The sequence below is a fragment of the Arthrobacter sp. CAN_A1 genome (assembly GCF_015751665.1).
Lineage (GTDB): Bacteria > Actinomycetota > Actinomycetes > Actinomycetales > Micrococcaceae > Arthrobacter_D.
On the sequence record NZ_JADOUR010000001.1, the window covers coordinates 171,508 to 226,899 of the forward strand.

Annotated in this window: 56 protein-coding genes, 3 tRNA genes and 1 pseudogene (2 of these 60 cut by a window edge); 25 read left to right on the plus strand and 35 right to left on the minus strand. The window is 64.8% G+C overall.

All coding sequences use genetic code 11. The features are described 5' to 3' along the window. The 5 genes from IWX62_RS00825 to IWX62_RS00845 form a co-directional block, all read left to right on the plus strand. Positions 1–534 carry the 3' end of a Gfo/Idh/MocA family protein gene (locus tag IWX62_RS00825; protein WP_196839469.1) on the plus strand. 576 nt of this gene lie to the left of the window's left edge, so the window shows 534 of its 1,110 coding nt (coding positions 577–1,110); its start codon lies beyond the left edge, outside the window; it ends in the stop codon at positions 532–534. 4 nt (positions 535–538) lie between these two features. Further along, positions 539–1,537, plus strand: coding sequence for a sugar phosphate isomerase/epimerase family protein (locus tag IWX62_RS00830; protein ID WP_196839470.1), 999 nt, complete (start codon positions 539–541; stop codon positions 1,535–1,537). 95 nt (positions 1,538–1,632) lie between these two features. Continuing rightward, positions 1,633–2,457: an ammonia-dependent NAD(+) synthetase gene (nadE, locus tag IWX62_RS00835; RefSeq protein WP_196839471.1), complete on the plus strand. Its 825-nt coding sequence runs from the start codon at positions 1,633–1,635 to the stop codon at positions 2,455–2,457. Positions 2,458–2,485: 28 nt separating this feature from the next. Beyond that, the gene (locus tag IWX62_RS00840; protein ID WP_196839472.1) at positions 2,486–3,286 is read left to right on the plus strand and encodes an exodeoxyribonuclease III; all 801 of its coding nucleotides are present in this window, start codon (positions 2,486–2,488) and stop codon (positions 3,284–3,286) included. Between the two features lie 3 nt (positions 3,287–3,289). Then, positions 3,290–4,144, plus strand: coding sequence for a hypothetical protein (locus IWX62_RS00845; protein WP_196839473.1), 855 nt, complete (start codon positions 3,290–3,292; stop codon positions 4,142–4,144). Positions 4,145–4,300: 156 nt separating this feature from the next. Here IWX62_RS00845 and IWX62_RS00850 read toward each other — a convergent pair whose 3' ends face one another. From IWX62_RS00850 to IWX62_RS00870, 5 genes are all read right to left on the minus strand, one after another. Further along, positions 4,301–5,056, minus strand: a complete 756-nt coding sequence (locus IWX62_RS00850) for an alanine--tRNA ligase-related protein (protein WP_196839474.1) — start codon at positions 5,054–5,056, stop codon at positions 4,301–4,303. A gap of 96 nt (positions 5,057–5,152) precedes the next feature. Further along, entirely contained in the window at positions 5,153–6,163 is a 1,011-nt protein-coding gene (locus IWX62_RS00855; protein ID WP_196839475.1) for a LacI family DNA-binding transcriptional regulator, read from the minus strand. Between the two features lie 6 nt (positions 6,164–6,169). Continuing rightward, positions 6,170–7,132, minus strand: a complete 963-nt coding sequence (locus tag IWX62_RS00860) for a carbohydrate ABC transporter permease (protein WP_196839476.1) — start codon at positions 7,130–7,132, stop codon at positions 6,170–6,172. Then, positions 7,129–8,094 carry a carbohydrate ABC transporter permease gene (locus IWX62_RS00865; RefSeq protein ID WP_196839477.1) on the minus strand — a complete coding sequence of 322 codons (966 nt, stop codon included), beginning with the start codon at positions 8,092–8,094 and terminating at the stop codon, positions 7,129–7,131. The genes IWX62_RS00860 and IWX62_RS00865 overlap by 4 nt, the downstream gene beginning before the upstream one ends. A gap of 135 nt (positions 8,095–8,229) precedes the next feature. Beyond that, positions 8,230–9,585 (minus strand): ABC transporter substrate-binding protein, encoded by a 1,356-nt coding sequence (locus IWX62_RS00870; protein ID WP_196839478.1) that lies wholly within the window; start codon positions 9,583–9,585, stop codon positions 8,230–8,232. A gap of 190 nt (positions 9,586–9,775) precedes the next feature. Here IWX62_RS00870 and IWX62_RS00875 point away from each other — a divergent pair, with 190 nt between their 5' ends. Continuing rightward, positions 9,776–11,524 (plus strand): glycoside hydrolase family 13 protein, encoded by a 1,749-nt coding sequence (locus IWX62_RS00875; protein ID WP_196839479.1) that lies wholly within the window; start codon positions 9,776–9,778, stop codon positions 11,522–11,524. 2 nt (positions 11,525–11,526) lie between these two features. Here the strand turns inward: IWX62_RS00875 and IWX62_RS00880 are convergent, their stop codons facing one another. From IWX62_RS00880 to IWX62_RS00915, 8 genes are all read right to left on the minus strand, one after another. Then, positions 11,527–12,141 (minus strand): hypothetical protein, encoded by a 615-nt coding sequence (locus IWX62_RS00880; protein WP_196839480.1) that lies wholly within the window; start codon positions 12,139–12,141, stop codon positions 11,527–11,529. Next, positions 12,138–12,725, minus strand: coding sequence for a DUF6286 domain-containing protein (locus IWX62_RS00885; RefSeq protein ID WP_196839481.1), 588 nt, complete (start codon positions 12,723–12,725; stop codon positions 12,138–12,140). The genes IWX62_RS00880 and IWX62_RS00885 overlap by 4 nt, the downstream gene beginning before the upstream one ends. Beyond that, positions 12,722–13,087: a hypothetical protein gene (locus IWX62_RS00890; protein WP_196839482.1), complete on the minus strand. Its 366-nt coding sequence runs from the start codon at positions 13,085–13,087 to the stop codon at positions 12,722–12,724. The genes IWX62_RS00885 and IWX62_RS00890 overlap by 4 nt, the downstream gene beginning before the upstream one ends. Then, the gene (locus IWX62_RS00895; protein WP_196839483.1) at positions 13,084–13,275 is read right to left on the minus strand and encodes a DUF2273 domain-containing protein; all 192 of its coding nucleotides are present in this window, start codon (positions 13,273–13,275) and stop codon (positions 13,084–13,086) included. The genes IWX62_RS00890 and IWX62_RS00895 overlap by 4 nt, the downstream gene beginning before the upstream one ends. Positions 13,276–13,284: 9 nt before the next feature. Further along, the gene (locus IWX62_RS00900) at positions 13,285–13,788 is read right to left on the minus strand and encodes an Asp23/Gls24 family envelope stress response protein (protein WP_196839484.1); all 504 of its coding nucleotides are present in this window, start codon (positions 13,786–13,788) and stop codon (positions 13,285–13,287) included. Between the two features lie 83 nt (positions 13,789–13,871). Then, on the minus strand, positions 13,872–14,402 hold the full coding sequence (locus tag IWX62_RS00905) for a hypothetical protein (RefSeq protein WP_196839485.1): 531 nt from the start codon (positions 14,400–14,402) through the stop codon (positions 13,872–13,874). Between the two features lie 111 nt (positions 14,403–14,513). Then, positions 14,514–15,698, minus strand: a complete 1,185-nt coding sequence (locus IWX62_RS00910) for a fatty acid desaturase family protein (RefSeq protein ID WP_196839486.1) — start codon at positions 15,696–15,698, stop codon at positions 14,514–14,516. A 13-nt stretch (positions 15,699–15,711) separates the two neighbouring features. After that, entirely contained in the window at positions 15,712–16,794 is a 1,083-nt protein-coding gene (locus tag IWX62_RS00915) for a ferredoxin reductase (protein ID WP_196839487.1), read from the minus strand. Positions 16,795–16,891: 97 nt separating this feature from the next. On the opposite strand from IWX62_RS00915, the gene IWX62_RS00920 reads away from it, so the two are divergent. Then, the gene (locus tag IWX62_RS00920; RefSeq protein WP_196839488.1) at positions 16,892–18,091 is read left to right on the plus strand and encodes a PucR family transcriptional regulator; all 1,200 of its coding nucleotides are present in this window, start codon (positions 16,892–16,894) and stop codon (positions 18,089–18,091) included. Between the two features lie 136 nt (positions 18,092–18,227). Next, positions 18,228–18,587, plus strand: a complete 360-nt coding sequence (locus IWX62_RS00925) for a YtxH domain-containing protein (protein WP_196839489.1) — start codon at positions 18,228–18,230, stop codon at positions 18,585–18,587. Positions 18,588–18,755: 168 nt separating this feature from the next. Here IWX62_RS00925 and IWX62_RS00930 read toward each other — a convergent pair. The 3 genes from IWX62_RS00930 to IWX62_RS00940 form a co-directional block, all read right to left on the minus strand. Beyond that, positions 18,756–18,831 (minus strand) — tRNA-Phe (locus tag IWX62_RS00930). Between the two features lie 57 nt (positions 18,832–18,888). Beyond that, a tRNA-Asp gene (locus IWX62_RS00935) sits at positions 18,889–18,962 on the minus strand. A gap of 86 nt (positions 18,963–19,048) precedes the next feature. Continuing rightward, positions 19,049–19,121 (minus strand) — tRNA-Glu (locus tag IWX62_RS00940). Positions 19,122–19,257: 136 nt separating this feature from the next. On the opposite strand from IWX62_RS00940, the gene IWX62_RS00945 reads away from it, so the two are divergent. From IWX62_RS00945 to IWX62_RS00955, 3 genes are all read left to right on the plus strand, one after another. Then, positions 19,258–19,617 (plus strand): metallopeptidase family protein, encoded by a 360-nt coding sequence (locus IWX62_RS00945; protein WP_196839828.1) that lies wholly within the window; start codon positions 19,258–19,260, stop codon positions 19,615–19,617. Positions 19,618–19,662: 45 nt separating this feature from the next. Continuing rightward, positions 19,663–20,583 carry a cation diffusion facilitator family transporter gene (locus IWX62_RS00950; protein WP_196839490.1) on the plus strand — a complete coding sequence of 307 codons (921 nt, stop codon included), beginning with the start codon at positions 19,663–19,665 and terminating at the stop codon, positions 20,581–20,583. A 177-nt stretch (positions 20,584–20,760) separates the two neighbouring features. Beyond that, on the plus strand, positions 20,761–22,272 hold the full coding sequence (locus tag IWX62_RS00955; protein WP_196839491.1) for a C40 family peptidase: 1,512 nt from the start codon (positions 20,761–20,763) through the stop codon (positions 22,270–22,272). Between the two features lie 76 nt (positions 22,273–22,348). Here the strand turns inward: IWX62_RS00955 and IWX62_RS00960 are convergent, their stop codons facing one another. Next, on the minus strand, positions 22,349–23,371 hold the full coding sequence (locus IWX62_RS00960) for a universal stress protein (protein ID WP_196839492.1): 1,023 nt from the start codon (positions 23,369–23,371) through the stop codon (positions 22,349–22,351). 270 nt (positions 23,372–23,641) lie between these two features. Here IWX62_RS00960 and IWX62_RS00965 point away from each other — a divergent pair, with 270 nt between their 5' ends. Beyond that, entirely contained in the window at positions 23,642–24,277 is a 636-nt protein-coding gene (locus tag IWX62_RS00965) for an FAD-dependent monooxygenase (RefSeq protein ID WP_333483130.1), read from the plus strand. 27 nt (positions 24,278–24,304) lie between these two features. Here IWX62_RS00965 and IWX62_RS00970 read toward each other — a convergent pair whose 3' ends face one another. Continuing rightward, positions 24,305–24,913 carry a copper resistance CopC family protein gene (locus IWX62_RS00970; protein ID WP_333483131.1) on the minus strand — a complete coding sequence of 203 codons (609 nt, stop codon included), beginning with the start codon at positions 24,911–24,913 and terminating at the stop codon, positions 24,305–24,307. Between the two features lie 125 nt (positions 24,914–25,038). On the opposite strand from IWX62_RS00970, the gene IWX62_RS00975 reads away from it, so the two are divergent. Further along, on the plus strand, positions 25,039–26,490 hold the full coding sequence (locus tag IWX62_RS00975) for an NCS2 family permease (protein ID WP_196839831.1): 1,452 nt from the start codon (positions 25,039–25,041) through the stop codon (positions 26,488–26,490). Positions 26,491–26,551: 61 nt separating this feature from the next. Here IWX62_RS00975 and IWX62_RS00980 read toward each other — a convergent pair whose 3' ends face one another. After that, positions 26,552–27,361: a 3-hydroxybutyrate dehydrogenase gene (locus IWX62_RS00980; protein WP_442859221.1), complete on the minus strand. Its 810-nt coding sequence runs from the start codon at positions 27,359–27,361 to the stop codon at positions 26,552–26,554. Positions 27,362–27,364: 3 nt separating this feature from the next. Then, positions 27,365–28,744: an MFS transporter gene (locus IWX62_RS00985; protein WP_196839493.1), complete on the minus strand. Its 1,380-nt coding sequence runs from the start codon at positions 28,742–28,744 to the stop codon at positions 27,365–27,367. Positions 28,745–28,854: 110 nt separating this feature from the next. Between IWX62_RS00985 and IWX62_RS00990 the strand changes: the two genes are divergently transcribed. Further along, entirely contained in the window at positions 28,855–29,820 is a 966-nt protein-coding gene (locus IWX62_RS00990) for a LysR family transcriptional regulator (RefSeq protein WP_196839494.1), read from the plus strand. Positions 29,821–29,871: 51 nt separating this feature from the next. Here the strand turns inward: IWX62_RS00990 and IWX62_RS00995 are convergent, their stop codons facing one another. The 5 genes and pseudogenes from IWX62_RS00995 to IWX62_RS01015 form a co-directional block, all read right to left on the minus strand. Beyond that, positions 29,872–30,729, minus strand: coding sequence for a spermidine synthase (locus tag IWX62_RS00995; RefSeq protein ID WP_196839495.1), 858 nt, complete (start codon positions 30,727–30,729; stop codon positions 29,872–29,874). Then, positions 30,729–31,217, minus strand: a complete 489-nt coding sequence (locus tag IWX62_RS01000; RefSeq protein WP_196839496.1) for a GNAT family N-acetyltransferase — start codon at positions 31,215–31,217, stop codon at positions 30,729–30,731. Before IWX62_RS01000 ends, IWX62_RS00995 begins: the two co-directional genes overlap by 1 nt. Positions 31,218–31,351: 134 nt before the next feature. Continuing rightward, complete coding sequence (locus IWX62_RS01005; RefSeq protein ID WP_333483132.1) at positions 31,352–31,840, minus strand: GNAT family N-acetyltransferase; 489 nt, start codon at positions 31,838–31,840, stop codon at positions 31,352–31,354. Positions 31,841–31,849: 9 nt separating this feature from the next. After that, a pseudogene (locus IWX62_RS01010) lies at positions 31,850–32,367 on the minus strand (O-methyltransferase). Next, positions 32,364–32,705: a thiamine-binding protein gene (locus tag IWX62_RS01015; RefSeq protein WP_196839497.1), complete on the minus strand. Its 342-nt coding sequence runs from the start codon at positions 32,703–32,705 to the stop codon at positions 32,364–32,366. The pseudogene IWX62_RS01010 and the gene IWX62_RS01015 overlap by 4 nt, the downstream one beginning before the upstream one ends. Before the next feature lie 275 nt (positions 32,706–32,980). Here IWX62_RS01015 and pta point away from each other — a divergent pair, with 275 nt between their 5' ends. Continuing rightward, on the plus strand, positions 32,981–35,065 hold the full coding sequence (gene pta, locus IWX62_RS01025) for a phosphate acetyltransferase (protein WP_196839499.1): 2,085 nt from the start codon (positions 32,981–32,983) through the stop codon (positions 35,063–35,065). 42 nt (positions 35,066–35,107) lie between these two features. Here the strand turns inward: pta and IWX62_RS01030 are convergent, their stop codons facing one another. After that, the gene (locus IWX62_RS01030) at positions 35,108–35,497 is read right to left on the minus strand and encodes a nuclear transport factor 2 family protein (RefSeq protein WP_196839500.1); all 390 of its coding nucleotides are present in this window, start codon (positions 35,495–35,497) and stop codon (positions 35,108–35,110) included. 134 nt (positions 35,498–35,631) lie between these two features. Here IWX62_RS01030 and IWX62_RS01035 point away from each other — a divergent pair, with 134 nt between their 5' ends. Beyond that, on the plus strand, positions 35,632–36,765 hold the full coding sequence (locus IWX62_RS01035; RefSeq protein ID WP_196839501.1) for an acetate kinase: 1,134 nt from the start codon (positions 35,632–35,634) through the stop codon (positions 36,763–36,765). A gap of 19 nt (positions 36,766–36,784) precedes the next feature. Here IWX62_RS01035 and IWX62_RS01040 read toward each other — a convergent pair whose 3' ends face one another. Further along, positions 36,785–37,096, minus strand: coding sequence for an AzlD domain-containing protein (locus tag IWX62_RS01040; protein ID WP_196839502.1), 312 nt, complete (start codon positions 37,094–37,096; stop codon positions 36,785–36,787). Further along, on the minus strand, positions 37,093–37,815 hold the full coding sequence (locus IWX62_RS01045; RefSeq protein WP_196839503.1) for an AzlC family ABC transporter permease: 723 nt from the start codon (positions 37,813–37,815) through the stop codon (positions 37,093–37,095). Before IWX62_RS01045 ends, IWX62_RS01040 begins: the two co-directional genes overlap by 4 nt. A gap of 113 nt (positions 37,816–37,928) precedes the next feature. Here IWX62_RS01045 and IWX62_RS01050 point away from each other — a divergent pair, with 113 nt between their 5' ends. Further along, entirely contained in the window at positions 37,929–39,104 is a 1,176-nt protein-coding gene (locus IWX62_RS01050) for a zinc-dependent alcohol dehydrogenase (protein WP_196839504.1), read from the plus strand. A 124-nt stretch (positions 39,105–39,228) separates the two neighbouring features. On the opposite strand, the gene IWX62_RS01055 is transcribed toward IWX62_RS01050, so the two are convergent. Then, entirely contained in the window at positions 39,229–41,028 is a 1,800-nt protein-coding gene (locus tag IWX62_RS01055) for a glycoside hydrolase family 15 protein (RefSeq protein ID WP_196839505.1), read from the minus strand. Between the two features lie 8 nt (positions 41,029–41,036). Continuing rightward, entirely contained in the window at positions 41,037–41,939 is a 903-nt protein-coding gene (locus tag IWX62_RS01060; RefSeq protein ID WP_196839506.1) for a glycerophosphodiester phosphodiesterase, read from the minus strand. A 101-nt stretch (positions 41,940–42,040) separates the two neighbouring features. Between IWX62_RS01060 and IWX62_RS01065 the strand changes: the two genes are divergently transcribed. Further along, a complete protein-coding gene (locus tag IWX62_RS01065) occupies positions 42,041–43,336 on the plus strand; it encodes a DUF445 domain-containing protein (RefSeq protein ID WP_196839507.1) in 1,296 nt (431 codons plus the stop codon). Position 43,337: 1 nt separating this feature from the next. On the opposite strand, the gene IWX62_RS01070 is transcribed toward IWX62_RS01065, so the two are convergent. Then, the gene (locus IWX62_RS01070; RefSeq protein WP_196839508.1) at positions 43,338–44,087 is read right to left on the minus strand and encodes a hypothetical protein; all 750 of its coding nucleotides are present in this window, start codon (positions 44,085–44,087) and stop codon (positions 43,338–43,340) included. Positions 44,088–44,206: 119 nt separating this feature from the next. Further along, positions 44,207–44,473 carry a GlsB/YeaQ/YmgE family stress response membrane protein gene (locus IWX62_RS01075; protein WP_196839509.1) on the minus strand — a complete coding sequence of 89 codons (267 nt, stop codon included), beginning with the start codon at positions 44,471–44,473 and terminating at the stop codon, positions 44,207–44,209. Positions 44,474–44,846: 373 nt separating this feature from the next. Here IWX62_RS01075 and IWX62_RS01080 point away from each other — a divergent pair, with 373 nt between their 5' ends. From IWX62_RS01080 to IWX62_RS01105, 6 genes are all read left to right on the plus strand, one after another. Further along, positions 44,847–45,101, plus strand: coding sequence for a DUF6458 family protein (locus IWX62_RS01080; RefSeq protein WP_196839510.1), 255 nt, complete (start codon positions 44,847–44,849; stop codon positions 45,099–45,101). A gap of 154 nt (positions 45,102–45,255) precedes the next feature. Then, the gene (locus IWX62_RS01085; RefSeq protein ID WP_196839511.1) at positions 45,256–46,023 is read left to right on the plus strand and encodes a DeoR/GlpR family DNA-binding transcription regulator; all 768 of its coding nucleotides are present in this window, start codon (positions 45,256–45,258) and stop codon (positions 46,021–46,023) included. Continuing rightward, positions 46,020–47,042: a 1-phosphofructokinase family hexose kinase gene (locus tag IWX62_RS01090; RefSeq protein ID WP_196839512.1), complete on the plus strand. Its 1,023-nt coding sequence runs from the start codon at positions 46,020–46,022 to the stop codon at positions 47,040–47,042. Before IWX62_RS01085 ends, IWX62_RS01090 begins: the two co-directional genes overlap by 4 nt. After that, a complete protein-coding gene (locus IWX62_RS01095; protein WP_196839513.1) occupies positions 47,030–49,081 on the plus strand; it encodes a PTS fructose transporter subunit IIABC in 2,052 nt (683 codons plus the stop codon). The genes IWX62_RS01090 and IWX62_RS01095 overlap by 13 nt, the downstream gene beginning before the upstream one ends. Before the next feature lie 22 nt (positions 49,082–49,103). Next, entirely contained in the window at positions 49,104–50,801 is a 1,698-nt protein-coding gene (ptsP, locus tag IWX62_RS01100; protein WP_196839514.1) for a phosphoenolpyruvate--protein phosphotransferase, read from the plus strand. A gap of 26 nt (positions 50,802–50,827) precedes the next feature. Beyond that, a complete protein-coding gene (locus IWX62_RS01105; protein ID WP_196839515.1) occupies positions 50,828–51,106 on the plus strand; it encodes an HPr family phosphocarrier protein in 279 nt (92 codons plus the stop codon). A gap of 13 nt (positions 51,107–51,119) precedes the next feature. Here the strand turns inward: IWX62_RS01105 and IWX62_RS01110 are convergent, their stop codons facing one another. Genes IWX62_RS01110 through IWX62_RS01120 form a run of 3 tightly spaced genes read right to left on the minus strand, consistent with a single transcriptional unit; the run spans position 51,120 to position 54,209 of the window. Next, positions 51,120–52,673, minus strand: coding sequence for a tripartite tricarboxylate transporter permease (locus tag IWX62_RS01110; RefSeq protein WP_196839516.1), 1,554 nt, complete (start codon positions 52,671–52,673; stop codon positions 51,120–51,122). Beyond that, positions 52,666–53,208 carry a tripartite tricarboxylate transporter TctB family protein gene (locus tag IWX62_RS01115; protein WP_196839517.1) on the minus strand — a complete coding sequence of 181 codons (543 nt, stop codon included), beginning with the start codon at positions 53,206–53,208 and terminating at the stop codon, positions 52,666–52,668. Before IWX62_RS01115 ends, IWX62_RS01110 begins: the two co-directional genes overlap by 8 nt. Positions 53,209–53,213: 5 nt before the next feature. After that, positions 53,214–54,209, minus strand: coding sequence for a Bug family tripartite tricarboxylate transporter substrate binding protein (locus IWX62_RS01120; protein WP_196839518.1), 996 nt, complete (start codon positions 54,207–54,209; stop codon positions 53,214–53,216). A 163-nt stretch (positions 54,210–54,372) separates the two neighbouring features. On the opposite strand from IWX62_RS01120, the gene IWX62_RS01125 reads away from it, so the two are divergent. Then, positions 54,373–55,392 carry the 5' portion of an ATP-binding protein gene (locus tag IWX62_RS01125; protein WP_196839519.1) on the plus strand. It continues 573 nt past the right edge of the window, so only the first 1,020 of its 1,593 coding nucleotides appear in the window; the start codon lies at positions 54,373–54,375; the stop codon falls past the right edge of the window.

Consider the following 55,392-nt stretch of genomic DNA (forward strand, 5'->3'; position numbering starts at 1 on the left):
TCCATCCGGCGGGTGGCCGCCGTCGGCTCCCGATCGCGGGACACCCGGGTGATCGGCTCCGGACCGAAGGCAGGCGAAACGTTTAAGGTGTCAGTTCCCACCCACGTCAGCGCCCTCGTGGAGTACGACGGCGGCCAGTCCTCGCAGAGCATCTTCAGCTTCGACTCACCGCACCCGCGCACCGGGTTCCTGGAAATCACGGGAACGGAGGCCACCATCGCCTTCCCCGACCCGAATGAGTTCTTCGGGGACGTCCGGTTGCACCGGCACGGCGCCGACGACTGGGAGGTCATTCCGGCTGTCGGATCGGTCTTCAGCCGTGGGTCCGGCGTCCTGGAGATGGCCCGAGCCCTTCGCGCGGGGCAACCTCACCGTGCCCAGGGTGCAACAGGCTTCCACATCCTTGACGCCATGGCGGCGATCACCGAGTCCATGGACACCGGCGCGTTTGTGCCGGTGACCAGTTCTGCGGCAGCTCTGGAGCCCCTTTCCGAGGACTGGGATCCAGCCCAGCTCACCCTTTCCCAGGAGTAAACCCATGGCACGCAACTACACCCTGTTCACCGGCCAGTGGGCCGACCTGCCCTTCGAGGAAGTGGCCCGTCTGGCCGGCGAGTGGGGCTACGACGGCCTGGAGATCGCCGTCTCCGGGGACCACCTTGATGCGTGGCGCTGGGACGACGACGACTACATTGCGGGCCGGCTGGAGATCCTGGAACGCCACGGCCTGAAGGTGTGGGCCATCTCCAACCATCTCAAGGGCCAGGCCGTCTGCGATGACCCTATCGACTTCCGGCACCAGGCCATTGTGGGCCCGCGGGTTTGGGGGGATGGGGAGCCGGACGGCGTCAGGGCCCGCGCGTCCGAGGAAATGAAGCTCACCGCCCGGCTGGCGCAGAAGCTCGGTGTGAAGACCGTGGTGGGGTTCACCGGGTCCTCCATCTGGCAGTACGTGGCGATGTTCCCGCCGGTGTCCCAGGACGTGATCGACGCCGGTTACCAGGATTTTGCTGACCGCTGGAACCCCATCCTCGACGTGTTCGACGAGTGTGGGGTCAGGTTCGCCCATGAAGTGCACCCTTCCGAAATTGCCTACGACTACTGGTCAACGCACCGCGCGCTGGAAGCGATCGGGAACCGGCCGGCTTTCGGCCTGAACTGGGATCCCAGCCACTTCATGTGGCAGCAGATTGACCCGGTGGCGTTCATCTCCGACTTCGCCGACCGGATCTATCATGTGGACTGCAAGGACACGAAGATGCGGATGGGCGGCGGTCGAAACGGCATCCTGTCCTCGCATTTGCCCTGGGGCGATCCCCGCCGCGGCTGGGACTTCGTCTCCACGGGCCGGGGGGATGTGCCGTGGGAGGACAGCTTCAGGGCGTTGACCAGCATCGGGTACGACGGGCCCCTCTCAGTTGAGTGGGAGGACGCCGGGATGGACCGGTTGCAGGGTGCCCCGGAGGCGTTGGCGTTCCTGAAGCAGTTCAACTTCGGCCCGTCCAGTGTCTCCTTCGATGCGGCCTTCAAGCAGTAGCTGACATCCCTTTCCTCGGCGGCGCGGCCTCGCGGGGGGATGCTGGTGGGATTTGCCGTAACGCACCGGAAACGCCCCCGTAGTAGCCTTTTCCCATGCGCGAAAACCAAGCCAGCATCATCGAGGAAATGGGCGTGCAGCCCACCATCGACCCCGCAGCGGAAATCCGTGCCCGGGTCGCCTTCCTGAAGGACTATCTCAAGGCCACCGGCACCAACGGCTTTGTCCTCGGGATCAGCGGTGGTGTTGACTCGTCCCTGTCGGGCAGGCTCGCGCAGCTCGCTGTGACCGAGCTCGCCGGGGAGGGAATCGACGCCGATTTCATCGCCGTCCGCCTCCCCTACCGCGAGCAGCATGACGAGGACGATGCGCAGGCGGCCCTCGCGTTCATCCAGCCGAAAAGCCAGCGCACCTTCAACATCGCCGCGGCCGTTGACGGTTTCGAAGCGGAGTACGCCAGCGCCACCGGCGAGGACATTTCCGATTTCACCAAGGGCAACATCAAGGCGCGCGCCCGAATGGTCACCCAGTATGCCCTCGCCGGTCAGCACAACCTCCTGGTGATCGGCACCGATCACGGCGCGGAATCGGTGACCGGGTTCTTCACCAAGTACGGCGACGGCGGCGCTGACATCCTTCCCCTGTTCGGCTTGAACAAGCGGCAGAACCGGGCCCTGCTCAAGGAACTGGGAGCGCCGGAGCAGATCTACGCGAAGGTGCCGACGGCCGACCTGCTCGATCACCAGCCCGGCCGCACCGACGAGCACGAACTCGGAATCACCTACGACCAGATTGACGACTATCTGGAAGGCAGGGAGATCGACGAGGCCGCCGCCGTCGCCATCGAACGCCGCCACACCATCACCCGGCACAAGCGCACCGTCCCGGTCACCATCCTCGACACCTGGTGGCGGGGCTGACGCCCAGGACATTGGTAACGTGTTCCCTGTGAAGATTGCCACCTGGAACGTCAATTCCCTCCGAGCCCGCGCTGACCGCGTCGAGGCCTGGCTTGCCCGCTCCGACGTCGATGTCCTGGCGATCCAGGAGACCAAGTGCAAGGACGAGAACTTCCCCTGGGACCTGTTCGAGGCCAACGGTTACGAGGTAGCCCACTTCGGCCTCAGTCAGTGGAACGGTGTTGCCATCGCCTCCCGGGTGGGGCTCGACGACGTCGAACGCACCTTTGAGGGTCAGCCCCTGTTCGGGAAGGACGCCGAACCGATCCAGGAAGCCCGTGCCATCGGCGCCACCTGCGGCGGGGTGCGGGTCTGGAGCCTGTACGTCCCCAACGGGCGTTCCCTCGACGATCCGCACATGCAGTACAAGATCGACTGGTTGGATACCCTGCGGGAGAAGGCCCTCGGCTGGGTCGAAGCCGACCCCACAGCGCAGATCGCCCTGACCGGTGACTGGAACATCGCACCCCAGGATGAGGACGTCTGGGACATTGACCTGTTCCAGCGGGAGGGCTACACCCACGTCAGCCCGCCGGAGCGTGCAGCATTCCACGCGTTCGAGAGCTCAGGGTTCACCGACGTCGCCCGGCCGCACACCCCCGGCCCCGGCGTCTACACCTACTGGGATTACAAGCAGTTGAGCTTCCCCAAGAAGATGGGCATGCGCATCGACTTCGTCCTCGCGTCCCCGGCGCTGGCCGAGCGGGTGACCGGTGCGTCAATCGACCGCGAGGAACGCAAGGGCAAGGGCGCTTCCGACCATGCCCCGGTCATTGTGGAGCTGGGATAGCTGATGGCGGGCATCGGTCCGGCCGCCACGGGCCACACCTTTCCCTACGTGTCATTCCTCAGGGTTTACGAACCACTTGAGGCGTTCAGCGACGCCCAGCAGCTGGTGATCCTCGAACAGCGCTCACGCGACCGCAAGGACACCGAGGGAATCGAACGCAGTAACTCGATGCAGCGGATCCTGCGGCAGGTGTCGGACCCCTTCCCCCACCACGGCACCGATCTGGTCCGGGTCCTGCATTTCCCCGGCAGCAACGGCATCACCGCCCAGTATTACTGCCCCAACCAGCTGGCGGTCCGTACCTCCCTGGCAGCCGAGTCGCTGGGCCAAACCATCCGCGGTCCCCTCGTCGACGTGTTGCTACCCGAGGCGGCGACTGACGCGCATCAGGCCCGGCTCGACCCCGAGACAGTCGCCGAAACCACAGCCAAACTTCACACCCGCTCCGCCACCTGGGGAATCCCGTTCTCCTGGTTTGTCCTGATCCACGAAGATGATCTGACCGAGGTGATCGAGGACGGCGGCAAGGTGCGCACCGTCCGGGTCGCCGCGGCAGTGCACCAGTGCATCGAACGCGCGAAGCACGCGATGGCGTCCCTGGCGATCGCCGCACCGGAGCTGGACCTGCTCGACGACCTGACCGACATCATCGAATGGCTCCAGCTGTTCCGCCTCGACGCGGTGGTCGAACTGGACTACGGCCCGGTCGCCGACCGGGTCTTCCCCGATGAATCCCCGATGGACGTCCGGATGGGCATCGAGTGTCTCTCCGAAGGGGACATGACCGGCGCTGCGGCTTCATATCGCCGGTTGGCATCCCGTTGGATTCCGATCCGCCAACTGGCCCGCGCCAACTAGCCACCCAGCCCCGCCACTGGCCCACCGTCGTCGTCCGCCTCTCCAGCTACGCCGGTCCGGTGAGGAAGACAGGCATCGGTGGGCCCCATTCCCAGTACGGATGACTAGGCTGCCGCGTCCGGTCCGGATTGCTCACCAGACCGGACGACGACGGCGCTAGTTGATCCCGTCGACGGCGTAGGAAACCTTGGTGAGACCCTTCTTGGACTTGATCTTGGTGATGGTCAGGGTGCCGATGTCACTGACGTCCGCCACATGGGTACCCCCGCACGGCACGCCGAAGTCGGCTGTATACAGCACAATCCGCGCCGGCTTGTTGGTGGGAATGTTGTCCGGCACGTTCCGGCAGTACTCCCCCATATCGGCCACTGGCATGAACCGGATCTCGTTGGTGCTGCCCGCGTCGACAACGTCTTGCGCGGCCTCCTGGATCCGGGCGACGACGGCGTCAACCTCCTCGGCGGGCACCGCAGCGTTGTACTCGACGAACGACATGTGCGGGTAATGGGCGCCCTTGCCGGGTACCCAGGGCAGGCCCAGGCGTTCCACGGCCAGGTCGACCACGTGCCCGGCTGAGTGCAGCCGGGTGTTGGCCAGCCGTCGGGCCGCGTCCACCTCCAGTGCCACCCCGTCACCCGCCGCGATTGACCCGGTTCCGAGGTGGTGCACCACTCCCTCGGGGTCCAACCGGACCTCCTCCACGGCAAAGTCCACGTCAAAGCCACCAGGGAACTCACCCGGGACGCCCCTGATGACTCCGGTATCCCAGTCCTGGCCTCCGCCCCGGGGATAGAAGCAGGTCCGGTCCAGGACGACGTCGGTCCGGCCGTCGTCGTCCTGGTTGACGGACAGCACCTTCGCGGTGCCGGTCACCACATCAAAGTCGTTCAGGTAGGTCAGTTCGGTAGCCATCAGCCGAGTCTATCCACCCGGTTGCCCACCGGATGGCCCCGTTCAGTGGAGAGTTCCGTCAATGCCCGGTGAACCCGTCGATTCGGGGGCACAGGGTCACCCGGAGGGTGGTGCGGTGGAGGTCCTGATAATCAGTGCGTGGGGGCGGGGCGCGGGGGCGGTGACCGGCACGCCTCCCTCCAGCTCGGCCAGCAGCAGGTCGGCAGCGTAGGCTCCCTGCTCCTCGGGGCTTTGGCGGATGGTCGTCAGGCCCAGCGGGTCGGCGAACTCGTGGTCGTCGATCCCCACCACGGAAAGCTGTTCGGGGATGCTGATGCCCAGCTCCGCGGCAGCGCTGATCACCCCGAACGCCATTTCGTCTGAGGAGCAGAACACCGCAGTGGGCCGGTCCGCTGGATCCTTCAGCAGCGCAAGAGCCGCCTCCTTGCCCCGTTTGAAACGGAAGTCCCCGAACAGCGACCAATCTGGCCGGACGGTCAACCCATGCAAGCCCATGGTGGATAGGTACGCCTCCTCACGGATGCGGGGCACCTCAAACTCGATGCCGTAGGAGCCACCGCCCCGCAGATGCGCGATCCTGGTGTGTCCCAGCTCGATGAGGTGCTCGACGGCGTCGCGGGCCGCGGCGTCGTCGTCGATTCCCACGTGGCGGACACCCTTCACCGACCCGCCCACCACGAGGGTGGGCGATTCGAGTGCCTGCAGCGATTGCAGCTCGTCATCGGTGAGTTCCATGCACATCACCAGGAGCGCGTCGATGCGTTTGCGCAGGATGGACCGGTGGAACACCCGTTGCCGGTTGACCCCCGACCCGCCCAGGCTGAACAACACCAGGTCATACCCGGCGGCCCGCAACTGGCGGTCCACCCCCTCCAGCACCGCTGAGAAGTACCAGCGTTCAATCTGCGGCAGCAGCACCCCCATCGCCATCGTCCGTCCGGACGCCAGACCGGAGGCCGACGACGACGGCACGTAGCCGAGCTCCTGAGCCGCACTTTGCACCCGCATCCGGGTGCTCGCGGACACCCCGGCGAGCCCGCGCAGCGCCCGCGAGACAGTTGCCGTTGAGACACCGATTGACTTGGCGACATCGTCAATGCTGGTCATCGCGGATCACCCCTTGAGGCCACCCGCCAGCAGCCCGCGGACGAAGTACCGCTGAAGCCCGAAGAAGACCAGCAGCGGGACGATCATGGAAACGAACGCGCCGGCGGTGAGCCGGTGCCACTCGCTGCCACGGGTGCCGGTGAGTTCCGCCAACCGCTGCGTGATCGGGGCGACGTCGGGCGTTCCACCGGAGAATACGAGCGCCACCAGCAGGTCGTTCCAGACCCACAGGAACTGGAAGATGGCGTAGGAAGCGAGCGCCGGCACCGATAGCGGAATGATGATGCGCCAGAAAATGGTGGCGTGCCCGGCACCGTCCACCTTCGCAGCCTCAATCACCTCACCGGGTATTTCGGCGATGAAATTGTGCAGCAGGAAGATGGCCAGCGGAAGGGCGAAAATGGTGTGCGCGACCCACAGCTGGGCGTAGGAGCCGGACGGGAGCAGCTGGACATCCCCTATCTGGAGGTTGACGAACAGTCGCAGCAACGGGATCAGTGCCATCTGGAGCGGGATGATCTGGAGGGCGAAGATGAACACAAACATGGTGTCCTTGCCCCTGAACTTCCCCCAGGCAAACATGTAGGCCGCCATGGCCGCGATCACGAGGGGAATGAGCGTGGCGGGGACAACGATCGCCAGCGAATTCACAAAGTAGGCGCCTAGATTCGGCGACTGGCTTCCGCCAGGCACCAGCACATCCCTGTAATTGTCGAGGGTTAGCTCAAGATCGCCGAAAACGTTCCACCAACCGTTGCCCTGGATGTTCTCCTCCGGTCGAAAGGACGAGAGCAGGAGCCCCGCTGTGGGAATGGTCCACAAGGTGGCGATGATGATCGCTGCGATGGTGGCGCCGCGGGAGGTCAGGCGCTGCTTGACCCGACGGGTGATGGGCGGCTGAACCGCCTGCGGCGAGTCAGCTGGCTGCGACGCGGCGGGAACTGGCGGGATGGTCGGCGTCGAACTCATCGGATCTGCCTTTGCTGCTTGAGTACTCGTGCGTTGTAGATGACCACCGGCAGCACCATGAGGAACAACACCAGTGCCAGTGCGGCACCGCGACCGGGCTCGTTGGCCCGGAACGCCTGGGTGTACATTTCGTTGGCGATCACCGACGTGTCATAGTTGCCCGCGGTCATGGTGCGCACAATATCGAAGACCTTCAGCGTGATGATGGTGATGGTGGTGACCACCACCACGAGCGCCCCGCGAATGGACGGGATGGTGATGTCCTTGAACTGCTGCCAGGCCGAGGCACCATCCAGCCGGGACGCCTCGACAATCTCTGCGGGGATGCCCTTGATCGCTGCCGAGAGGATGACCATGGCGAATCCCACCTGAATCCAGATCATGACCGCAATCAGGAAGAAGGTGTTCCCTGGTGCGTCGAGCAGGAATTGCTGGGGTTCGGCGCCAAGCCACACCAAAATCTGGTTTAGTAGGCCGATCTGTTCCTGTTCCGGGCCCCTGTAGGCGTACATGAACCGCCAAATTACACCGGCGCCCACCATGGAGATGGCCATCGGCATGAACACCAGCGCTTTAAGGGTGCGTTCGCCCCGAGCCTTGTCGATGATGACCGCGTAGACCAGCCCGATCCCCGTTGCAAGAAACGGCACCAGCGCCATCCACAGCACTGTGTTGCGGAGGGTGATCAGGGCGGTAGGTTCGGTGAACATCCAGACGAAGTTCTCGATGCCGTTGGCGTTCCCATCACGGTCAGTGAACGCCAACAGGGTGGTCTGCACGGCGGGCCAGATCATCCCGACGATCAACAGGATCGCGGCGGGTGCCAGGAAACCGGCGATCGTCACCTTGTCCCGGATCGATTTGGGCGCCCGATCAACGATGAGCATGATCAGCCCGATAATGGCGGCGAAAATGGCTAGAGCCACCACCACCTGAACAAACTTACTGCCAAGATCCTCCATTGCGCAGACTCCTTGGTGCGATAAAGGTTGGTAAAGGACGCCCGTGCGACAGGCACGGCGCAACACTGGGGCACAGGGCGCCAGTGCAAGCCCGGCGTCCCTCCCTGGTGGGGAGACGCCGGGCTAGCCGCTCGATTACTGGGGCCAGGAGCTTTCGATAGTGTCGAGAACCTCTTCGGTCTCCGAACCATTGATCCACTCAACGATGCCGCTCCAGAACGAGTTCGCACCGACGGCGCCCGGCATCAGATCTGATGCGTCGAACCGGAAGACGGTCTCTTCACTCTGCAGCAACTCGATGGACTGGCGGTCCAGATCCGAGGTTGCTACCGCGGGGTCCAGCTGGAGGTTTGCGCTGATGTTGCCACCCAGCGCAACCCGTGCGTTGGCGAATTCACCACTGGCCATGAAGCTCTGGAAGGCAACCACCTCGGGACGATCGGCGTATGCTGCAACGAACTCACCGCCGCCGGTCACCGCCTTGGCACCCGCTTCTACACCGGGGGTGATGAACGCCCACACGTCGCCATCCTCGGCGACGATGGTCTCCTCAGGCCAGTTGGCGGACTGGAAGGACGCCTGATGATGCATGGCGCAGGCCCCGTCGAGGACCGGCTGGCCGGCATCGGGGAACGGGGTCGACAGAATTGACCGCGAGTCACCGAACCCACCGTTGACATATTCGTCATTCTTCAGGATCTCTCCAACCGCGTCGAAGGCCTCGGCGATCTGAGGATCGTTAAAGGGGATCTCGTGGTTGATCCACTGGTCATACACCTCCGGGCCGGACTGGCGCAGCACGTAGTCTTCGACCCAGTCGGTGCCCGGCCAGCCCGTCGCTTCACCGGATTCGAACCCGGCGCACCATGGCATCATGGTGCCCTCGGCGGCAATTTCCTCGGTGAGGGTCGCCATCTCGTCAAGGGTTTCGGGAATCTCCCACCCCTTGTCAGCGAAGACCGTGGGGTCGTACCAGACATAGCCTTTGATGCTGGCAAGCATCGGGGCGGCGTAGAAGACGCCATCGACGGTGCCATACCCTTTCCAGTCCTCGGTCCAGTTCTCGTCAACGAGAGCCTCCACCTCGGCGGGTGCCGGAAGCACGCTTCCGCCGGCCACTTCAGTAGCGAGGAGACCGGGCTGCGGGAAGATCGCGATGTCAGGAGGTGTGCCGCCCTGGGAGCGCACGCCAATCTGCGTCTCGAATTCCTTTGACCCCTCGTAGACCACCTCGACTCCGGTGCACTCGGAGAAGTCCGCCCAGGCTCCCTCTAACCGTTCGGCTTCAACATCAACGATCGTTGAATAGACGCTGACTTCGGCTCCATCGAAGGTTCCGTAGGTTTCGTATGCGGCGCAGTCGGCTGCGGGCTCACTGCCGCCGCCGTCGCCGTCGTCCCCGGACCCGCTGCCGCAAGCGGAGAGGCCCAGTGTCAGTACGCTCAAAACCGCGATCGGCAGTAGCGTTTTCTTGGAGCGAATTATCGCCATGAATAGACTCCTTTGTCTGGCGGTGGCAGCTCATTTACCGCGCCCCGCCTCAGCGTTTGGTAAAATGAATGTAAGCGCTTACGTACCCGGCGACAATACCTGTGCCGGATGTCACGGTGTTTGATACCAAATCGTGACGCATGCTCAAGCCTCCAACGCCCCCTCCCCCCACTTTCTCCAAGGAGAGTAAATGACTGCTTCGGCACCCGCTGTCAGCGACTCGACCGACACTCCCGCAGCCCAGACCCCCTGGTGGGCGGACGCGGTAATCTACCAGATCTATCCCCGGTCCTTCGCGGACGGCAACGCCGATGGGATGGGCGATCTGGCGGGTGTCAGGAGCAGGCTCCCCTACTTGCGGAAGCTCGGAGTGGACGCCATCTGGCTGTCCCCGTTCTATGTGTCCCCGCAGGCCGACGCCGGGTACGACGTCGCCGACTACCGCGACGTCGACCCCCTGTTCGGCACGCTGGCCGACTTCGATGCGATGCTCGCTGAGGCTCACGCATCAGGCATGAAGGTGATCGTCGACCTGGTGCCGAACCACACCTCCGACGAGCACGAATGGTTCAAGGCTGCCGCCGTCGCCGCCCCCGCATCGCCGGAACGCGAGCGGTACATCTTCCGGGACGGCCTGGGCGATCACGGGGAGCTGCCGCCGAACAACTGGCAGTCCATCTTTGGAGGAAACGCCTGGACCAGGCTTGAGGACGGGCAGTGGTACCTGCACCTTTTCGACACGAAACAACCGGACCTGAACTGGGACAACCCCGAGGTCCGCGCCGAGATGGTGTCGGTGCTGCGCTTCTGGCTGGACCGCGGCGTGGATGGTTTCCGCATCGACGTGGCGCACGGCATGGTCAAGGCCGAGGGGCTCCCCGACTGGGCCGAGCAGACAAGCATGATCGACGGGAGCGGCTCGGGCCGGTCCCCCGAATCCGGGGAGCCGGAACCGGCAGACCTGAACCAGACCCCGCCCTACTTCGATCAGCCGGGGGTCCACGACATCTACCGCGAATGGAACAGGGTGCTGGCCCAGTACGACGGCGACCGTATGCTGGTTGCCGAAGCCTGGGTTGAACCCGCCGAACGGTTGTTCCGCTACGTCCGCCACGACGAAATGCAGCAGGCGTTCAACTTTGATTTCCTGCTCGCCGGGTGGGACGCGGCCCAGTTGACGGAGAGCATCACCGAATCGCTGACCGAGGCGGGGAAGGTGGGGGCGCCAAGCACCTGGGTGATGTCCAACCACGACACGGTCCGCCACACCAGCCGGTTCGGCCTTGAGGACCCCACCCAGTTCCCGAAGGGTCTCGGAACTGACCACGAGCAGCCTGACGAGGCGTTGGGGCTCTCCCGCGGCCGCGCGGCCGCGCTGGTCATGCTGGGCCTCCCCGGTTCTGCCTACCTCTATCAGGGGGACGAACTCGGGCTTCCCGAGCACACGACCCTTCCCGACGGCGTCCGCGAGGATCCCACCTTCGCCCGCACCAGCGGCACGGAGATCGGCCGCGATGGCTGCCGTGTCCCCCTGCCCTGGGTGGCGGAAGCACCAGGGTTCGGGTTCGGGGTGTACGACGCCGTCAGCGCACCGGGCGCGGCGCCCTGGCTGCCGCAGCCGTCAAGCTTTGCCGGCTACGCGGCCGACGTCCAGGTGGGCGTGGCTGGCTCAACCTACGAGCTGTACCGCAGCGCGTTGAACCTGCGTCAGAGCCATGCGTTGGGCCGCGGGCTCCTCGAGTGGACCCCCCTGAACAGCCCGCAGGAGGGGATGCTGTCCTACCGCAACGGCGCCGTGCTGGTGCTGGCTAACATGGGAGCGGCCACCATCGATCTGCCGAACGATCATCGGGTGATCCTGGCCAGCAGCGAGGCAGCCGTCGACGGCGGCCGCCTCACCATCAACGCGTCGGTGTGGCTGGTCCCCACCGATTCCTGAGGTCAGCGCACCCGTTCCGTCCGGGTGAAGCGGGTCCGGGCGCCGGAGCTGATACTGATCAGCACCGGCGTCTGGCGTCCCACGAGCAGGTCGAGGGCTTCAACCAGGTCAGTGACCTCGGTGGCCACCTCGTGCGGGGAGACCCCTGACCGCGGGAAGACCCTTACCCTCAGGGCTGGTTCGCCGTCGAAGTCGTAGGTGGTGACCGCTGCGTTCACCAGGTCGCCGCGTTCCTGCAGCGCCGCCTTCAATGCCTGCTCAGCTACTGACCCGTTGATCGTGACCCGACCGGCATCGTCGGGGGTCTCGATGCCGGTCTCCTGCGCCAGCGTTCCGGAGCGCCCGCGGCCCTGCGCCGCTACCCAGGCGACCATCAGGACCACCGCCAGCAGCATCACCAACGCCACCACAATCCATAGCCAGCTGTCCTGTTGGCCGGCAAGGGTGGTCTGGTCAAGCAGCTCGGTAATCGACCGGCCGAGCCCAGCGGCAGCGGATTGCCACCAGGTGGCCACAGCGGGGACCGCAAGCAGGGCAACTGTGGCACCGACCGCCATCAACACCGCACCGAGTAGTCCCAGCAGCAGCCGGTTGATCGCGCGTGGGGTCTGGTTCACTGGCCAATCACCCCGGACGGGGCGACGGCCACCCGCACGGCGGGCACTGGCTCCACCGAGGTCAGCCGCAGCTCGTCCTCGACGACGTCCCGGATGGACTCGACGTTGACCGGCATGCCCGACGTCGGGCGCACCTGCACGTCAACGGCCCGGCGCCCCACTGTGACCAGCACCTGGTCGGGGGTCACCCCTGCGGCGATCCGGGCGCGGCGGGCCAGCGCGGAGGCAAGCACCTCCGCGTCGACGACGATCGCGGTGCGCCGGTTCGGGATGGAATGGCGTGCGCGGCGCCCCGGGAGTACCGCGTTGAGGAAGAAGAGCAAGCCGATGATAAAGACCACCAGGCCGGCCGCGGCCAGCAGCGCCGGCTGGACGGTGCCCGGCAAGGTGCCCAGCCAGTTCCCAGCCTGCCCGGGGCTGACCAGCCACGCCTCCTGGCCGGCCGCCTTCAACGCGGCCTCGAACATCACGTACAGGCAAATGATGGAGATCAGGACGGCTGCGGCAACCGAGGGAAGCGCGCGGGAGGAATGCAGTTCGCGGCGCACTACCTTCCGGGTCAGCTGGGTGATCCGTTCGCTCACTGGGCGCGCCCACCCTCGGTCAGTTTGATCCCGGTGATTCTGATGTCGACGCGGCTGAGCTGCGAGCCGCTCAGCTGCGCCACCCGGTGGAGGATCAGCCCTTTGGCCGCGTGGGCGCGGTCCCAAATTGATCCGCCGGCACCTTCGACCAACGACGGATCCCTGACGATGCGGGTCAGCGACGGGACGGCGATGGGGAGGGCCAGCCGCAGGGCCAGCAGGCCCCGATCATCGGACCAGCTCGCCCGGATCTGCTGGGCCGGAATGTCGAAGACGTCGGCGGCGACCGCCCGCGCTGTACTGGTCAGGGCCTGGGTGCTGATCCGATTGTGCCCGGCAAGACCCGGGGCCCCGGCGTTCACGAGGATGAGCGTCGGCCCGTGAGGGCGTCACGAACGCTACCCAGGTCCAGTTTGCCCTCGGCGACCCGGCCCAGCAGGGCCCCCACCGCAACGAACAAGGTCATGAGGAGGAAACCCCAGAAACCGAAGATCAGGGCGGTGAATGCCAGGACGGCGCCCAGCGCTATGCCAACTATTGTGGGAGTCATGATGGTGGCCTAACTTGCCGCGGAACGGGATTTGTCGGGAGTCTTGGGATCGTTGAGGCCGGGTACGTGGACATCGGTGATCTCGACGTTCACCTCGATCACCTGCAGCCCGACGAGGTCCTGGACCCCGTGGTAGACGGCCGCACGGACCTGATCGGCGACGCCGGTGAGCGGGTGGCCGTACTCGGCCACCAGGACAACATCGACCGCCACCTGGGTTTCGCCTACCTCAACCTGCACGCCCTGGCTCAGGTCGCTGCCCCCGACCGCATCCCGGATGGCGCCGAGTGCCCGGCCGGCCCCTGTCCCGAGGCTGTAGACCCCTGGCACCTTCCGCGCCGCGATGGCAGCAACTTTGGCCACGGCCGGGTCTGCGATGGTGGTTTTCCCGCCGGTGGTGGCATCAGCAACCCGGATGAGGCCCTGCGACTCACCGGGTAGCTCCCGTCCGGCAACTTCCGGTGGGTGGTCAATCGGTCGGTGGCTGGGCGGTGGTGTCCGGTTCTCATCCATCAGCAGTGCACCCCTTTCGTTGTGTTCAGCCTAACGGTTACCCGCCCTGGAAGGCACGGTTGCAGGAACGCTGTCGGCGCTGGCTACTGAAGGGATTTGCTGCAGTGCTGATGCAGCCAGGCTTCGATGGGCTCGACTGCCTCCCGGTAGGAGCTTTCGTCGAAGCTCCCCCCGTCCTTCGTGCTGGCAGTGACAACATCCTGCAACCGGTCGAAGTCGCTGGCGAGCGCCGGCGGGACCATTGACTGAACATCGTCAATCTGTTTGTGGAGGCGTTCGACAGTTTCGGCGTCGGAGGCGCCCATGAAACTCAGCGGTGCCAGGAGAATTGACGACACCCCGGCGGCCACGATGACGCAGTCCTCGGTAGTGGTTTCGGCCTCCTCGGCGCTGCCCGATTCCGCTGGCGCAAAAAAGGAGTCGTCCGGTTCCGACGGGTCCGATGAGGCGTCCGGGGACGGTGCGGTGGGGTCGGCGGTGGGAGTCTCGGTGAGGATGTCAGGGAGTTCGATGGAGGTGCCAGCTGTCTCCGGGACGGAGGCTCCGCAGCCGGTGAGTGACAATGCCAGTGCCAATGCACCGACGGCACCTACTGCGACACGCGATCTCAACACCCAAGGAACTCCTGATCCGGCTGGCTACCCACTGACATGTTACTTAACGCGCGAGCGCCCCGGTCTTCTCCTTGACCGGGGCGCTTTTCTTGGCGGGTGCTGACTACCCGATCAGGCGGTCGCCTTCTTCCGCAGGGCGAACCTGCCCGTGTCGGGAAGAGCAAGCTTGAAGACCTTGGCCCAGGTAGAGGCCACCTGCTTGGGAAGGGGTCCGGTGGTGTACGGCAGACCGTAGCGGTTGCAGATTTCCTTAACCTTCACCGCCACCTCGGCGTACCGGTTCGAGGGCAGGTCGGGGAAGCAGTGGTGTTCCACCTGGTGGGACAGGTTGCCGGTCATCAGGTGCATGAACTTCGAGCCGGAGATATTGGCTGAACCAATCATCTGGCGGACGTACCAGTCACCGCGGGTCTCACCCTCGACCATTTCCTCGGTGAACGTGTCCGTCCCCTCCGGGAAGTGCCCGCAGAAGATAACAGCATGCGCCCACACGTTACGGATCGCGTTGGCCGCTAGCGTCCCATAGAGCGCCTGCTTGCCCGACCCGGTGAGCATGGCGACGGCGGGAGTGGCGGCGTAGTCCTTGGTGAACTGTTTCACAGCCTTGACGCCAACCGCCTTGAGGTCGCGTGACATGTCCTCCTTGGACTTCAGGCCCTCTTTGTACTCGGGGATCTCCAGGTCGTAGAGCGCGATTCCCCATTCAAAGACTGGGGCAAGAATGGCGTTGTACAGCGGGTTGCCCAGGTTGAAGGGGGTCCATGGCTGATCGGCGTCCATCCGCAGGAGGTTGTAGCCGACGTCGCGGTCCTTGCCGACCACGTTGGTCCAGCGGTGGTGCAGGTCGTTGTGGGTGTGCTGCCACGACCTCGCCGGGGTAACGAAGTCCCACTCCCAGGTGGTGGAGTGAATGTCGGGATCCCGCATCCAGTCCCACTGTCCGTGGAGCACATTGTGGCCGATTTCCATGTTCTCAAGGATCTTCGCGACGCTGAGCATCGCCGTACCGGCCACCCAGGCGGCCTTGTTGCGGCCGACAAGAAGCGAGGCGCGGCCGGCGATCTCGAGCCCGCGCTGCACCTTGATGACCCGCCGAATGTACGCAGCGTCGGTGGCTCCGCGCTTGGCCAGCACCTCGTCGCGGACCGCATCGAGCTCCCGGCCCAGCTCAGCTACCTGCTCATCGGAAAGATGCGCCGCCGCTGGTGGACGCACCAGGGGATGCCCGGTGGCGGCGAGCGCCCCGGGCCGGGTAACTGCAGGCTTAGTTTCGGTGCGTTCAGTCAGTGTCGTCATGCGGTGGTGCTCCTTAAAGGTCCAGATTGACGGGTCCGGCGGCTGCCGAAACACACGTCTGAATTAGTTGGCCAGGTTCCCCATGGACTTCCCCCGTACGAAGATCGCGTACCTGGCCGGCACGCAGCGGGGTGAGACAACTATGGCAAATACCCATTCGGCATCCGCTGGGCATCAGTACGCCAGCGTCTTCGCCGACGTCGAGCAGTGGTGTGTCGCCGTCGGCTTCAACCTCGCGGTCAGACGCCTCGAACTGAACCAGTCCGCCGTCGTGGCCGTCGCCGCCAGCGAGATTGGTGCTGAACCGTTCAATGGTGAGGGTGCTCCGCCCAGCGGTTCCCTCGCCGGCTGCCAGTGCAGGCTGCGCGGCCCAGAGCGCCTCGGCGTCATCGAGGAATTCTTCGGGGCCGCATGCGTAGGCCGCGCGGTCCCGCCAGTCCGGGCACAGCTCGCCGAGGTCGGCGTCGGAGCCGAAGTTCAGCCGGCCCCGCTCGCCGGTGAACAGGTGGGTGACCCGGAGGTTCGAAAACTGGTCGGCCAGTTCGTTCAACTCTTCACGGAAGAGACTGTCGCCGGGGGTCCGGGCTGAGTGGATCAGGACGACGTCGGCGTCCGGGCGGCGCGGAACCAGGGTGCGGACCATGGACATCACCGGGGTGATTCCACTTCCAGCCGTGAGCATCAGGAGGGGACGAGGGTGTTCGGGGAGCACAAACTCACCCTGCGGTGGGGCCAGGAAGAGGACGTCGCCGGGTTTGGTGTTGCGCACCAGCACGCCGGAGACCGCTCCGGCGTCGGTGACGGTGATGGCGGGGTCTTCCCCGGCGGCAGCGCTCAGGGAGTAGGACCGCCAGTGGCGGACACCGTTCAGTTCCACACCGATCCGCGCCCATTGGCCGGCCTGATGGGCTTTCCAACCCCACCCGGGATGGAAGTGGATGGTGACCGAGTCAGGAGTTTCGGGCACAACCTTAGTAACCACACCGCGTAGCTGACGACTCGAGTACACCGGGTTGAAGAGCGCAAGAACGTCTTCTGCGGCGAGAGGAGTGGTGAGGACGGATGCGGCGCGGGCCAACCGACGGAGCCGAATCATCCTCCAATTCTAGGATATCTACAGGCTGACTTCTCCTAGCAGGACATACGATTGAGCAAAGAAAACTATCCTGTCGGAACAATCTTCGAGGCTTTCCATGAGTTCTACGCCGCCTGACGCCGCGAGTATTGCGTTGGAACCACCCTGGCTGGCCCTTCCAGGGGAGATCAGCGCACTGCTCCGGCCGATGATGCCGGGGGTGGTCGAAGCGATCATCGAAGCGGTGCCGCAATTGGTTCCTACCTATGCCCGCCCCATTGAGGGCCGGTTTGGTAGAGGTCTCCGCCGAGGGGTAGCTGTTGCGCTGGAGCGGTTCCTGCAACTCCCCGGGACGCGGCTGCCTGCGCTGTCCGAGGAAAGCAGGCAGCTGGTGGCTGGGCTGGGGAGTGGCGAGTTCCGGCAGGGGCGCAGCATGGATGCCCTGCTGAGCGCTTACCGGATGGGTGCGCGCGTGACGTTCCGTGAGATGTCGCGGATCTCCATGAAGCAGGATCTGGGTCTTGACGTGGTGGTGAACCTGGGTGAGTCAATCCTCGCGTACATCGACGAGCTGTCCGCGGTGAGTGCCGAGGCCTATGCGTATGAGCAGTCCGAGCGTGCTGGAGCTGTTGACCGACGTCGGACCGAACTGCTTGAACTGCTGCTGCTGGGTCAGGCAGACGAAGCGGCGCTGCGGCAGGCGGCGTCGATGGCTGACTGGGCTTTGCCCGCGCTGCTCACCGTAGTCACCCTGCCCCTCGACCGGGCCGCCGGCCTGCGCCGCCAACTCGATCCTGGTTCACTCCTGGTGGAGCGGGAAACCGATGCGGTGGTCCTCATACCCACCCGGGATACCCCGCTGGCGCGGCGGCAGCTGTCGTCAGCGCTCGAGGGGAGGTCTGCCGCCGTCGGCCCGGCCTGCGGTTGGGAGCGGGTGCCCGATTCGCTGCGGTTGGCTGTCCTGGCCGCCACAGTGTTTCCGCCCCGTGAAGGGGCGGCGGACCCGCCGGTCTGGGCAGACGAGCATCTGGCGGAGGTGATCCTCGGTGCCGAACCCACGGCAATCACCGAGCTGGCCCAGCGGCGGCTGTCGCCGCTGGACGGAATGCGCCCCGCCCAGCGGGAACGGCTGGTACAGACGCTGCTGTCATGGCTCAAGCACTGGGGGCAGCGTGCCCCCATTGCCGCTGAGCTGCAGATTCATCCCCAGACAGTGGGATATCGGCTGGCGCAACTCAGGGAGGTCTTCGGCGACGATCTCGAGAACCCGCAGGTCCGGTTCGAATTGCAGCTGGCGTTGAATGCTGGCCGACGGTGACGACCTGACAGCGATAACCTGTCAGTCGACCCCAATATAAACTAAGGTTACTTAGGAGATTGCTGGATGCGCCGGCTAGCGTCGGCCCAGCAACCCTTCCTTTGGAACCCTTGGACTATCAGATAGGAGCACCATCTTGAAGAACAAACTTGTATTCGCAGCAGGCATGGCCGCCGGCTATGTGCTCGGCTCGCGTGCCGGCAGGGACAGCTACGACAAGCTCAAGACGCGAGCGGACGAGCTGTGGAATAACCCGAAGGTCCAGGAGACCGTCGCGGACACCGCTTCCACTCTGAAGCACAAAATGCCCGAGGTCCAGGAACAGGCTGGCGACGCCGTCAAGAAGGCCAAGGAGACCGTCACCGGAGCGCTGCACCGCAGCGACAAGGCCGACAACGCCAAGGGCTCAACCGGCCCCAGCGGCGGCAACCCCGCCAAGGTCGAGGACACGCCGTTCCAGAACCAGGACGACGATACCCGCCCCGACACCGTCTAATTGGATTGACGTCCGGCACGATGGCTGATGCCCCGCACCCCGTAGTCAACGGGTGCGGGGCATTTTCCTTGGCACTTCAGCCATCCCGCCTGGTCCCAGACAACAAAAAACCCCGCTCATTCCGAAGAACGAGCGGGGTTTTCAGTATCCCAAAACTTTGTCCAACACTGGTGGCTCCGACCGGCGTCGATCCGGTGACCTTTCGATTTTCAGTCGAACGCTCTACCAACTGAGCTACAGAGCCGTGCAACTATCCTACGACAGTCACCGCAGTCGACCAGCCGAAGCTGGCAAACCTGAGCGACCCTGACGGGACTTGAACCCGCGACCTCCGCCGTGACAGGGCGGCGCGCTAACCAACTGCGCTACAGGGCCTTGCTTTTTTGCAAGAGTTTTAGCCTACCAGCATCTCTGCCGCTTTCTGACCGCCTCAAAGTGCTCCGAGTTGATCTTCTCTTGCGTACCCCCAACGGGATTCGAACCCGTGCCGCCGCCGTGAAAGGGCGGTGTCCTAGGCCGCTAGACGATGGGGGCCAGGACCACACGAGGCAGGTAATTCTCCTCCGCTGTGGACCTATAAAACTATAGGGCCTGCATCGCGATTCCACAAAACGGAACCCGGCCCATCCCGGAGCTACCCAACGGTACAGTCAACTGTGTGCCCATCGAGATGACCCTTGACGACTTTGAGTCTGCCGTGGATGACGCGATCGACCAGATTCCCGAGGATCTGATGCGCATGATGAACAATGTGGCGATCTTCGTCCGCGAAGAATACGAGCCGGGCCCCGGCGAGGACCCCGACACTGAATTGCTCGGACTCTACGAGGGCACGCCCCTCACCGAACGCGATTCCTGGTGGGAGGCGGGCTCCCTGCCGGACAGCATCAGCATCTTCCGCCAGCCGCTCCTCCGTCACTGCGAGACCCGGGAGGAACTCATCGAGGAAATCCTCATCACCGTCATTCACGAGGTGGCGCATCACTTTGGGATCGACGACGCGCGGCTGCACGAGCTGGGCTGGGGGTAACGCCCCGCTCGCGCCGGTCAACCCGGACAGCGGATACTTGACCCTATGAACGCGCATGATCACGGGTTACCCCAGGGCACAGCAACCGGGAGGCATCGCCGGAAACTGATTGTCGTCGTCGCCATCACCCTGTCAGTTGTCCTGGTCCAGGTAGTGGGGGCCGTCTGGTCCGGCTCGCTGGCCCTGCTCGCCGATGCGGGTCATATGCTTTCTGACGCTGCGGGGGTCTCGATTGCCCTCTTTGCCTCATGGATAGCTACCCGTCCCGCGACCCGGCGGAGCACCTATGGGTACCAGCGGGCCGAGGTTCTCGCCGCGCTGGCAAACGCGATCATCCTGGTGGTGATCGCCGTCGTGATTCTCATCGAGGCGCTACGCCGCTTCAACACAAGCCCGGATATCCGCTCCGACGTCATGATCGTCACAGCGGTAATTGGTGCGGTCGCCAACCTCGCATGCCTCCTCATCCTTCGGGGCGGGCAAGCGGAAAGCCTGAACCTCCGGGGCGCCTACCTTGAAGTGTTGGGCGACCTGTTGGGTTCGGTGGCGGTGATCATCGCTGCCGTCGTGATCGCAACGACCGGCTACCTTCCCGCCGATACCCTCGCATCGATAGCCATCGCCCTGATGATCCTGCCGCGGGCCTGGAGTCTCCTGCGGGACGTCATCAATGTGCTGCTCGAATCAGCCCCCAAGGGAGTCGACTCCGAGATGATTCGCAGCCACATCCTGGGGGTTCGCGGCGTGGTGGGTGTTCACGACATTCACGCCTGGACCATCACCTCCGGCGTGCCGGTCTTCTCGGCGCACGTGGTGGTCGACGGCGCAACACTCAATGCCGAGGGCTTGGATCAGGTACTCGACCGGCTCACCCATTGCCTCCGTGACCATTTCGATACCCAGCACTGCACCTTCCAGCTCGAGCCCGCCGAACACGCAATCCACGAAAGCCGCCAGCATGCCTGAGCTGACGGGAAAATGCGACACGCCGCCGGCTAAAGCCGCCAAATGACACGACTGTTGTTTATGGTACCTGTGTGACCAATGTTGCTAAAGTGACACACATCCCCTTATTGTCGTGACTGTTGTGTAACACGCCGCGCGAGGATTTGGGGAATAGTGCAGTCATCAGGAAAGCGGCGCATGCCCTCCTTCAAAGCAGCCGGCGTCCTCGCCGCGGCAGTCCTGCTGAGCGGCGCCGGTCTCACCCCCTCGGTCGCTGCCCCCGCCACTAACGCCACTCCCACAGCTGTGATCCCCACACCGGCAGAGATCTCCGATGCGCTGGATAGCACGACGGCGAAGGCCGCGTTGGTGGACGAAATTGAGGGAATTCTCTCGACAGCAACCTCGAATCTTCAGGATGCCCAAACGACAGCGATGCAGTCCCAGGGTGCGTACATTGACGCCCTCGCTGTCCTCGAGGAACGCCGTGCCACAGCTGTTGCCACCACGGCACTGGCCGAAGAGGCCGCCTTGACCCACGACGCCGCGTCAGTCGAGGTAGGGCAGCTGGCCGGTGACCTGTACCGCTCGGGCGGGGTCACTCCCGGCATGACCATGCTCCTCAGCGGCGAGAACCCCGACGAAATCATGACGCGGGCCTCCACGATGTATGGTCTGTCAGCGAACCGGGCCACCACATTCACCAACGCCCAAACCGCGGCCAAGACCTGGGAAGCGCTCCGCCTCGATGCTGCTGCAGCCCGGCAGGCGGCAGCTGACGCAGCCGAAACGGCTCAACTGGCTGGGGAGGACAACCAGCGTGCCACTGATGCGGCGGCCCGTCAGCTGGAGGAACGGCAGGCCGAGCGCACCATCCTGGTCGACCAGCTCGCTGAGCTGCGCAACACCACCGCAGCGCTTGAGGAGCAACGCATCTCCGGGCTGGAGGCCCAGCAGCGCGAGCTGGAGCTCGCCGAGATCATCGCGGAATCTGAGCGCGCTGCAGAGGCCGCCGCGCAACGGTCCAACGACGCTCCGGCAGCTATGCAGCAGTCCGTGCCCGCCACCATCCTGCCGCCAGCCCCCACCACCGAGGCACCGGCCCCGGCACCCAGCCCACCGGCCGTGGACCGGCCAGTCGCGCCGACGCCTCCGGCACCCGCACCCGCACCCGCACCCGCACCCGCAACACCTGCACCGGCGCCGCCCACCACACCCTCGCCCCGCCCCCCGGCTCCAGCTCCGGCACCCCCAGCACCTGCGCCGGCACCCGCACCCGCTCCGGCTCCGGCACCGGCGCCCACTCCTGCACCCGCACCGCCGCCCTCGAACGGCGGCTCGGTCTCAGCCGCAATCAACTTCGCCATGTCGAAGACAGGTTCGCCAAACTTCTACCAGTGGGGTGGAACGGGACCGCGGGGCTTCGACTGCTCGGGGCTGGTCCAGCAAGCCTTCGCTTCAGCCGGCATCTCCTTGCCGCGCGTGGCGACCGCCCAATACGCAGCAAGCTCCAAGCACGTCCCACTCGCGCAGGCACAGCCCGGCGATCTGGTGTTCTGGGGATCGCCCGGGAATTTCTACCATGTCGGTATTTACCTCGGCAACAACAAGGTAGTCAACGCACTCAACGAGTCGCAGGGCATCCTGGTCACCGACCTGGCGCACATGGGTGGAATGCCGAACCTGTACCCGATGGTCGCCAGGTTCTAACCGGACGGATCCGGACCTCACCACCCGGAACCCCGGTCCGCCTGTGCTCCTCCCGCGGGGATCAGGCTGTCCGGGACTAGCTGGTCGGGGCAACCATCGGGCCGAAGTTCTCGCGGTCGAGCAGCCGCGGATCATTGCTGTCGGGAACCACGAGCACCGGCCCCTTGGCGTGATGAAGCACTCCCTGGCTCGTGGAACCCATCAGCATTCCAGCGAACCCGCCCCGCCCCCGTGTTCCCACCACCAGCAGTTCCGACGTCCGCGAATTCTCGATCAGCACCTCGACCGGTGGACCATCGAGTAGCTCAACGGAGATCTCCAAGCCCGGGAAATGACTTTGCAGCCAGGACTTCCCCGCATCCAGGGAGACCCGGATGTCTGCGTGAAGCGCTTCACGGTCCAACGGCGCCGGAACCCAGGCCAGCGACCCGGTGAAGGGTGGCAGGGAGCAGACCACTCGCAGCGGCATCCCCCGCGATACGGCTTGCTCCGCGGCAGCAAGCGAAGCCATCCGGGCCTGCTCCGAGCCGTCAACACCCACCACCACCACGCGCTCCACGTCAGCCGCAGTAGGCCCTGGCTCACCCTTCGTTTTGGGCGGCTCAACCCCCGCGTCACCAAAACGCCGTGCGGCGCAGAGCGGGATCACAACCGTGGGGCACTTCGCGTGGGCGGGCACTGCGCTGCTCACCGAACCCAGCAGGCGCCCGACAAACCCTCCCCGGCCTCGAGAGCCAACAACAATCAGTTCGGCTTCCTCCGACAGTTCCAACAGGACTCCCGCTGCATCACCTGATTCAACCCGTGGGTCGATCTCGATGGGGAGTTCCCCGATCCGGGCGACGGCCTGATTCAATACCGCCTGGGCGCCCTCGCGGATGACGGCGTCGTCGATGGTCGCATAGCCGGCATCCATGCTGGAGGCGGCGAACACTGGAACGGTGTAGGCGGTGACGACGCTCAAACGGGTGCCCCTGCGGGCTGCCTCGTGAGCGGCCCAGACGAGGGCGCATTGGCTCTGGTCGGAGCCGTCCACGCCGACCACGATCCCGCTGCCGTAGAGACTGTTTACACCATTCTCGGACTGTGCCTTTTCCATGGCCACGCCTCTCTGCGGTCACAATTTCCTGCGTTCGATAAGCGATCGGAGACCGCCGACGAACTATTTCAAAGACTACTCTCCCGCACAGGACTATTCACCGTGGCCAAAGTTATATAGGCTTCGAGAAATCGTTACTTGTTTGAGCTGCAGTTGGTTCGGATAGGTCACGAGGTGCGCTTGGTTGACCCGTTCGCAGCCAAGTGTCCGCACGGCCCGGAAGAGGCGCCGGGCCGTGCGGAATTACTCCTTCCCCCGGAGGTTTACCCTGTGAGTTTGCCGTTGCCCGGATCCGTGGCCACGCGCTCAGACGCGCACGGCGGCGCGGAGCTCACCACCACGGTGGTCATCGGGTCGGGGCTGTCCGGATTGGCTGTCGCCAGTGAGCTCAGCCGGCGCGGAATCGAATCCATCGTTGTTGAATGCATGGAAGCGGTCGACACGGGTCAACTATCCCGGACGGTCATGACCGATTCGGTGTCCCTGTCGGAGCGAACCGAGTTGCTCCGGCTCCTGCGCGGCTATGCCAGTAGCCATTCACTCGACATCAGACACAGCACGATCGCCGAGAACCTCTGCATGGTGGGCCACTCGCTCTTGCTTCCCGCCCCGGTGCTGGGCACCAAAAAATGGGCCGTTCAGACGGGCAACGGCGTCCTGCTGGCGGATCACGTAGTCCTGACCAAGTACCCCCAGAACCAGCTGCGACGGTTTCTGCTGTCTCTCGGACTGGCTGTCGGACACGACCTCAAGGCAGCTGCGCAGGCGATTGGTCTGCATCTGGTGGGGGTGGGGGAGCTTCTGAGCCCCACCACCCGCGAGATTGTCCGGCAGGCGAAGCTGGTGAGCACCGCGATCGTGCAACACCCTTCGCTCCTACCCATGCAGCGCGCGCTGGGCGCCTGAACGCTTCCTGACGATCCGGCGCCAGTCTTAGGAGTCGGAGCCCTGGCGCAACTTCTTGCGCGCTGTGACAGCCAAAACCACTGCCAGTCCGATCAGGACTACCACCATCACCACGATGCTCCAGGGAAAGTCCCCATCGGCTGTCTGCTCGGCCTGCTCTATTTCGATTGGACCCTGCGTACCGACCGAGGCTCCGGGGGTCTGCCCTGCAGCGCCGGCCGCCGCGGTGAAAGCGAAACTACCCTCAATCGGGTGGGAGTCGGAGGAGACCACGCGCCAGTTGACGGTGTATTCCCCTGCCGGAGCACCTGCCCGGACGGGCTGGCTGGCCACCCGGTTGACTATCGAGACGTCGCCCTCCGCCCAGTTCTCGCCGTCCGCGTCAAGGATTTCCACCTCCGAGCCGATTCCTGACGGAACACTGGAGAATGTCAGCTCCACCGCTGCCGGGAGCGCCTCAACACTCGCGCCGGACTCAGGATTGCTGCCCGCCAGTTCGTCGTGGGCGCTGGCCGCCGAGGCGGAACCGAGCGCGGCCATCAGCGCGACCATCAGCATCGCGGCTATCAGGGCGGGAACCCTCAGGAGGGACTGGCCGACGGCGGCACGTGCGGCTGCGGGGTAGGTAGTACTCATGCTCCAACTCTACGTGCCGGTGCTGTCAGCTGGCTGGGAGGGTCGGCGCGTCACACAGAAGTGCTCACCACGCACAACGGATAGAATCATCCCGCAGACCACCCCCCATCGTTCGAGGAATGACCATGCTCAAAAAGGGTTCCGTACTGGACCGCTATTTCGAAGTCTCACAACGCGGCAGCACCTATGCGCGCGAAATCCGCGGCGGGGTGGCCACCTTCTTCGCGATGAGCTACATCGTGGTCCTTAATCCCTTGATCCTGGCCGGGGTCGACTCCTCGGGAGCCGAACTGGGATTTGAGCGGGTTGCCGCGGTGACTGCTCTCGTGGCGGGAATTCTGACCATCGTGATGGGCGCCTGGGCCAAGTACCCGTTCGCCCTGGCCACCGGCCTTGGCGTGAACGCCTTCGTTGCCATCACCGTGGCGACCAACCCTGAGCTAACCTGGCCGCAGGTGATGGGACTGGTGGTGTTGGCCGGACTCACTATGCTGATCCTCGTCCTCACCGGTTTCCGGACAGCGGTGTTCAACGCGGTCCCGGAGAGCCTCAAGACCGCCATCGTGGTGGGCATCGGTTTGTTCATCGCGTTGATCGGCCTCGTCAACGCGGGGTTTGTCCGCCGGGTCCCCGACGTTGCGCAAACCACTGTCCCGGTAGGTCTCGGCTTCGAGGGCGCCCTGCTGGGTTGGCCAACGCTGGTCTTCGTGTTCGGTCTCATCCTGACCATCGCCCTGGTGGTCCGCAAGGTACGGGGCGGGATCCTGATCGGCGTGATCGCCTCCACCATCCTCGCGGTCGTGGTCGAAGCCGTGGCCAATGTGGGACCCAGCGTTGGGCCGGACGGCGCCAACGCCCAGGGCTGGTCCCTGGTGGTCCCCGAACTTCCTACCGGATCCTGGGTTGGCATACCGGACCTGTCGCTGATCGGAAACGTCAGTCTCTTCGGTGCTTTTGGCTCCATCGGTGCCACCGCTGCCCTGCTTCTGACGTTCACCATCCTGCTGAGCATCTTCTTCGACGCGATGGGGACCATGGTGGGCCTGGCCAATGAGGCGAAGCTCGTGGACAGGAAGGGCAACATTCCCGGCGTCAACCGGGTCCTTGTTGTCGACGCCCTGGGCGCCGTTGCTGGCGGCGCCGGGTCGGTGTCGTCCAACCAGATCTATGTCGAATCGGGTGCCGGAATCGGTGAGGGCGCCCGCACCGGTATCGCCAACATCGTCACCGGTGTGCTGTTCCTGCTCGCCATGTTCTTTACCCCGCTGATTTCGCTGGTGCCCTTCGAAGCGGTCGCCCCGGCGCTCGTCGTCGTCGGGTTCATGATGGTGGCACAGGTCGGCAGGATCGACTGGGAGGACTGGGGCGTCGCCATCCCGGCCTTCCTGACCTTCATCCTGATGCCATTTACCTACTCGATTGCCAACGGCCTAGGCGCCGGGTTCATCGCGTACGTGCTGGTGCGCACCTTCCAGGGCCGGGCCCGGGAAATCCACCCGCTGATGTGGGCTGTCGCAGGCGCCTTTGTGGTGTTCTTCGGGATCGGGCCAATCGAACTGATGCTGGGCCTGCGCTAGGGACTGGCCGGCGCAGGAACGGTGGCCAACCCGTTCCTGCGCCAACCCAGCCTGCGGGAGCTCAGCGGGCCGACCAACCGCCGTCCATCACATAGGACGAACCGGTCACCATGCCGGCAGTGTCCGATGCCAACCAGCACACCAGCCCGGCCACCTCGGCAGGTTCCACCATCCGTTTGATGGCACTCTCCGTCAGCATGATGGTGGACAGCACATCGTCCTCGCTGATCCCGTGGAGGCGGGCCTGGTCGGCAATCTGATTTTCGACCAGCGGGGTCCTCACGTAGCCGGGGTTCACGCAGTTGCTGGTCACCCCGTGGGGCCCGCCTTCGAGCGCTGTCACCTTGGACAGCCCCTCCAGGCCATGCTTCGCGGAGACGTAAGCGGATTTGAACGGCGACGCCCGCAGCCCGTGGATCGAGGACAGGTTGATGACCCGCCCAAATCCCCTGCTGTACATTCCCGGCAGCACTGCACGAATCAGCAGGAACGGTGCCTCCAGCATGAGGGTATGGATGCGCCGGAAATCCGCTGGGTCGAACTCGTGGATGGGACTGACCGTCTGGATTCCGGCGTTGTTCACCAGAATGTCGACGTCGAGGGTGAGGTCTTCCAGGCCGCCGGTCTGCAGCAGGTCAACCGTCCACGGCTCCCCGCCAATCTCCTGCGCGAGGGCCGCGGCGCCGTCGCCGTCGCGGTCCGCGACGATCACGTAGGCGCCCTGCGCTGCCAACAGGCGGGCCGTGGCAGCGCCAATCCCACTCGCGGCGCCGGTGACCAGCGCCCGACGGCCGGTGAGCGGCCGGGTCAGCGTAGCGCCCGCGTCACGGGCCGGCGCTACGCCGTCGTCGAGCTGTGTTATCTGCGCCATGACTCAGCTGTCCTTCAGGACCTTGATGCCGTGCCGCTGAGCATCCTCGGCATCAACGTCACGCAGGGAGATGCCCTTGGTTTCGCGGAGGGTGATTACCGCGATCGCGGTCACCGCACAGGCGCCCAGGACGTACAGGGCGACGCCCACCCACGAACCGGTCTCCTGCAGGATGGCTGTGGCGATGATCGGCGCCATCGACCCGGCGATGATCGAGGTCACCTGGTAGCCGAGGGACACCCCCGAATAGCGCATCCGGGTGGGGAACATCTCGGCCATGATGGCCGGCTGGCCAGCGTACATCAGCGCGTGGAAGCACAGGCCAATGGTGACTGCCAGAATAATGATGACCGGGTTCTGGGTGTCGAACATCGGGAAGGCGAAGAACGCCCAGGTTGCGCCGAGGATTGCCCCGGCCAGGTACACCGGTTTGCGGCCGAAGCGGTCGGACAGCCGGCCCACCTGCGGGATCACGAGGAAGTGGACCACGTGGGCGATCAGCAGTGCGAGGAGTAGCTGGCTGGTGTCGTACTCGTGAACAGTCTTCAGGTACACGATCGAGAAGCTGACGATGATGTAGTAGAGGATGTTCTCGGCGAAGCGCAGACCCATGGCGCCGAGGATGCCGCGGGGGTACTTCCTGACAACCTCGAGCACGCCGTAGTTGATCGACTTTTCGCGTTCAACCTGCTCGCGGGCTTCAAGGAAGATCGGCGCCTCACTGACGTGGGTGCGGATGTAGTAGCCAATCACCACGATGACCGCCGACAGCCAGAACGCTACCCGCCAGCCCCACGCGAGGAATTCATCCTCGGGGAGGATGAAGGACATCGTCAGGAGTACCACGGTGGCCAGCAGGTTTCCTACCGGGACCGCGGCCTGCGGCCAGCTCGCCCAGAAGCCACGGGACTTGTTGGGGCTGTGCTCGGCTACCAGCAGAACTGCACCACCCCATTCACCGCCGACGGCGAAGCCCTGGACGAAACGCAGGACCACCAGCAGGGCTGGCGCCCAGTAGCCGATCGAGTTGAAGCCGGGCAGGCAGCCCATCAGGAAGGTGGCAACGCCCACCAGAATGATGGTCACCTGCAGGGTGTGCTTGCGGCCGAGCTTGTCACCAATCTGGCCGAAGAAGATTCCCCCGAGCGGCCGGGCAATGAAGCCGACGGCGTAGGTCAGGAACGCCGCGATGATGCCATCCAGTGGGGTTGCGGCGTTGGGGAAGAACACTACTGCGAAGACGAGGGTGGCAGCGGTGGCGTACAGGAAGAACTCGTACCACTCGACGACCGTTCCCACCATCGAGGCGGCAACAACCTTTTTGAGTCCTGAGGTTTCGGTCCGGTCCTGGCCGGATTGAGTGGAGCGTTGATTGACGCTCATGACGATCTCCTTCTGTGTCGGCGGTGACACCTGAATGAACTGGGGGTGCTGTGACTGCTGTCACTTCCTGGCAACCTCATTGAGTATCCCTGCAGATTGCCTGTGCTTCAATGACCACATCCGCACCCCGAACCTGCAAAAATGCAGAGGTGAGCACACTGAATCCCGATGACCTGCTGATCCTGCTGGCCGTTTCGCACACCGGACGGTTCACGTCGGCGGCCGAAAGCCTCAACCTGAACCACACCACTGTGTCGCGCCGCATCACCGCGCTGGAGAAGAGCCTCGGTGGGCACGTCCTCGTCCGTGCCAGCGGGGGATGGGAATTGACCCAGTTGGGGGGCCGGGCGGTAGCCGCTGCGGAGCGGGTCGCGACCGCGCTGGCGATCCTGGCGGGCAACGACGACGACGGCAGTCCGGTTGCCGGCGTCGTCCGGATGAGCGCCACCGACGGGTTCAGCGCCTACATTGCCGCGCCGGCGTTTGCGAGGCTCAGGCGCCGGCATCCACGCCTGACGATCGAGATTGTTGCGGCAACCCGCCGTGCGTCGCAGACCCGCAGTGGCCTGGATCTTGAGGTGGTGGTCGGCGAACCGCAGGTGCACCGGGCGGAAGCGATGCGGCTGGGCGAATACATGCTGGGCCTCTACGCATCGCGCGACTATCTCGCCGAGACCCCTGCACCCCTCTCCGTTGACGAGGCTTCCGAGCATCCGCTGGTCTACTTCATCGACTCGATGCTGCAGGTCGACAGCCTCGACGCGCCCCGGCGGTTGCTGCCCACCATGAAGGATTCCCTCAGTTCGACCAACGTCTTTGTGCATGTGGAGGCTACCCGGGCGGGTGCCGGACTGGGGCTGCTGCCCTGCTTCATGGCCGACCGGCATGAAGATCTGGTGCGCCTGCTCCCCGAGGCGATTGCCGAGCGCCTCGCGTACTGGCTGGTGGCCCGGCCTGATTCACTGCGGCAACCAGCCGTCGCTGCGGTGGTCGCCGCCCTGAGGGAAGCGACCACAGCCTACGAGGATGACCTGCTGGGTAAAAGGATCAGCCGCCGCCGCCAAGCGCCAGGCTAGGCGTCAGTCTGACCAGACGCCCCGTTACCCGCTTCGGACGGCTTTAGTACGCTACGGATCCCTGAGGACCTGCGCCCCGTTGCAGAACTTTCTGACCCGGGCATCACCCCAGGCCTGGGCAGGCACCCCTCCGCCGAGCAGCACCCGGGCCAGTCCCGGATCCTGGGCGAGGGGAACGTCACTGCCGGCAATAATCACATTGCCGTACCGGCGTCCCTTTAGCATCGCCGGATCGGCGACGATCGCTGTGTGGGTGAAGACCTCACCAATGGTTGCGGCTTCCCGTCGTGCGCCGGCAAGGTCTGGTGAATCGCCGCAATTGACCACGTACAGTCCATCGTCGCTGAGCACCCGCTTGGCATGCTGGGTGAACTCGAGGGTGGTCAACGGTTGCGGCGTGGTGCTCCCAGCAAACACGTCGCGGATGATGAGGTCCCGGCTGCCCGCGGTGAGGGACTCGGTCACCTCGCGGGCTTCACCGACCCTGATGCGCACCAGCGGCGCCCGCGGCAGATCGAACCAGTCACGGACCAACCCTGCGAGCTTGCCGTCGAGTTCCACCACCACCTGCCGGGCAGCTGGCACCGACGCAGCGAAGTACCGCGCCAGCGAACAGGCACCCCCGCCGAGATGGAGGATGCGCAGGGACCCGCCGTCGCGCCGCACCGATTCGACGAGTGCCGCAATCCACCGCATGTACTCGAAGTCCAGGCGGAGCGGGTCGCTGAGATCAATGTGGGAACTTGGTACACCGTTGACCTTGAGGACCCAACCGTTGGGGTTGAACGGGTCCGGTTCCACGTCACACGTCCCGGTGTCGATGGCGTAGGTCCCAGCCACGGGACCGGTTTCACTACTGTCCGGCTGCGCCGTTGGGGTGCCGGGTCGTGCCGGCCGTTGCCTGCCCATTACTGGCGCACCATCCGCATCTCCAATAGTTCAGATCCCTCGGTGCTGACCTTCCTGCGGGCGCCGTCGTCAACGAACCGGTGGCGTGCGTAGAAAGCGGCGGCACGATGGTTGACCGCCAGCACCCAGAGGCTTGCCGCCTTGTCGCCGAGCACCTCGCCCAGCAGGGCCGGGCCCACCCCCGCACCGTAGACCCGCCGCAGCACATAGAGGAAGTAGAGCTCGTGTCCGGTCAGGTCGGCGTCGCGGGTGGGTCCGGCGAGCGCCAGCCCCACCAGTTCACCGTCGCCGTCAACAGCCACCGTCCAGGGCTCGCCCCCTTCGATCTGACGGCGGCGCTCAGTGGTGTCGCTCTTCGAGCGGGCGTCGCGGCTATCGAAGAACTCGGCCGGCGCGAGGTGTCCGTAAGCTTCACGCCAGGCGCGGTTATGCAGCGCAACCAGCGCACCAGCGTCGTCGGGCAGTGCCCGCCGGATGAACACCTTCATCAGGACCCACCCCGGACCATGCGGATCTCGGCCTCGTTGTTCATCCGGAGGACTGTTTCAACCTCGGCGGGGGCGCACGGCCGGATCGTGAAGGTGGGCATGGTTGTCATGCTAGCGGCATGGCCGGTCAGGGATCACTGTCGGTGCATCCTGAACATGGGGCGGTGGTGCCAGGTGGGACCGCAGAGCGTGCTGGTGCCGTCCGGCGCAAACCCGTTGCGGCGGTAGAACCGCTCGGCTCGTGGGTTGTCGTTGAGGATCCAGAGATAGGCGGCCCGGTCCTCGATGGCGGTTTCAAGCAACTGTTGGCCCAACCCGGTGCCGTGGGTCGCTGCGAGCGTGTAAATGTGGTGCAGTTCAAAGTCGGGCCGGTCCTCGTCCCGCCCGGGTCCCGAGGTCGCGATGCCAACCGCTGAGCCTGCGTCATCGAACGCCACCCAGCTGATCGCGCCAGCCTCGAGAGCCTCACGGCGCCTGGCGATCAGGGCCGGGAGCTCGGCGTCGTAATGGGCATGGAACACTTGCGGCATGATCTGCGCGTAGGTCTCGTGGAGGCCCTGAAGGTGGGTGCGGGAGTAGGTTTCGGCGTCGTCGGGCAAGGCACGCCGGATGGAGAAATTCACCACCCCAGTTTATGCTGCGGCGCCGGTCACCACCGCGAGCGCAAAGCCATCCCAGTCTTTGGCGCCGACGGTCTGGATGACTGTCGCCTCCAGCCGGGGGTGACGGCCCAGCAGCTCGAGGGCGCCGCGGGTGCCCTGCACCGCTTCGTCGCCGTCAGTTTCCAGGACTGTGCCGCCGCGCACCACGTTATCGAGAATGATAATACTGCCCGGCCGGGACAACCGGAGCGCCTAGTCGAGGTAGGCCGGGTTGTTGACCTTGTCAGCGTCGATGAAAACAGGTCATAGGGCGCGGTGAGCGTCGGTAGGGTCTCGAGCGCCGCACCCACGTGGATCGTCACCTTGTGGCCTACCCGGCGGGCGCCCTGGATGGTGGCGAGGAGCATCAGGAGCTTGCCCTGGGTGGGGGTGACCTCGATGGCGGGCATCCCGGCGGCGGCCGCCGCCTGGACCGCTGCGGTCAGCGCCTCATCCGGGTGGACGACTGTGTCCACCAGGTAGCGCTCGACGGCGGCCCACTCGGTCATGAATGACCCTGGTACTCGTCCATCTCGTCAATGGCCTGCTCGAGGCGTTCCACCTTGCCGGTGAGCTCACCGCTGTAGCCGGGCCGGATGTCGGCTTTGAGGACCAATGACACACGGCTTCCGTATTTGCCGACTGCCTCGGTGGCCCGTTTGATCACGTCCATGACGTCGTCCCATTCACCCTCGATCGTGGTGAACATGGAATCGGTCTGGTTGGGCAGGCCCGAATCCCTGACAATCCTGACGGCCTCGGCCACTGCGTCGTGGACCGAGCCATTGGCATTCTCGACCGACGTGGTGCCGTTTCCGGCCGGGGAAACTGAGAAGGCTACAAGCATGACCCAAGTCTGGCATATCGACATCGCAACGGAAGGGGTGGCCGGAAAGTTTTGTGCAACACTGGCGGTCGGGATTGCCTGGGCCGCCGTTGTCGCCATTGATTGTGCAGTCGTGGCGGGAGGAGAGCTCTTCCACCCGCCACAGCTGCACAAAAGCATGGCGGGCGCGGTTCAGGACCCACCACAGCTGCACAAGATGGGGGAGGCGCGAGATAAAGCCCCCGGATGTGCCAGTCGTCATGGCTACCGGGCCCACCGTTTGGCAGGATGAAGCAATGACTCGTGGAATATACGTCAGCGCCATGACCGAGGGCTCAGGTAAGTCCCTTATCTCGCTGGGGTTGGCAGACATGCTGCACCGGCACGCGGACCGGGTGGGGTTCTTCAGGCCCATCGTCGAGGGTGACGACATTGGGGCGGATCCAATGGTCAACCTCATGAAGCGCTCCTTCAACCTGCCGCCAACCCGCGCCCGCGGCGGTCTGACCCGGGCCGAGGCTCGTGCGCTGCTGGTGAAGGGGCAGCGGGAGGAAATCGACACCCAATGTGTTGCCATTTACAGCGAGATGGCCCGGGAGTGCGACGTCATCATCGTCGAGGGCACCGATCTGAGCGGCCACGACGCTGCCGTCGAGTTCGATCTCAACGCCCGGCTGGCCAACAACCTCGGCGCCATGGTGCTGGCGGTGGTCAATGCCAAGGAAATGACGGCGTCCGAGGCGGCCGACGCCGTCGACGTTGCCCGCAGGGAACTGGACGCCGCCCAGGTGTCCCTACTCGCCATGATGGTCAACCGCGCCGCCGACGACGCCGTCGCCGTCGCCGAGATCAGTTCGCAGGTGCGTCCCGGCCGCTCGGGCCGCCCCGTCTATGTCATTCCGGAACTGGCGGAAATATCCCGGCCCACCGTGGGCGAGGTGGCGAGGGAACTCGGGGCACGCCAGATTGCCGGCAGCCCCACCCTGGAGCGGGATGTCGCGTCGATCAAGGTGGCCGCGATGAACGTGGGCAACTTCCTGCACAAACTCACCGATGGCGCCCTGGTGATTGTCCCCGGCGACCGGGCTGACGTCATGGTTGCCACGCTTGCCTCGTCTTTCTCCGCCGAGTTCCCGGTCCCCTCGGGGATGATCCTGACCGGCGGGCTGGCACCGGATTCCACCATCCTGTCCCTCCTGGCCCAGGCACCGTTCCCCGTGTTCGCCCTCGACGACGACACCTACACCGCCGCGCGGCGGGTCAGCGAGGTGCGCGGCGAGATAGCCACCGGGCTGCGGCGCAAGGCTGCGGCTGCCCTCGGAGCCTGGGCTCGTCAGGTTGACGAACGGGAACTCCTTGAACGGCTGGAACTACCGCGGGCGCTCACGATGACTCCGCTGCGGTTCCTGCACGACCTGATCGAGCGGGCGCGGTCCCAGCGCCGGCACATCGTCCTTCCGGAGGGGGAAGATCCGCGGATCCTGCGGGCAGCCGAAATCCTGCACCGCCGGGATGTCTGCGATCTGACCGTGCTGGGACCGGAGGCGAAGATCCGCGAACTCGCGGCGGGGCAGGGCATCGACCTGACGGGGCTGACCCTGATCGACCCGGCCGTTTCCGAACTGCGTGAAGAGTTCGCCGCTGAGTATGTCAGGCTCCGCTCCCATAAGGGCGTGTCCATCGAGGACGCGAGGGAACGCATGCTCGAAGGCGCCTATTTCGGCACCATGATGGTACAGCTGGGCAAGGTGGACGGCATGGTGTCCGGCGCGGCCCACACCACAGCGAACACCATTCGACCGGCCCTGGAGTTCGTGAAAACGAAGGACGGAGTCAAGATTGTCTCGTCGGTCTTCCTGATGCTACTGCGCGACCGGGTCCTGGTGTACGGCGACTGCGCCGTCAACCCGGATCCCAATGACGAGCAGCTCGCCGACATTGCTGTTGCCTCCGCCGAAACCGCCCAGCAGTTCGGCGTGAACCCGCGGGTGGCGATGCTGTCCTATTCGACCGGGGAATCAGGCTCCGGCGGTGCGGTGGATGAGGTGCGCCGGGCCACCGAGCTGGTGCGGGAGCTGCGCCCCGATCTGCCGGTTGAAGGACCCATCCAGTACGACGCCGCCGTCGACGCGTCGGTGGCCGAATCGAAACTTCCCGGCTCCACCGTCGCGGGCCAGGCAACGGTGTTCATCTTTCCCGATCTGAACACCGGCAACAACACGTACAAAGCTGTCCAGCAGTCCGCCGGCGCCGTGGCGGTGGGCCCGGTGCTGCAGGGGCTGCGCAAACCAGTCAATGACCTGTCGCGTGGCTGCACCGTTGAGGACATCGTCAACACCGTGGCCATCACCGCAGTCCAGGCGCAGGACGCAGAGGAGTAACTGGTTGGGACCAGCGACTAGTTCGGCTAACCCGACGCGAACTCAGGAGGGCGTATCTCCCACGGTGCTGTATCTGCGCCGCCAATCGCGGCCTTCCTCTCCGCCATAAAGAGTCCAGTATTCGCGGCCTGAGATGATCACGCCGTCGGCCACGGTCCAGAAGGACACAACTCGGAAAATGCCAACGTCCTCCTGAGGTACCTGAACCTCGGACACCACTACGTCGCCGGCGTCGTAGACATTCAGGACGTCGATGCTCCACCCATTTGGATGCTCCGAGTTCACCGCCACCATGTTTTCCCTGCCCCGGATAATTTCCCGCGTGACAGGCCAGAAGACCTCCACGTTGTCGTCGAGGGTTCGCCCCACAGCGTTCCAGTCCCGGCTCCATACCGACGACCAATACCGCCGGACAACTTCGGTAGCTTCCATACGCCGATGCTACTCGAATTGATATCGATCCACGCCGGACACGGGGTGTTGCTGGTGCCACACCGCGGATAGGTCGGCGCGACGTCGCCGGACGAAGACTGCGGCCTCCAGTAGAGTTTCGGGCAGGAGGCATCATGATTATTCTGGTCATCAACTCGGGCTCATCATCATTGAAGTATCAGGTACGCGACACCGGATCCGGCGAACGTCTGGCCGACGGCACCGTGGAACGCATCGGCGATCCGACCCACGGCGGACCTGCCGACCACCAGTCGGCCCTTGACCGGGTGACTGCTGATGTTGAAGAGGCGTTGCAGGGCAAAACCATCGACGCCGTCGGGCACCGGGTGGTACACGGCGGTGAGCGGTTCAGCGAGCCAGTCCTGGTGGACAACGAAATCACCCGGGCCATAGAACGCCTCAGCCCTCTCGCCCCGCTGCACAATCCGGCGAACGTCCAGGGCATCCGGGCGATCACCGCAAAATGGCCGCAGATGCCGCAGGTGGCGGTCTTCGATACGGCGTTCCACCGCACCCTGCCCGAACGCGCCTGGCGGTACGCCGTCCCCGATGAGCTATACACCCGGTTCGGTATCCGCCGCTATGGCTTCCACGGCACGTCCATTGGGTACGTCACCCAGCACGCGGCGTCTCTGTTGGGGGTCGCGCCGGCCGGGTTCACCGGGATCGTGGCGCACCTCGGCAACGGCGCCTCCGTCACTGCGGTCAAGTCGGGAGCCAGCGTCGACACCTCGATGGGGTTCACCCCCCTCGAGGGACTGGTGATGGGAACCAGGTCCGGTGACATCGACCCGTCGATCCTGCTCTTCCTCAGCCGGGAAGGTTACTCGCCGGAGGACCTCGACCAGCTCCTCAACCGCGACGCCGGGCTCAAGGGCCTGACCGGGCAGAATGACATGCGCTCAGTGGTGGACTCGGCAGCTGCCGGAGATGCCCGGGCGAGGCTCGCCCTGGACCTGGCGTCCTATCGGCTGGCCAAGTACATCGGCGGATACCACGTGGCTGTCGATGGGGCCCAGGCACTGGTCTTCACCGCCGGGATCGGCGAGAACTCCTGGCAGTTCAGGGAACTGGTGGTGAATCGCCTGGGCGCCCTCGACCTTCATCTGGACGACGCCGAGAACCAGAAGCGGAGCTCAGCTCCCCGCCAGATCAGCACCGAGGAGTCAGCGTTCCCGGTGCTGGTCGTACCTACGGATGAAGAGGCGGCGATCGCCGAGGCGACCGCCGCCGTCGTCGCGCGCTGAGCTGGCCCCATCTGACCGGCTAGGGCATTCCAGCGAGCCGGGCCAGTGCTGCCGCCACCGCACCGGCCAGCACCACCACCAGGAATGGCGCGCGCAGGAGCAGCGCGACGGCGGCTGCGGCTAGGGCGACGATCCTCGCATCCAGGACCAGTTGCTGGCCCGACGCGAACGTGTTGACCGCGGTCAGCGATGCGAGGAGCCCAATGGTCAGCGTGCCCGCGACCCGGTTCATCCGGGGGTTGTCCATCCATCGCGCCGGGACGAGATACCCGGCAAGCTTGGTCAGGAAGGCCAGCGCGCAGGCCAGGAGGATCCAGAACCACAGGGTCATCGGCCTGCCTCCCCAGCGGAGTAGGGCTCGACGTCGGGTTCGAGGCCTTCCTCGGGGCGTCCGTGACCAAACCAGCCGATGGCCCCGGCAACGGCTGCGGCGATGAGGATGGGCAGCCCGGGCGCCACCAGCGGCACTGCCACCACGGTGACCAGTGCACAGACCACGGCGATTGCAGCCGGTTCCCTGGCCCTCAGGCGCGGCCAGAGGAGCCCCAGGAATGCTGCGACTGCGGCACCGTCCAGACCCCACTGTGCAGGGTCACCCAGCGCGGTCCCCAGCAGCGCACCGACAACAGTGAACACGTTCCACAGCACGAACACGCCGATTCCCGCGCTCCAGAACCCGAGCCGACGCTCACCCGGATCTGTCTGGCCGCTGGCGGTCGCCGCCGATTCATCAATGGTCACCTGGGCTGCAACAAACCGGCGCCACCCCGTGGGCCGGATCAGCGCATTCATCTGCATACCGTAGACAGCGTTGCGGATGCCCAGCAGCGAGGCGGCGGTCATGGCTGCGGCGCCGGTGCCCCCGCCGGCGACCACCCCGATGAACGCGAACTGAGAGCCGCCGCTGAACAACAGCAGACTCAAGGCCATGGTCTGCCACAGGTCGAATCCCGAGGTCGCTGACAGGGCTCCGAACGAAACCCCGTATAGCCCGGTGGCGACGGCGATGGAGAGTCCAACCCTGACGGCGGGCGACTGCAGATAGTTCACCGATTCAGCGTATTGCCCGGCCAGGAATTCGCCTACTCGGTTTCCCTTCCTGGTCGATGGGGGCAATACTGAAGGGTAGTCAGCTTACTTACTAATCGAATGGAGTGTGAGTCATGAAGGCAGTGACATGGCAGGGCCGTCGCACCGTCAGCGTCGAACAGGTTCCGGATCCCGTCATCCAGGAACCCACTGACGCTATCGTCCGCATCACCTCCTCGGCCATCTGCGGGTCCGACCTGCACCTGTACGAGGTACTCACTCCCTACATGAACAAGAATGACGTTCTGGGGCACGAGCCGATGGGCATCGTGCAGGAGGTCGGCAGTGCCGTCACGAACCTCAAGCCTGGCGACCGGGTGGTCATCCCCTTCAACATCTCCTGCGGTCACTGCTGGATGTGCGTCCGCGGGCTCCAGTCGCAGTGCGAGACCACTCAGGTCCGGTCGCAGGGATCCGGGGCAAGCCTCCTTGGCTTCTCGGAGCTGTACGGGTCGGTGCCGGGTGGCCAGGCCGAATTCTTGCGCGTCCCCCACGCCGACTACGGACCAGTCAAGGTGGGCCACGAGCTCCCCGATGAGCGGTACCTCTACCTCTCCGACATCCTGCCCACCGCCTGGCAGGGCGTGAAGTACGCGGACGTTCCCAACGGCGGCACGCTCGCCGTCTTTGGCCTGGGTCCGGTGGGGCAGTTCGCCGCACGGATCGGCCGGCACTTCGGCCAGCGGGTCATCGCCGTTGAGCCCGTCCCCGAGCGTCGCGCCATGGCTGAACGCCACGGCATCGAGACCCTCGATTTCACCAAGGACATTGGCGACGAACTGCGCGAAATGACTGACGGCCGCGGTCCTGACGCGGTGGTCGACGCCGTCGGGATGGAATCACACGACTCCCCGCTGGGCGCCTTCGCCCAGAACGCCGTCAACCTACTACCCGACGCCCTCGCGAAGAAGGCAATGGAAACCGCTGGAGTGGACCGCCTCACAGTGCTGCATGCGGCGATCGATTCGGTCCGTCGCGGAGGAACCATCTCCCTCAGCGGTGTCTACGGCGGCACTGCCAGCCCGATGCCCCTGCTGAACATGTTCGACAAGCAGATCCAGACCCGCATGGGCCAGTGCAACGTCCGCAACTGGACCGATGAACTGCTGCCTATCGTTGAGGACCCCTCGGATCCGCTGGGCGTCATGGACCTGATGACCCACACGATCGGCATCGACGAGGCGCCTGCCGCCTACGAGAAGTTCCAGAAGAAGCAGGACGGCTGCATCAAGGTGATCATCCAGCCATAGCCGCCTTCGCCCCTGGCCTTGGACCTGAGGTGACAGAAAAGTGCCGGGCCCGCAGGTTCGCTGTTGCGCAACAGCGACTCTACGGGCCCGGCGCTTTTTTGTCCGGCGGGGGTGCCGGCGAGCGCTACGGTGCGCCGCTGTCCACGCCATGGATCGCATCCGCAGCCCTCACCAGCCCCAGATGCGAGAATGCCTGCGGGTAGTTGCCTGCCATCCGGCCGCTGTCACTGTCGTACTCCTCCGCCAGTAAACCGAGGCTGTTGGCGTAGCCCACCAGTTGATCCATCAACCGTTTCGCATCCTCGATCCTGCCGGACCGCGCGTATTGTTCCACTAGCCAGAAGGAACAGGCCAGGAACGGATGCTCACCGGGCTCCAGCCCGTCCATCCCGGCCTCTGTCCGGTACCGCAGCAACAGGCCGTGCTCATTGGCTAGGTCCTTTTCAAGCCGTGCCACTGTGCCGAGCATCCGGGGGTCGTCATAGTCGAGGAACCCCACCTGCGGAAGCTGCAGCAGGGAGGCGTCAACCTCGGGGCTGCCGTAGGTCTGGGTGAACGAGTTGATGCTGGTGTCGAATCCCTTCTCCAGGATGTTCTCCCGCAGCCGGTCCCTCAGCTCGGCCCACCGTTCGGCGTGGCCCTCCAGACCGTGTTCCCTGACCGCGCGCACCCCACGGTCAAAGGCCGCCCACATCATCACCCGTGAGTGGGTGAAATACTTCAGATCGCCGCGCATCTCCCAGATGCCGTGATCCGGGTCGTCAAAGTGGTTCTCGGCGAAACTCAGCAGGGCGCGCTGCAGCGGCCAGGAGAAACTGTCCTCAAGCACACCCCGGTTGCGGAGCTTCTCCAGCACCACCATCACCTCGCCGACCACGTCTGCCTGATACTGGTCCACTGCCCCGTTGCCAACCCGCACCGGGGTGGACTCCTCATACCCGGGAAGGTGTTCCAGGATCTTCTCCGTCAGCTCCCGTTCCCCGCCGACCCCGTACATGATCTGCAGGTCCTCGGGATCACCCGCGACCGCCCGGAGTAGCCAGTTCCTCCATTCCAGCGCCTCCTCCTGGTAGCCGTGGGTCATCATGGCTTCGAGGGTCAGTGCAGCGTCGCGCAGCCAGCAGAATCGGTAGTCCCAGTTGCGGGCGCCACCGAAGTGCTCGGGCAGTGACGTGGTGGGTGCCGCGACAATCCCACCGGTGTCCTCATGGGTGAGCGCGCGCAGCACCAGCAGCGAGCGTTTGACGATCGGGTCATACTCGCCCTGTTGTTCAAAGCTGGCCGCCCACCCGGACCAGTAACCAATGGTCTCCTGCAACGCAGTATCGACCTTCACCGGCTGGGGCATCGGACGGTACGAGGGGTACCACACCAGTTCGAGGTCAACCGTTTCGCCTGCTGCGACAGTGAACTCCCCCTCGTGCCGGCGGTGGGATGCGTGCGGCAGGTGATCGCCGCGCAGCGCGAGGGCGTCGGGACCGGCAATCGCCGAAATAGCCTGGCCGCTCTCGTCGGGCTGCCGGCTGACCCACGGGATGATCTTGCCGTAGCCGAACCGCACCACCAGTTCCTGACGCATCGGCACGTTGCCGCTCAGCCCTTCGATCCGCCGCACCAGGGAGGCCCTGCGGTCGCCGACCGGCATGAAGTCGGTTACCCGGACGTCTCCGACGTCGGTGTGCCAGCGGGTCACCAGGACAAACGTCGAGTCGACGTAGTGCCACTCCACCACCTCGGCCGTGCCAGCGCCGGGGGCCGGAGCCACCAGCCACCGCCCGTGGTCCTTCTCGCCCAGCAGGGCGGTGAAGAGGGAGTCGGAGTCAAACCTGGGGAAGCACAGCCAATCAACGCTCCCGGTCTTGGAAATCAGTGCACCGGTGTGCATGTCGGAAACGAGTGCGTAGTCTTCGATCGGGGAATGCATTATTCAACTCAATCACAATCGCTACCGGCGGGCTGGATCCTTGCCGCCGGAGGCGGAACTGCCAGTTGGGCGCGGACAGCCGCTGGACGGTTGGTGGTGAGTTCCTGGACCCCCAGCTCACGCATGAAGTCGACGTCGTGGGGCTCGTCGACGGTCCACACACGGACCCGGATCCCCTCGGCAATCCACCGGCGCACCCGAGCCGGATGGGCCAGCACATAGTCGACTCCCGGGCCGGCCATTCCCGCTGAATGGGAATCGATGTTCTGCTCCCCGTCGTTGAGTGCCCGGCGGAGCAGGCCGATCACCGCTGCCGCCGTCAAAGCCCCCAGATGCAGCTCGGCGCGTAGCTCCTGCGGCCTGACGTCGGAGACCAGCTGGCAGACGGTGTGCGACGGCACCTTCTCCAACAGGTGCTTCACCGAGTCGGGGTTGAAGCTCATGAAACTGATGCTCACGTTGGCAAGGGTGGAGCTTTCAGGATCCCACCCCCGCTGCATCAGGAAGGTAATCAGCTTTTCCTCAAGCTTCAGACCAAATGGGCTGGGATGCTTGAGCTCGATGGCCAGCGAGACCTCCCGGCCCGCCGCCAACAGCAATTCCAGCAGGTCACCCAGGGAAAGGAACTGGTCAGCAATACCACCGAACTCCGGCGGAATATTTGCCCCTTTCCAGGAGGCGAAATCGAGCGCCCGCAACTCCCTCAGGGTGTGGTCAGCGACGTCGCCGGTCCCGTTGGAGGTCCTGTCCAGTGTCGAATCATGGATACAGACCAACTGCCCGTCCCGCGTCATATGCACATCGCACTCGACGCCGTCGGTGCCCTCAACCAGCGCCTGGAGGTAGGCGGCGCGGGTATGTTCAGCGAATTGGTGGCTGGCACCGCGGTGGGCAAAAATCATCTGCAACATCCCCGTCCCGTCAGCGGCCAGTATTTACCCGATACGCTACGCGACATCGGTCGGCCCAGCGTGACTTACCCAGCCTTTCGCTGCTTTACTGGCACAGACGGATGCGCATCTGGTGCGCCGCAACTCCCGGAGGATTCTTGAGCTCTCACTTAGCCGGCACCGACGCAGAACGGGCCGCCGGACTGCGGCGCATGAAGGTGGTGGCTACCGGGCTGCTCGGGGCGATGGCCGTGATTTTCCTCATCGCGTTCGCCTTGCAGGACCAATACCCGTGGCTCCAATACGTGCGGGCCGCCGCTGAGGGCGGCATGGTGGGTGCTTTGGCCGACTGGTTTGCCGTCACCGCCCTGTTCAAACACCCGATGGGAGTCAAGATCCCCCATACCGCGATCATTCCGCGGAAGAAGGACCAGATTGGGGCGTCCCTCGGGCAGTTCGTTGAGGAGAACTTCCTCTCCGAGACTGTGGTGCAGCAGAAACTGTCCTCGGTGGGTATTGCACAGAAGGCTGGTGCCTGGCTTGCCACCCCTGAAGGATCAGACCGGGTAGCCACTGAGGGGGCGGCCCTGATCCGGGGCGCCTTCACCGTCCTCGACGACGACGCCGTCCAGTCAGTTATCGAGTCAATGGTGCGCAAGCACCTGCTCACCCCACCCTGGGGCCCACCCGCCGGAAAGCTTGCCGAGCGGATCTTCAACGACGGCCATCACCATCAGCTGGTGGACCTCCTCGTGGACCGCGCCGCCGAATGGGTGGACGGCAACTACGACCTCGTCTCGGGGCTGGTGTCCCAGCGGTCCCCCACCTGGGTGCCCCAGTTCGTTGACGGCCTGGTGGGCGACAAGGTGTACGTGGAACTGACCAAGTTCATGCGTGCTGTTCAGACCAACCAGGACCACGATGTGCGCCTGGCCCTGGATAAGTACCTGAAGGATCTGGCCCAGGACCTGCAGCATGACCCGGTGGTCATCGCCAAGGCCGAGGACATCAAGGCCCAGGTACTGGGCGATCCCGAGGTGCGCGATCTGGCCGCCCGCACCTGGACCACCATCAAAAAGGCACTCCTGGAGGCCGTCGACGATCCTGAGAGTGAACTGACCCGCAACTTCACGTCAGCGGTCCGGGACTTCGGTCGCCGGTTGTCCACCGACGAGGAGCTGGCGGGGAAGGTGAACCGGTGGATTGCCGACGGGGCCGGCTACCTGGTACGCACCTATCGCAGCGATATCGCCGCGATTATCACCGAGACGGTCGGCCGCTGGGATGCCGTCGAGACCTCACACAAGATTGAACTGCAGATCGGCAAGGACCTGCAGTTCATCAGGATCAACGGAACTGTGGTCGGATCACTTGCCGGTCTGCTGATCTTTACCATTGCTCACGCCGTCTTCGGCTAGCTCACCTGTCGAGGTCCTGGATCAGCTCTCCAGGTATGACGCGAGGGGCCGGGCCGAAGGCCTGAGCGGTGGCGGAGACCACCGCCCGCCCCATCATGTGGTTACCGGCCCCGCCAACGACGGCGCCGATACCGAAGGGAAGAGCCCTGCCCAGCAGTGCGCTGCCCTGCTTGGCCAGCATCTTGCGCACAAAGCGCCTTCTGATGCTGTGCCCGATGGTGCGCGCAATCGGCGACGACACGCTTCCTCCCAGCACCGTGCCCCAATGCTCGGTGGCTCCGCCTCCCGAGCCTCGGAGCACCGACTGGATGAGTGCGAGGCCCTCCTCTCCCATGAGGATGGCCATCACCAGGGTCCGCGCACGATCCGGGTCCCCGGTATGGACACCGTGAAGTTCTGCGATGGATTGGGCATAGAGGGCTGTGGCTTCGAGGAACCCGATGGTTGCCGCTGCCGAAAGACCGAGAGAAGCAATGGTGCCGATGGCAGGTACCACTGCCGTCGCGCCTACCGCTGCGCCAGTTGCGGTAATCACTGCCAGGTAATGTCGTTCAAGGTCGGCGCTAATCTCCGCAGCGGTCGCCTGCGGATTCTTTGCGTACATCCGGCGCAGATTCGCCAGAACCAGAGGCCGCTGCACCTCAATTGCTCGTTCGACGGTCCGCTGAATGCCTGGCTTGGGCTTTCCGTCCTTATCGAAGAGCGCCCCGTTGGCCATCCGCGACGCCGGATTCAGGTTTGGCAGTTTCATTACTGGTTTCCTTCAGTTGGGCACGAAGGCCGCGCAGAGTGCAGAATGCGGACCGGAAAAACAGCACAAAAAACGCCGCCGGGCTGCCCCGACGGCGTTTTCAAGTGCAGCGTCTGAAATTAGGCGCGTGACTTGCGGCCGGTGAGGGCGCCGTAAACAACCAGAACGATCAGCGCGCCGCCAATGGCGAGAAGCCATGACTCAAGCGAGAAAAATTCGTTCATGTCGGCACCGAACAGTGCGCTACCGATGAAGCCGCCGAGCAGAGCGCCAACAACGCCGAGGATGAGGGTGATGACCCAGCCACCGGCCTGCTTGCCGGGAAGGATGAGCTTGGCGATTGCGCCAGCGATGAGGCCTAGAAGAAGGAATGCGAAGAAACCCATGGAGTACTCCTTGTAATCGGGTCTTGTCTACGAGTGATACGTATAACAAAAGTGCTGTAATGCAGGATGTCCCCACACAAGCTTTCATCCATCCTACTTCATCAGCGTGCTTAGTTTTAATCTAAAGCGGTGCCGACTTCATTAAACCTCTCGTACGCGGTTTTTCAATAGACCACGCCGGTGTTGATTTGATAACACTTGCCGGGTCAAGCGACACGGCGCGGCCGGCACAAAGAACGGGGTTATGGGCCATAAACCGTATCAACAGTAAGCTGATCACTACACAAGTGCTTTTTACACCAACTGTTCATCTGTTTCACCCCCGTCGGCCATTTGCCGCGGTCTCCCACATATCGAAGGAGTAGTAGACAAAATGAGAATCGGTTCTTCAATCGTACTTATTGCACTGGGTGCAATTCTTGCTTTCGCCGTTGCTGATGTTGTGGATTTCATTGACCTCACTCTCGTGGGCTACATCCTCATGGGGGTGGGTGTGCTCGGACTCATCATTTCCCTGGTGATGAATGCTCCGCGCAGCCAGCGGCGTGTCACTGAGTCACGAACGGTCCAGGATCCACACACGGGCGAGACAGTCACCCGCAATGAAACCCGGGACGGCGGCATCTGATACCGCCGGTACCCCCTGAGCGCCACCAGCCCACTGCCGGCCTGGTGGCGCTTTTTGTTTGCCACAAAATGATTGACAAACAAAGATAAACACAGATAGAGTCACTCAATCAGACATGTACTGTGATGGTAATCACCAGCATCAGGAGGCCGCAGTGTTCGCCGAAGAACGCCACAGCAGGATCGCCACTCTGGTGGCAGCCGAGGGTCGGGTCAGTGTCGCCGAACTCTCCGAACGCTTCACCATCACCCGGGAAACGGTCCGACGTGACCTTGCTCTTCTGGAGGACGCGGGAATCCTGCGTCGGGTCCATGGCGGGGCGGTGACTGGTGGGAACAGCAGCACCAGTGAGCTCAGCCTGTACAGCCGCGAGGCGCAGCATCAGCCCGAAAAGGCGCGGATCGCCAAGGCCGCCCTCGCCATGGTCCCCGATGCCGGATCCATAGTGCTCGATGCCGGCACCACCACCGGCCACCTCGCCGAACTGCTGGCCCAGGAGAGCCGACATAGCCTGGTGGTCATTACCCACGCCGTCCCGATCGCCCAGGCAATCGCTTCGTCCAGCCTGCATCTCGAACTGGTCGGCGGACGGGTCAGGGGACTGACCAGCGCCGCTGTCGGAAGCCACACCATCGATCGGTTCAACGGGTACCGCCCGGATATTGCATTTATTGGGGCCAACGGCGTCCATTCGACCTTCGGACTCAGCACACCGGACCCTGACGAGGCGTCAGTCAAAACCGCTATCGTCAGGTCGGCGCGCCGAGTCATCGCCGTCGTCGACGCCTCCAAGCTGGAGCAGGAGACGCTGGTGGGGTTCGCCGCACTCACGGACATTGACACGCTGGTCACCGACCAGACCCCAGGTCCCGCGTTGGCCGCTGCACTTGCCGACGCGGAGGTCGAGGTGGTGGTCGCGTGATCATCACCCTGACCGTCAACCCCAGCCTTGACCGGACCGTTGAACTGGCTGAGGAGCTCACCCGGGGTGAAGTGCAGCGTGCTACATCCGCCCACCAGGAATCGGGTGGGAAGGGAGTCAACGTGTGCCGCGCGCTCAGCGCCTCAGGGGTCGCCTCGACCGCAGTGCTCCCCGGGGATCCCGGTGATCCCGTACTGGCAGGTCTTCGTACCGCCGGAGTTCCGTTCCGGAGCGTCCCCATCGGCACCCCACTGCGGAGCAACATCACCCTGACGGAGCGTGACGGCACCACCACCAAGATCAATGAGCCTGGGCCGCAGCTCGGCACCACCGCGCTTAGCGCCCTGTTGGATGTGGTGCTGGACGAGTGCGCCGGGGCAACGTGGCTGGTCCTGGCCGGGTCCCTCCCGCCAGGGGTCCCCACCACCTTCTACGCCACGGTGATTGACGCGGTACGCGGGCGCTACCCGGATACTGCACCGCTGATCGCCGTCGATTCATCAGGCGCACCACTCATTGACACCCTTGCCGCGGGGGTGAGGCCGGATCTGCTGAAACCCAATGCCGAAGAGCTGGCCGAATCGAGCGGCATCGCCGATGGTGACGCTCTTGAAACCGATCCTGCTCTTGCCGCAGCGGCGGCAGCCACCCTGGTGGGCAAGGGTGTCGGCGCGGTACTCGCCACCCTGGGCGCGCGCGGCGCCCTCCTGGTGACCGCCGACGGTGCGTGGGAGGCAACCCATCCTCCGGTCGCGGCCCGTTCCACAGTGGGCGCCGGCGACTCGGCACTCGCCGGGTATCTGCTGGCCCACACCGGCGGCGGGTCGCCGGAGCACTGCCTCCGCCAGGCAGTTGCCCACGGGTCGGCTGCGGCCGCCCTGCCGGGATCAACCGTCCCGGCCCTCAGTCAAACCACCCCGGATGCCGTCACCAGTCGGCGGCTTCTGCTTTCCCCCACTTCAACAAACGCACCGCTCGATGCACCGCTTCCAAAGGAGGAAGGTCAATGGCACAGCTAATCACCACCGACCTCGTCACACTTGATCAGGATCTGGGTTCAGACCGACAGCAGGTGATCCGCCACCTGGCGGACCAGGTTGCTGCCACCGGTCGGGCCACCGGCGCCGACGGCCTGTACGCCGACGCACTGGCCCGCGAACAAAAGACCGCCACCGGAATACCCGGCGGGATCGCTATCCCCCACTGCCGGTCCACCTCGGTCACCGAGCCCACTCTTGCCATGGCGAGGCTCAAACCACCAGTGGACTTCGGCGCCAAGGACGGCCCAGCAGACCTGGTGTTCTTCATTGCGGCACCCGACGGCGCCGACCAGGAACACCTGAAACTCCTGTCCAAGCTGGCACGGTCGCTGATCAAGAAGGACTTCACCGCAGCCCTCCGCGCCGCGGCCACACCGCAGGACATTGTTGACCTGGTTCAGGGTGCCCTCGACGCGGGCCCACGCCAGAGCTCCGCCGGCGCCCACGCCCAGCCCACCGCAACACCAACCGAAACAACCACGGCCGACGGGGTAACCCCGCCGGCAGCACCGCGGCGTCTCGTTGCGGTCACTGCCTGCCCCACCGGGATCGCCCACACCTACATGGCGGCCGACTCGCTGGTCGCTGCCGCCAAAGAGCGCGGAGTTGACCTCCAGGTCGAAACCCAGGGCTCGTCAGGCGCCACTCCCCTGCCCCCCGAGGTGATTGCCGCCGCCGACGCAGTGATCTTCGCCGTCGACGTCGACGTGCGTGACAGGAACCGGTTCGCCGGGAAGCCAGTGATTACCTCGCCGGTCAAACGGGGCATCGACGAGCCCGGCGTCATGGTTGACGAGGCACTCGCTGCCGCCGATAACCCCAACGCACGGCGCGTCCAGGGGTCCACCGACTCGGAGGCACAGCAACCCGACGACGGCGGCGAGGGTGTGGGACGCCAGCTCAAGCGGGCGCTCCTCACCGGTGTCAGCTACATGATTCCGTTTGTTGCCGGTGGCGGCCTTCTGATCGCGCTGGGCTTCCTGCTCGCCGGCTACGAAATTGCCCTGTCGAATGCCGATGGTGTCGGTAATGCCGACGCAATGCTTGCCCAGTACACCCTGCTCAATCTGCCACCGGAGGGCCTCGCCGTCTTCCTCGGTGCGGTCTTCTTCAAAATTGGAGGCCTGTCTATGGGCTTCCTCATCCCTGCACTCGCCGGGTACATCGCCTATGCACTGGCGGACCGGCCAGGCATCGCCCCCGGCTTTGTTGCCGGTGCGGTGGCGGGGTTCATGGGAGCCGGATTCCTCGGCGGCATCGTTGGCGGCCTGCTCGCAGGTTACATCGCCATGATGATCGGCCGTATCAAAGTGCCACGCTGGCTCCGCAGCCTCATGCCAGTGGTCATCATCCCCCTGCTGGCTTCCATCGCCGCCTCCGGTTTGATGATTCTGGTTCTCGGCGGACCGATCGCATCACTGACCAACTCCCTGAATGACTGGCTTTCCGGCATGACCGGAGCCGCCGCAGTTCTCGTCGGTGTAATCCTCGGTCTGATGATGGCCATCGACCTGGGTGGACCGATCAACAAGGTCGCGTACTCCTTCGCCGTCGCCGGACTTGGGGCCGGCGCTCTCGCCAACCAGGCGCCCTGGCAGATCATGGCGGCGGTGATGGCTGCAGGAATGGTTCCACCCCTGGCCATGGCACTCGCCACGGTGATCGACCGCCGCCGCTTCTCCGTGGCCGAACGAGAGAACGGGAAGGCAGCCTGGCTGCTCGGCGCAGCGTTCATCTCCGAAGGCGCGATTCCCTTTGCAGCAGCCGACCCACTCCGGGTCATCCCCGCCAGCATGCTGGGATCAGCGGTGACCGGCGCCATCGTCATGGGCGCCGGGGTTACCTCGCAGGCACCCCATGGCGGCATCTTCGTCTTCTTTGCCATCGGGAATGTCGCTATGTTTGTGGTGGCAATCATTGTGGGAACCATCATTTCGGCTCTCACCGTGGTCGCTCTGAAGCGCTTCGCCACGCGGAAGACCGAAGACACCCCCGTCACCGAGACGGTCGCCGCCTAACCGAACCCCGGAGGGTATTTCAATGACGAGACTAACCGGAGTCGGGGTCAGCCCTGGCCGAGTCATCGGGCCTGTCCTCCAGATGCCTGGCAGCGCACCCGAACCACGTTCGGATGAGCGGTGGGGTCCGGAGACGACCGCCGAAGCTGAAACCGCACGCCTGAAGGTCGCTTCCAAAGCGGTCCAGGCCGAGCTGAAGCGTCGCGCGGACGCCGCGTCGAAGGACGCGAGCGCCGTCCTGGAGGCCACAGCAATGATGGCCACCGACCCGATGCTGCTGAAGTCGGCGACCAAGCTCATCATGGCCGGAAGCTCGGCTGAACGCGCCGTGTGGGAGGCCGGATCCGCCGTCGCCGACATGCTGCGTGGCCTTGGCGGATACATGGCCGAACGCACCCAGGACGTCCACGACGTGCGGGCACGGCTGGTCGCTGAACTTCGCGGGCTTCCCGCTCCGGGCATTCCGACGTCGGAGCAGCCCTTCATTCTCGCCGCCGAGGACCTTGCCCCGGCGGATACCGCAACCCTGGACTCCTCCAAGGTGCTCGCGCTGATCACCAGTAGCGGCGGCCCCCAGTCGCACACGGCCATCCTGGCCCGCGCATTGGGACTGCCTGCAGTGGTGGCGGCGCCCGGCGCGGAAGCCATCGAGCCCGGAACCGTGGTGTTCGTGGACGGCGCCACCGGAAGTATTGTCACTGAACCAGGTGACGATGAGCGTTCGTCAGCGGACCGGTGGGTGGAGCAGTCAGCCGCTCTCGGCACGTTCAACGGGACGGGCGTCACCGCTGACGGACATCTGGTGCCGCTCCTCGCCAACGTGGGGTCCGGTAAGGACGCCCGTGCTGCCGCCGCTGCGGGGGCCGAGGGTGTGGGTCTGCTGCGCACCGAATTCTGTTTCCTTGATCGTGAGACGGAGCCCAGCGGCGACGAACAGGCGGCAGCGTATCGGGAGGTGTTCGACGCCTTCCCGGGCCGCAAGGTGGTGGTGAGGACGCTCGACGCCGGTGCCGACAAGCCGCTCCCGTTCCTCACCGACGCCTCGGAACCCAACCCAGCACTGGGCGTCAGGGGATACCGGACCGGATCGGTCAGTCCGGGCGTCCTGACCCGCCAGCTGCAGGCAATCGCGCGTGCCGCAGCGGACACCGAGGCCGAGGTGTGGGTGATGGCGCCGATGATATCCACGGCGGCGGAAGCCGAAGCCTTCGGTGGGCTGTGCCTTGCCGAAGGCCTGAACCAGCCCGGAGTGATGGTCGAAGTGCCTTCAGCCGCGCTGACTTCCGAGGCAATCCTGCACCATGTGGGCTTCGCCTCGCTGGGCACCAATGACCTCACCCAGTACACGATGGCCGCCGACCGGCAACTCGGTCAGCTGGCCACCCTGAACGACTCGTGGCAGCCGGCGGTCCTGCAGCTCATCAAGCTGACCGTCGCGGGCAGCGAAGCCGCAGCGGCGTCGTCGTCGAGCGCCAAGCCGGTGGGAGTGTGCGGCGAGGCAGCAGCGGATCCTGCCCTCGCCGTCGTGCTGGTGGGTCTGGGAGTTCAGACCCTCTCCATGTCGGCCAGGTCGCTTCCCACCGTCGCAGCGGTGCTTGCCTCGGTGACCCGCCATGAGGCCCAGGAACTCGCGGTCCTGGCCCTTGCCGCCCCCACCGCCGACGCCGGTCGCGCAGCTGTCCGTGGACGGCTCCCCATTCTGGAAACCCTGGGCCAGTGAGCGCCCCAATCAAGGAGGAAAACCCTATGTCAGAACGCAAAGCCACAGTCGCGAGCCGTGTTGGCCTGCACGCCCGGCCAGCAGCCATCTTCGCGGAGGCGGCCGGGGAGCTCCCCCTCGAGGTCACCATCGCGCTGGAGGGTGAGCCCGCCGAAGACGCCATGGATGCGTCGAGCATCCTGTCACTGATGGGCCTCGGGGCCTCCCACGGCGACGTCGTCGTGCTGCGTGCAGACGGCGACGGCGCCGAGGAGGCCCTCGAAACGCTGGCGAAGATCCTGGAAACCGATCACGACGCCGAGTAACGGCTAGCTGTACTCAGACAGGACGTTGTTCGCCCCCGGTGGTGACCGAAGCGTCCGACAGGGACGCTTCCATAGCCTTTTGACGCTTCTTCATCCAGAACGACAGCACGAAGATCAGCGCAAGGGTCGCGTAGATCACCGCCGCGATCGGCGACGTGATCAGCGCGGTCGGGTCGCCCTGCGAGATGGCCATGGACCGGCGGAGCTGATCCTCGAAGATGGGACCGAGGATCAGCCCCACCACCATCGGCGCAATGGGGTAGCCGTAGCGGCGCATAAAGAACCCCAGCAACCCGATAACCAAGAGAATCCAGACATCCACCGGTGTGAAGTTTACCGAGTAGGAGCCGAGGGCCGCGAAGACCAAGATGCCCGCGTACAGGTACGGGCGAGGGATCTGAAGGATCTTCACCCACAGTCCGACGAGGGGCAGATTCAGTACCAGCAGCATCAGGTTGCCCACATACAGGCTGGCGATCAGGGCCCACACCAGGGCGCCCTCCACCTCGAACAGCAGCGGCCCGGGCTGGATCTGGTAGCGCTGGAAAGCAACCAGCATGATCGCTGCCGTGGCAGTAGTGGGGATACCCAGCGTGAGCAGGGGAACCAGCACACCGGCCGCCGCAGCATTGTTGGCCGCCTCGGGACCAGCGACGCCTTCGATGGCGCCCTTCCCGAACTGCGCCTTGTTCTCCCCCTTGGCTAGTTTGCGCTCGGCAGCGTAGGAGACGAAGGTGGCGACGTCGGCGCCGCCCGCCGGGATGGTGCCGATGGGGAACCCGATGACTGTGCCACGGAGCCAGGGCTTCCAGGACCGGCGCCAGTCGTCACGCTTCATCCACTTCCGCCAGTTTCCGCTGACTGGGATGACGGCGACCGACCCGTGCCGCATCCGGGAGGCAATGTAGAGCGCCTCCCCCATGGCGAACAGGGCCACGGCCACCAGCACCACATCGATGCCGTCGGTGAGGAACGGGTTACCGAACGTGTACCGCTGCTGCGCCGTCAGGGCATCAACGCCCACAAAGGCGAGGAACAAGCCGATGCACAGGGACGCGAGTCCCCGCAGCACCGAGGCACCCAGCAGCGCACCAACGGTGAGGAAGGCGACCACCATCAACGCGACGTACTCCACCGGGCCGATTTTCACGGCGAATTCGGCGAGCATTGGGGCGAGGAAAGTCAGGAGGACCGTTGCGATGGTACCCGCGACGAACGAGCCGACTGCCGCCGTCGCCAGAGCCGCCGCCCCGCGTCCCGCCTTGGCCATCTTGTTGCCTTCAAGCGCCGTGACCACCGACGCTGATTCACCCGGTGTATTCAACAGGATCGAGGTGGTTGACCCGCCGTACATGCCGCCGTAATAGATCCCGGCGAACACAATGATCGCGGCCGTAGGGTCGAGGCTGTACGTAATCGGCATCAACAGTGCAATAGCCATGGCCGGGCCGATACCTGGCAGCACACCGACTGCCGTACCGACCAGCACGCCGCCCAGCGCGAACAACAGATACATCGGCTGCATGGCAACCGAGAAGCCCTCCATCAGGGCCATAAAGTTATCCATTGAAGATCTCCACCCCTTCCAGGAGGAAGCCCGCTGGCAGGGAAACACCCAGCAGACCGGCGAACACAAACTGAAGCACGAGCGCCATCACGACGGCGATGACAGCGGTCCGCCACCAGGACAGGCTTCCCAGAGTCCAACTGGCCCCAAAGAACAGCACCGCAGCAGCGACCGGCCAGCCCGCCGGGACAATCAGCAGGATGTGAAGCGCCACGAATCCGACGAGTTTGGCCACGGTGAGCCAGTCAGTCTTCGCATCAGGATCAACGTCCTCGCCTTCCTCCGGTGCGCCCCTGCGTCCCCGCAGAAGCTGGACGATGATCGCGGCGCCGAGCAGCACGAGGAAACCGGACACGATGAACGGGAATTCCCGTGGCCCGATCCCGGTCGCGGACGGCGGCGTCTTGATCCCCGCACCGGCCACGAACCCGACGATGCCGAGGCTGAGGACTCCCGCCGCGAATATGATCTCTCCGATGGGCTTGCCGGCGGTCCGCGCTCCGCTGGCCTGTGCCTCTGCTGGGTGGATGCTCATAGTGGTTACAGCAACCCGATGTCTGTCAGGGTGGTCTTGACGGTGGCGATGTCCTCATCGAGGAACGTCTGGAATTCCTCGCCGACGAGGAAGGCATCGGCCCAGTTGTTCTCGGTCAGGGTCTCCTGCCAGGACTCGGTCTCGTGAAGTTCGGTGACCAGGTCGGTGAGGGCTGTCGCCTGTGCCTCGTCGATCGTGCCCGGAGCAACGACGCCACGCCAGTTGGTCAGCACCACGTCAATGCCCTGGTCTGTCAGGGTTTCCACCTCGGGCACCTGGGCGGCTGGTTCTTCGCCGGAGACGGCAAGGGCGCGCACTGTTCCGGCTTTGACCTGTTCCGCGTATTCGCCGACACCCGAAATGCCTGCCGATACCTGGTTGCCCAGCAGTGCGGCCAGCGATTCCCCGCCGCCGGAGTAAGGGATGTAGTTGAGCTTGTCGGAGGCAACCCCCTCGGCCTTCAGCATCATGCCGGCGAGGATGTGGTCGGCGCCTCCTGCCGAGCCGCCGGTCACTGAAACGGCCTGCCCGTTTTCTTCAATGTCGCTGATCAGGTCGTCGATGGTCTGGTACGGCGAGTCGGCGGGCACGACGACGATGAGCGGCTCATCGGTGAGCCTCGCGATCGGGGTGGTGTCTTCGATCCGGGTCTCCGCCGCGTTGGTCTCCACTGCACCCACCATTACGTAGCCCATCACCATCAGTGTGTTGGGGTCCTGTTCGGTGGCGAGCTGGGCCAGGCCGTTGGTGCCGCCGGCGCCGCCAACGTTGACCACCGAGGCGCTGCCAACCAGCTCGTTCTCTTCAAGGTCGGTCTGGATGGCACGACCGGTCTGGTCCCAGCCACCTCCAGGATCGGCTGGCACAACGATGTTCAGGCGATCGATGCCACCTTCGGGGGTTTCGGCGCCGCTGTCGCCGCAGGCCGACAGGGCAAGGACTGAGACAGCCGCCACGGCGACGAAAGCCGAATGGCGCTTCATTGGGCGATCAAGCTTCATGATGAGATTCCTTTCAGTGGCGTGATGCAGGTCACCAAGCCGTCCGGTTCATCGTAGGGAGTCCTCATCGGGTGGGAAAGAATACGGACATAACGCGCTTATTGGTCATTACGGACATGTGGCCTGCAGCGCCGAGGGGCCGCTGACGTGCCAAAATGGCAGGATGATCCGGTCACTGTCGCTTAGGTCACAGTTGTTTCTCCTGCAGCTGTCCATTGTGCTGATCGTCGTCCTCATCGCGGGATCGGTGGCGATCAGGATGCAGGAGCAGCAGATCCGGGACGCCTACGAATCGCGGATGGTCGGTGTGGCCCAGTCGGTGGCGCGGCTGCCAACCATCATCGAGGCGTTCGACGACGACCGCCCGAGCGACACCATCCAGCCGATCGCCGACCTCATCGCCCAATCCACCAACGTCACCTATGTGGTGGTCACGGACGACCTGGGGATCCGCTACTCCCACCCCAACCCCGACATGATCGGGAGCATGGTGTCCACCGACCCCTCCGTGCCCCTATCGGGCGACACCTTCGTGGGCACCCAGACCGGGACCCTGGGAGAGTCCTGGCGGGTCAAGGTGCCCATCTTCGACGCCGGGGGCACGGTCATCGGGACGGCTTCGGTGGGCATTCTGGAGTCGCGGCTGAGCCAGGACCTGCAAGAGGATCTTCCCCAGCTGTTGGTCTGGCTGATCGCTGCTGCCCTGATGGGCTCGGCGGGAGCCATCTACGTGTCACGGCTGGTGTGGCGACGGATCTACAAACTGGAACCCGAGGAAATAGCCACCCTGCTTGAAACCAGGGACGCCATGCTGCACGGGATCGGCGAAGGCGTTGTCGGGGTTGACGAACGCGGCCACGTCGCACTGCTCAACGACGAGGCCCGCCGCCTGTTGGGCCTTGACGACTCGGCGGTCGGCCGACCCGTCGCTGACGTTCTCGAGCCAGCCCTCGCGGGGATGCTCAATTCGGCAGGGGCGATGGAGACCACTGTGCTGGTCGGCGAGCGGGTCCTGCTCGCCCAGGCCAACCGGGCCGTCGTGGACGGGCGGCGCGTGGGTAGTGTACTCATCCTGCGCGACCGCACCGAGCTGCATCAGCTGCTCCAGGACCTGGACGGCGCCAGGGACGTCACCCAGGCGCTGCGGGTGCAGGCACACGAGTTCTCCAACAAGATGCATGTC

What these genes read in the sequence shown, in the direction of transcription:
- IWX62_RS00975 (WP_196839831.1), top strand. Translation starts at nt 25,039, where the DNA reads ATGCTCAAAAAGGGTTCCGTACTGGACCGCTATTTCGAAGTCTCACAA.
- nadE (WP_196839471.1), top strand. Translation starts at nt 1,633, where the DNA reads ATGCGCGAAAACCAAGCCAGCATCATCGAGGAAATGGGCGTGCAGCCC.
- IWX62_RS01095 (WP_196839513.1), top strand. Translation starts at nt 47,030, where the DNA reads ATGGCACAGCTAATCACCACCGACCTCGTCACACTTGATCAGGATCTG.
- IWX62_RS01060 (WP_196839506.1), bottom strand. Translation starts at nt 41,939, where the DNA reads ATGTTGCAGATGATTTTTGCCCACCGCGGTGCCAGCCACCAATTCGCT.
- IWX62_RS00980 (WP_442859221.1), bottom strand. Translation starts at nt 27,361, where the DNA reads ATGGCGCAGATAACACAGCTCGACGACGGCGTAGCGCCGGCCCGTGAC.
- IWX62_RS00955 (WP_196839491.1), top strand. Translation starts at nt 20,761, where the DNA reads ATGCCCTCCTTCAAAGCAGCCGGCGTCCTCGCCGCGGCAGTCCTGCTG.
- IWX62_RS01050 (WP_196839504.1), top strand. Translation starts at nt 37,929, where the DNA reads ATGAAGGCAGTGACATGGCAGGGCCGTCGCACCGTCAGCGTCGAACAG.
- IWX62_RS00910 (WP_196839486.1), bottom strand. Translation starts at nt 15,698, where the DNA reads ATGACGACACTGACTGAACGCACCGAAACTAAGCCTGCAGTTACCCGG.
- IWX62_RS01030 (WP_196839500.1), bottom strand. Translation starts at nt 35,497, where the DNA reads ATGGAAGCTACCGAAGTTGTCCGGCGGTATTGGTCGTCGGTATGGAGC.
- IWX62_RS00860 (WP_196839476.1), bottom strand. Translation starts at nt 7,132, where the DNA reads ATGAGTTCGACGCCGACCATCCCGCCAGTTCCCGCCGCGTCGCAGCCA.
- IWX62_RS00900 (WP_196839484.1), bottom strand. Translation starts at nt 13,788, where the DNA reads ATGGATGAGAACCGGACACCACCGCCCAGCCACCGACCGATTGACCAC.
- ptsP (WP_196839514.1), top strand. Translation starts at nt 49,104, where the DNA reads ATGACGAGACTAACCGGAGTCGGGGTCAGCCCTGGCCGAGTCATCGGG.
- IWX62_RS00995 (WP_196839495.1), bottom strand. Translation starts at nt 30,729, where the DNA reads ATGGGCAGGCAACGGCCGGCACGACCCGGCACCCCAACGGCGCAGCCG.
- IWX62_RS00970 (WP_333483131.1), bottom strand. Translation starts at nt 24,913, where the DNA reads ATGAGTACTACCTACCCCGCAGCCGCACGTGCCGCCGTCGGCCAGTCC.
- IWX62_RS00895 (WP_196839483.1), bottom strand. Translation starts at nt 13,275, where the DNA reads ATGACTCCCACAATAGTTGGCATAGCGCTGGGCGCCGTCCTGGCATTC.
- IWX62_RS00945 (WP_196839828.1), top strand. Translation starts at nt 19,258, where the DNA reads ATGACCCTTGACGACTTTGAGTCTGCCGTGGATGACGCGATCGACCAG.
- IWX62_RS01080 (WP_196839510.1), top strand. Translation starts at nt 44,847, where the DNA reads ATGAGAATCGGTTCTTCAATCGTACTTATTGCACTGGGTGCAATTCTT.
- IWX62_RS00985 (WP_196839493.1), bottom strand. Translation starts at nt 28,744, where the DNA reads ATGAGCGTCAATCAACGCTCCACTCAATCCGGCCAGGACCGGACCGAA.
- IWX62_RS01055 (WP_196839505.1), bottom strand. Translation starts at nt 41,028, where the DNA reads ATGCATTCCCCGATCGAAGACTACGCACTCGTTTCCGACATGCACACC.
- IWX62_RS00950 (WP_196839490.1), top strand. Translation starts at nt 19,663, where the DNA reads ATGAACGCGCATGATCACGGGTTACCCCAGGGCACAGCAACCGGGAGG.
- IWX62_RS01115 (WP_196839517.1), bottom strand. Translation starts at nt 53,208, where the DNA reads ATGAGCATCCACCCAGCAGAGGCACAGGCCAGCGGAGCGCGGACCGCC.
- IWX62_RS01015 (WP_196839497.1), bottom strand. Translation starts at nt 32,705, where the DNA reads ATGCTTGTAGCCTTCTCAGTTTCCCCGGCCGGAAACGGCACCACGTCG.
- IWX62_RS00870 (WP_196839478.1), bottom strand. Translation starts at nt 9,585, where the DNA reads ATGGCGATAATTCGCTCCAAGAAAACGCTACTGCCGATCGCGGTTTTG.
- IWX62_RS01110 (WP_196839516.1), bottom strand. Translation starts at nt 52,673, where the DNA reads ATGGATAACTTTATGGCCCTGATGGAGGGCTTCTCGGTTGCCATGCAG.
- IWX62_RS00865 (WP_196839477.1), bottom strand. Translation starts at nt 8,094, where the DNA reads ATGGAGGATCTTGGCAGTAAGTTTGTTCAGGTGGTGGTGGCTCTAGCC.
- IWX62_RS00850 (WP_196839474.1), bottom strand. Translation starts at nt 5,056, where the DNA reads ATGGCTACCGAACTGACCTACCTGAACGACTTTGATGTGGTGACCGGC.
- IWX62_RS00960 (WP_196839492.1), bottom strand. Translation starts at nt 23,371, where the DNA reads ATGGAAAAGGCACAGTCCGAGAATGGTGTAAACAGTCTCTACGGCAGC.
- IWX62_RS00920 (WP_196839488.1), top strand. Translation starts at nt 16,892, where the DNA reads ATGAGTTCTACGCCGCCTGACGCCGCGAGTATTGCGTTGGAACCACCC.
- IWX62_RS00855 (WP_196839475.1), bottom strand. Translation starts at nt 6,163, where the DNA reads ATGACCAGCATTGACGATGTCGCCAAGTCAATCGGTGTCTCAACGGCA.
- IWX62_RS01070 (WP_196839508.1), bottom strand. Translation starts at nt 44,087, where the DNA reads ATGAAACTGCCAAACCTGAATCCGGCGTCGCGGATGGCCAACGGGGCG.
- pta (WP_196839499.1), top strand. Translation starts at nt 32,981, where the DNA reads ATGACTCGTGGAATATACGTCAGCGCCATGACCGAGGGCTCAGGTAAG.
- IWX62_RS00875 (WP_196839479.1), top strand. Translation starts at nt 9,776, where the DNA reads ATGACTGCTTCGGCACCCGCTGTCAGCGACTCGACCGACACTCCCGCA.
- IWX62_RS01065 (WP_196839507.1), top strand. Translation starts at nt 42,041, where the DNA reads ATGCGCATCTGGTGCGCCGCAACTCCCGGAGGATTCTTGAGCTCTCAC.
- IWX62_RS01035 (WP_196839501.1), top strand. Translation starts at nt 35,632, where the DNA reads ATGATTATTCTGGTCATCAACTCGGGCTCATCATCATTGAAGTATCAG.
- IWX62_RS00915 (WP_196839487.1), bottom strand. Translation starts at nt 16,794, where the DNA reads ATGATTCGGCTCCGTCGGTTGGCCCGCGCCGCATCCGTCCTCACCACT.
- IWX62_RS01120 (WP_196839518.1), bottom strand. Translation starts at nt 54,209, where the DNA reads ATGAAGCTTGATCGCCCAATGAAGCGCCATTCGGCTTTCGTCGCCGTG.
- IWX62_RS00990 (WP_196839494.1), top strand. Translation starts at nt 28,855, where the DNA reads ATGACCACATCCGCACCCCGAACCTGCAAAAATGCAGAGGTGAGCACA.
- IWX62_RS00845 (WP_196839473.1), top strand. Translation starts at nt 3,290, where the DNA reads ATGGCGGGCATCGGTCCGGCCGCCACGGGCCACACCTTTCCCTACGTG.
- IWX62_RS01105 (WP_196839515.1), top strand. Translation starts at nt 50,828, where the DNA reads ATGTCAGAACGCAAAGCCACAGTCGCGAGCCGTGTTGGCCTGCACGCC.
- IWX62_RS01040 (WP_196839502.1), bottom strand. Translation starts at nt 37,096, where the DNA reads ATGACCCTGTGGTTCTGGATCCTCCTGGCCTGCGCGCTGGCCTTCCTG.
- IWX62_RS00830 (WP_196839470.1), top strand. Translation starts at nt 539, where the DNA reads ATGGCACGCAACTACACCCTGTTCACCGGCCAGTGGGCCGACCTGCCC.
- IWX62_RS01000 (WP_196839496.1), bottom strand. Translation starts at nt 31,217, where the DNA reads ATGAAGGTGTTCATCCGGCGGGCACTGCCCGACGACGCTGGTGCGCTG.
- IWX62_RS01075 (WP_196839509.1), bottom strand. Translation starts at nt 44,473, where the DNA reads ATGGGTTTCTTCGCATTCCTTCTTCTAGGCCTCATCGCTGGCGCAATC.